The sequence below is a fragment of the Mycetocola sp. 2940 genome, assembly GCF_040548835.1.
Classification (GTDB): Bacteria; Actinomycetota; Actinomycetes; order Actinomycetales; family Microbacteriaceae; genus Mycetocola_A.
Genome location: NZ_JBEPSK010000017.1, coordinates 1 through 57,254, shown reverse-complemented (window position 1 = coordinate 57,254; position 57,254 = coordinate 1). Strand labels below are relative to the sequence as shown.

Genomic DNA, 57,254 nt, shown 5'->3' with positions numbered 1-57,254 from the left:
GCAGGTTCGAATCCTGCCGGGGGCACTCTGTCAGCAATCTCGCGGTGCTTCTCATCTCTTGGTCGCAGGTTCGAATCCTGCCGGGGGCACTCTTGAAGACGCGGGTTCCAGTGACGCGAAGGCCCCGTTTCGCGCCGGTATAGGTGCTTTTGGGTCATCGGAAGTGCCAGCCGTTGTGTGCGCGGGAGGTTCCGGTGACGCGAAGGTGCTTGGGGCGCAGAGCGCGAAGTGGCGGCATCCGATCCCGGCAAGTACCCAGACGGCAGCGGCACGATGATGCGATGAGCCCATCGTCGCGACGACCCGTCCCGCTGCCGGCTGGCCCCGGCCAGGAATCGGTCTGGGACTATCCCAGGCCTCCGAGGGTCGAGGCGAGCCCGGATCGCGTCGTCATTCGCCTCGGCGGCCAGGTGGTCGCTGAGACCAGCGCGGCGGTTCGGGTGCTGGAAACAAGTCATCCGCCGGTTTACTACGTGCCGGAATCAGCGTTCATGAGTGGGACGCTGGCACCCGTAGGCGGATCGACCTGGTGCGAGTTCAAAGGCAAAGCGAGCTACTTCGACGTGGTCGCTGGCGACACGATCGCCCGGCGTGCCGCGTGGCACTATCGCGCCCCTCACCGCGGCTTCGAACAGCTCCTCGGCATGGTCGCCGTCTATCCCGGTCTGATGGACTCATGCGAGGTCGGAGCCGAGGTCGTCCAGCCACAGGAGGGCGACTTCTACGGCGGGTGGGTGACGTCGCGCATCGTCGGCCCGTTCAAGGGCGCGCCGGGAACGATGGGCTGGTAGCGAATCACCCGTCGCCGATACATTGCCGTAACCCGGCAACGGTACGTTAACAGGATGCGAGCGCTACAGGCACAGATCATTGCAGAGCTGGACGTCCAGCCCACCATCGACCCCGCGACCGAAGTCGAGAGGAGAGTCGGTTTTCTGGTCGACTACCTGCACGCGACCTCGGCCAGGGGCCTCGTCCTCGGCATCAGCGGGGGTCAGGACTCAAGCCTCGCCGGTCGACTGTGCCAGCTTGCAGTGGAGAAGATGGTGGCGGAGGGTACCCCGGCGAAGTTCATCGCCGTGCGCTTGCCGTACGCCGTGCAACACGACGAGGTCGACGCACAACTCGCGCTGGACTTCATTCGGCCGGAGCACGTCATCACGTTCAACGTGAACACCGCCGTGGACGCCATTGAAGATGAGTATGCCGACGAAGCCGGCAAGCAGCTCACCGATTTCCACAAGGGCAATGTGAAGGCCCGTACCCGGATGATCGCGCAATACGCGATCGCGGGGGAGGAAGGATGCCTCGTCGTCGGCACCGACCATGCAGCCGAAGCGGTCACCGGTTTCTTCACGAAGTTCGGCGACGGCGGTGCCGACCTGTTGCCCCTGAGCGGCCTGTCGAAACGTCAGGGCAAACAGATTCTCATCCACCTGGACGCCCCTGACCGACTGCACCAGAAGCCACCGACAGCGGACCTCCTCGACCGCAAGCCCGGCCAGACCGACGAAGCAGACCTGGGCCTGGAGTACGAAGACATCGACGACTACCTCGAAGGCAAGTCAGTCCCTGATGAAATCGCGGACGCGATCGAAGCCCGGTTCCTTGCAACGCGGCACAAGCGCGCGACACCCGTGACGCCGTTCGACACCTGGTGGCGTTCCTGACCGATCGACCACACGCCAACGACAGAGGCAGTGCCGCAATCGCGGCACTGCCTCTGTCGTCCGGGAACCGGTTAAGCCAGTTTCCTGTCAGCCTCAGAGTCGGCGGCTGAACGCTTGACGTCCATGGCGGCGACGTCATCGATAAGTTTCTGCGTGGTGGTGTCGGGGCGAGAGAACGCGGCCGGGGTCACCGGCGACTCGTCGACAACCGTGGGGGTGAGGTTTTCGCGCTGCTCGCGGGCAGCCCAGGCGTCCTGCTCGGCGACAAGCGTCTTTTCGGCTGTGGTGTTCTCGAACTTCCACCGCTCCAGGTCGCTTTCGAAAAGACGACGTGTGCGTGACGGGCGCGCCTGCCACTCGAGCAGGCGGTCACGGAACTCCGACCGAACGGCGCTGAGTTCGAAACCGAAGGTGGCCGAATCGCGCTTCATCTCCGCCAGCTGGTGGGCAGCCCAGTTGGCAGCAACCGGCGCGCCCTTGACCGGGAGCAGTCGGAGCTGAATGTCAGCCTGCCCGGCCGCACGGTCGGCGATCGCCTGTTCCGAAGGGGTCAGCGAGTTCCACGCGGCGGCCTCGGTCGACGCGTCGACGAGTGCCGCGAGAGCGGATGCCTTGAGGTCCCGGTCACGCTGGTCGACCAGCCGGCGCACGGCGGCCTTTGTGACGGCCGCGGCGATCAACGCCGAGACGAGGATTGCGACAGCGACGACGGCGGCCATGAAAAGGACCGGTCGGGTGTCGGCTGCGGTCAGCCAGGCTACGAATTCATTCCACCATTCCATGTGCCGAAGATACCGCCGAACCTGCTGAGACCTGCGGAATGAGGGCCGTGTCGCGGATTGTTGGCCGCATCGACCGTTCTCGCGAAGTCACAGCGCGTGCAGGCAGTCCATGGCGTCGTCGATGCGCCAGAACTCGCCAAGCGTGTGGAATCGTGCTGAACTGGGCGCCAGGCGCTTGGCTATGAAAATCGTGCCGTCGGCGGCGTTCCGCCGCTCGATGTGGCCGAGGATCCGGCCGTCGGCGACGGTCGCCCGCCAGAGGTCGTCTTTCACGCGGACCAGATTCAGTCCGGTTCGGTGCCGGGCCAGGTCGGGCGATGCATTCGCGGCCGTGCCGTAGCGCTCTGCAACGGAGAGGTTTCTGGTTGTCATGGTTCCTCCTTGCCTGCGGCCGGCCCCGGATTGATCTGATATTCCGAGACTAAACACCACCACCGACATCCGCCCGGAGACCGTTAGCCACCGCCGCAGGAAGGAGGTCCGGTGGCTACCGCAAGCCAGTACCGTCGACGGCGAACGGTTCGATTGCCGAGAGTTCCGCCTCCGTGAGCGGGGGCGCCTCGAGGGCCTTGACGTTCTGCTCCAGTTGGTCGACGGAACTCGCGCCGATGAGCGCGGAGGTGACCTGGCGATGACGGAGCACCCAGGTCAGGGCGAGTTGGGCGAGTGTCTGGCCACGGTCCTGCGCTATACCGTTCAGCGCCCGGGCGCGTTCAAGGTAGGTTTCGCTCAATTTCTCGGGAGAGAGGAAATGGCTCGTCGCGGCTCGGGAATCGCCCGGGACGGTGCCGTCGAGATAGCGATCGGTGAGCATGCCCTGGGCAAGCGGGGAGAACACGATGGAGCCGGCCCCGACCTCGTCGAGGACGTCGAGCAGCCCATCCTCGACGTGGCGGTTGAACATGGAATAACTGGGCTGGTGGATGAGCAGGGGGATCCGGTGCTCGGCCAGCGCGGCCGCTGCCTGCCTGGTCTGTTCGGGAGAGTAGTTGGAGATGCCCGCGTACAACGCGCGCCCGGAGGTGACCGCAGTCGCGAGAGCTCCCATCGTCTCTTCGATCGGTGTTTCAGGGTCGGGGCGGTGCGAGTAGAAGATGTCGACGTAATCGAGGCCGAGTCGCCCGAGGCTCTGGTCGAGCGAGGACAGGAGGGTCTTGCGGGAGCCCCACTCGCCGTACGGTCCCGGCGCCATGTCGTAGCCCGCTTTGGTCGACACGACGATCTCATCGCGGTGCCGGGCCAGATCCTCGGCAAGGATCCGGCCGAAATTCCTCTCGGCAGAGCCGGGGGGCGGGCCGTAGTTGTTGGCCAGGTCGAAGTGCGTGACGCCAAGGTCGAACGCCCGGCGAACGATCGCCCGCTGGGTTTCCCAACCGCGGGAATCGCCGAAGTTGTGCCAGAAGCCGAGGCTCACCCGGGGCAGAAGCAGTCCGCTCCTTCCCGTCCTTGCGTACTGCATCGTGTCGTATCGGGTCTCGGCGGCAACGTAGCTCATGGAGCAATGCTAGTGAGTGGGGCATCGCTCCGGCTTGCGGCGGGAACAGGCCTCCTCCACAGCGGATGCCGCCGGTTGGCTCGTCCACGGATCTCCGGCGCCCGCGTGCCCGTGCGGCCCACCCGACGACACTCGTTGTGTGGTTCCGGGGTTGGCAGTCCGGCACGAGGGCCGGCCCCGGGACCATGCCCACGGCGGAGGTCCCGTTGCGTGGGATCACGAGGACGGAGCATCCGATGACCGACATCATTACCGTGACCGGGCTGGTCGCCACTGTGCCATTCGTGGTCAACCAGCCAGATAAGGTCCCCTTCACGAGTTTCCGGCTGGCGTCAAACCAGCGCTATTTCGACCGCAGGAGCTCACAATGGGTCGCGGGTGACACGAACTGGTACACCGTGACCGCGTTCCGCGCGCTCGCGGTCAACGCCGCAGCATCCGTTCACAAGGGCGATCGGGTGCTTGTCACCGGGCGGCTCAAAGTGCGGCGGTGGGAGTCCGGTGAGAAGAGCGGCCTCGCGGTCGACGTCGAAGCCGACAGTCTCGGACACGACCTGGTCTGGGGCACGGCGCGGTACGAGCGGACGACACAGAGGGACGCATCGGCGCCACCCGAGCCGAGCATCACCGACGAAACAGCGCGATCAACGGATGCCGCGCAGCGGGCTGGCGACGTGGACGCACCGCTGTCCGGGCCGGAAGCGTGGGACGTCGCCACTCCCGGGCGACAGGTCGACGACCTGGTGAGCGCGTCGGCCGACCCTGTCGACACGCCGTTCTGATTTGCGGGGTCGCTCGGCGGCCTACGATGAAGAGGGCGCTTTCCCGGCGCCGTAACCAGGCAGAGGACCCCAGCATGCGCAGCACCATCGGCACGTCCCTGCGCGCCTTTCCCGTCGCTGTGTCGATAAGTCTGCTGCTCGCCGGATGCGCGACCCCTGGCCCGACGAGCACGGACAGGCCGGAACCCTCCGGGTCGAGCTCGCCCTCGGCGGTCCCCGCGCCGACGTTCGACCCGAGCGCTTCCGCCGAGGACGCGTTGGCGCTCTTCGACAGCGTCAACAGGTCCACGCTCGCGACAGATGCCGATGCAGACGGACGCGCTTTCATCGACGGCCTCGTTACGGCAGGTTTCGACAGGGCGGCGATGCAGGTCACGGCGGATCAGACGACGATCGGTAATGCCGCCGATTCCATTCAGTTCTCGGTCCGCTGGGGCGACGACTGCCTGATCGGACAGAACGGCCCGGCGGTCGGCGGCTATCACTCGACGCTCGCTCCCGTGCTCGGCACCGGCACGTGCCTTATCGGCAGCACGCGGCCGATAGACTGGTAGCAATATGGCTGAATACATTTACTCCATGGTGCGCGCCCGCAAAGCGGTCGGAGACAAGCTCATCCTCGACGACGTCACAATGTCGTTCTTCCCCGGTGCCAAGATCGGTGTCGTTGGCCCCAACGGTGCCGGCAAGTCCACCATCCTGAAAATCATGGCCGGCCTCGACACCCCCAGCAACGGCGAAGCCAAGCTGACCCCGGGCTTCACCGTCGGCATCCTGATGCAGGAACCCGTGCTCGACGAGAACAAGACAGTCCTCGAGAACGTCGAGGAGGGAGTCGGTCCGATCAAGGCCAAGGTCGACCGATTCAACGAAATCTCCGCCGCAATGGCCGAGCCCGATGCCGACTTCGATGCGCTGCTCGCTGAGATGGGCACGCTGCAGGAAGAGATCGACCACGCCGACGCCTGGGACCTCGACTCGCAGCTCGAACAGGCCATGGACGCCCTTCGCACCCCGCCGGGCGATTTGCCCGTCGCGAACCTCTCCGGCGGTGAGAAGCGCCGCGTCGCGCTGTGCAAGCTGCTTCTGCAGAAGCCCGACCTGCTGCTTCTCGACGAGCCCACCAACCACCTCGACGCCGAGAGCGTGCTCTGGCTCGAGCAGCACCTCGCCAAATACCCGGGCGCCGTGCTCGCCGTGACCCACGACCGGTACTTCCTCGACCACGTGGCGGAGTGGATCGCCGAAGTCGACCGCGGCCACCTGTACCCATACGAAGGCAACTACTCGACCTACCTCGAGAAGAAGCAGGAACGCCTCCAGATCCAGGGCAAAAAGGACCAGAAACTGTCCAAGCGCCTCGCCGAGGAGCTCGACTGGGTCCGCTCCAATGCCAAGGGTCGCCAGGCAAAGTCGAAGGCACGTCTCGCCCGCTACGAAGAGATGGTCACCGAGGCGGAGCGCACGCGCAAACTCGACTTCGAAGAAATCGTCATCCCCGTCGGCCCGCGCCTCGGCGCCCAGGTCATCGACGCGAAGAAGGTCCAGAAGGGCTTCGGCGAGCGGATCCTCATCAACGACCTCAGCTTCACGCTGCCGCGAAACGGCATCGTCGGCGTGATCGGGCCCAACGGTGTCGGCAAGACGACGCTGTTCAAGACCATCGTCGGCCTCGAACCGCTCGACGAAGGTGAGCTGAAGATCGGCGACACCGTCGACATCTCGTATGTCGACCAGAGCCGGGGCGGCATCGACCCCAACAAGAACCTGTGGGAGGTCGTCTCGGACGGCCAGGACTACATCCAGGTCGGCAAAACCGAGATCCCGTCGCGGGCATACGTCTCCCAGTTCGGGTTCAAGGGACCTGACCAGCAGAAGAAGGCTGGCATTCTCTCCGGTGGAGAACGGAACCGCCTCAACCTCGCATTGACGCTCAAACAGGGTGGAAACCTCCTGCTCCTCGACGAACCGACCAACGACCTCGACGTCGAGACGCTCGGTAGCCTTGAGAACGCACTCCTCGAGTTCCCGGGCTGCGCCGTGGTCATCACCCACGACCGGTGGTTCCTCGACCGCATCGCGACACACATCCTCTCTTACGAGGGAACCGAGGATGACCCGGGCAACTGGTACTGGTTCGAGGGCAACTTCGAGTCGTACGAGGAGAACAAGATCGAACGCCTCGGACCGGATGCTGCGAAGCCTCACCGCTCCGCGTACCGCAAGCTCACGCGAGACTGATGCGGGTTCACGTCCCGATCCACCTTCGATGGGGCGACCTCGACGCCTACAACCACGTCAACAACGTCGAACTCATGCGCCTCCTCGAGGAGGCGCGTGTGCGTGTCTTCTGGCGCGACGAGAGCGAAGGCGGCGACATCGATTCGGGCATGGCGCTGATCGAAGCGGAGGCAGGGTCGGACACCATCACGCTGATCGCTCGGCATGAGGTCGAGTACGTCCTGCCCATTCCGTACCAGCGCCAGCCGCTCGACGTGCAGGTGTGGATCTCGAACCTCGGTGGAGCGAGCCTCGAGGTCGACTATGAGGTGTACGGTCCTGCCGGAGCCGACCAGCCACTGTATGCCCGTGCTTCGAGCACGATCGTGCTGTTGGACGCCGCAACGGAACGCCCGCGCCGGATCAGCGACGAGGAACGGACCGCCTGGACGCCGTATCTCGAGGAGCCCGTCTCGTTCACCAAACGACGCTAGGCGATTGCGCCGGCCGACAGCGCCGACGGAACCCGGACCATGCCCTCCTGGGCGACGCTGGCGACGAGCTGGCCGTCGCGGGAGTAAAAGCGCCCCTGCGCGAGCCCTCGGCCGCCTGATGCACTCGGTGACTCCTGCACATAGAGGAGCCACTGGTCGACCCGCACGGAACGGTGCCACCACATCGCATGATCGAGGCTGGCGGCCTTCAGGTCACGGGTCATCCACGGCACCCCGTGGGCGCGGAAGATCGACTCGAGCAAGGTGTAATCGCTCGCGTAGGCCAGTGCGGCGCGGTGCAGGCTCTCGTCGTCGGGGAGCCTCCCGATGCACTTCATCCAGACCGCGTTCGTCGGGGTGCGCTCACCCTCGACCGTCAGGTAGATCGGTGACGACACGTGGCGGATGTCGAATGCGCGGTCGGCCACCCAGGATTGCGCCACGGGGTGGTCGATGTGCGAGAGAAGGTCCGCTGTCGAGGGCAGGCCGTCCGGCTCCGGAATCCCCTCCGGCATCGGTGCCTGGTGATCGAGCCCTTCGTCGACGTCCTGGAACGACGCGATCATCGACAGGATCGGCAGGCCGTTCTGATAGGCCTGCGTCCTCCGTGTCGAAAACGAGCGTCCGTCGTGGATGCGGTCCACACTGAAGGTGATCGGCTGGTTGACGTCGCCTGGGCGCAGAAAATAGCCGTGCATCGAATGGACGACGCGATGCTCCTCGGTCGTCCTCGACGCCGCCATCACCGACTGGGCGAGTACCTGGCCCCCGTAGACGCGACCCCCGGGCATCCACTGCGATTCGCCTGTGAAGATGTCTTCGCTCGTCCGTGCGCCGGTGTCGGACAGGTCGAGCGCGCGCAGCAGGGAATCGAGAGGGTCGGTCATGGTTCTCCGATCGGTGGCGGGGCGGTCGGGCGGCACGGCCCTGTTAGGTAGTTTAGACAGCAGATGACGAACACATTCTTGCTTCAGGACGCCCCCACCGCCGCTGACCTTCGGACCTATCTGGCCAGGGTGCGGGTCGTCGACGACACCGCCGTGCGGCTGATCGCCAGCGGGGGAGTGCTCGCCGCGTACGCGGCTGTGCTGTACCCACGGGGGCTCCTCGATGCGAGCCCGACGATCCTGGGCCTGCGGACATTCGCCGAGGCATCCGGGGCCGTGTTCGATCGCGTCGTTCCGCCGGCTGCGGTCTCCGATCGGCTGGCGGCGATCGATCCGAGCGACACCGTTACGGCAGTGTCGCTGCCCGACAGTGACGTGAGGACCAGCTGGTCCGGGATCGCCCCGCCTCGAGGCGGCTGGGAACGGATCGGCTCGGTCAGTTCCGTCGCCCTGGAGCTCGCGGCGCGCGACGGTGCCGGCGAGATTGCCCGGGCGATCCCGGAGAACACCGGTGACCTGCGGGTGCAGCGTGTTCGATCCGAGGTCTGGTCGCGTCCGCTGGAGGGACACGGGCCGGTGCCGTCGGGCATCGCCTTCGCCGCCGGGAGCCTCGGCTTCCTCGTCGGTGAGGAGGAAATCCCGCTGTTCCGGTCAGGCGCGTGGCTGCGTGCCAGCCCGACCCGCGGGCACGTTCTCGTCCGGACTGGCCGAGCCGGCTGACGTCTGGCCGGGTTCGTTTTCAGGCGGTGACGGCCGCCTTCGTCGGAACCGGCTCGTGCCGCAGGTAGCTGCGGCGGAAATCGCCGGTGCCCGCCGTCAGGGCCCGAAGTTCGATCGCGTAGCGGATGAGTTCGGCATCGGGGATCTCCGCGCTGATCTCAGTGCGGTCGCCGCCGACCGAGGAGGTCCCGGTCATACGGCCCCGGCGGGACGACAGGTCGGTCATGACCGCACCGACATGGCTGTCCGGCACGCTGATCGTGACCGCGGAGACCGGCTCCAACAGCTGGATACGTGACGCGGATGCCGCCTCCCGCAGTGCCAGCGCACCCGCGGCCTGGAACGCGGCATCCGACGAGTCGACGCTGTGGGCTTTGCCGCCGACGAGTCTCACCCGGATGTCGACAACAGGAAAGCCGGCCGAAACTCCCTTGTGCATCTGCTCCCGTACCCCCTTTTCCACCGACCCGATGTATTGGCCAGGCACCACACCGCCGACGACGTTGTTGACGAACTCGAAGCCAGCGCCGCGCTCGAGCGGCTCGACTTCGATCTCGCAGATGGCGTACTGGCCGTGACCACCGGATTGCTTGACGTAGCGCCCGCGGGCGGATGCCGGCGCGGCGAACGTCTCGCGCAGCGGTGTGATCACCTCGACCGTCTGCACCTTCACCCCCTGCGTCCGCAGCCGGTCGAGCACCACCTCGGCGTGCGCCTCGCCCATGCACCACAGGATCAGCTGGTGGGTCTCCGGGTTGCGTTCGACGCGCAGGGTGGGATCCACCGCGGCGACCTTGCCCATGCTGCGGGCCAGTGCATCGTCATCGGCGTGCGATGCGCCCTGGACGGCGACCGGCATGAGTGGCTCCGGCATGTTCCACGCTTCCACCAGCAGCGGCCGTTCCCGGTCGGAGATGGTATCGCCGGTTTCGACGGTCGCCAGTTTGGTGAGCGCGCAGATGTCGCCCGCAACGCAGTAGGGCACCGCCCGCAGCGTCGACCCGAGCGGGGACTGCAGATGGGTGATCCGTTCGTCGCTGTCGTGGTCCTGGTGACCCCGATCGGCCAGCCCGTGCCCGCCGACGTGGATATTCGAGTTCTCACGCAGCGTGCCGGAGAAGATGCGCACCAGTCCGACGCGTCCCAGGAACGAGTCGATGGTGGTGCGCACCACCTCGCCGACGAGCGGACCTGCCGGGTCGCAGTTCAGCTGTCCTGCCGGCTTGCCGCGGAGGTCCGTCACCGGCGGAATTTGGCGCTCCACCGGGGAAGGAAACGCGCCGGTCATCACCTCCAGCAGTTCGGCGGTGCCCAGGCCGGTCTCAGCGGACGTCGGCAGCACCGGGAAAAACGAGCCGCCCACCACCGCGGTTTCCAAGTCGGTGATCAGGGTGTCGAGGTCGATCTCTTCGCCGCCGAGGTACCGGTCCATGAGCGTTTCGTCCTCGCTCTCGGCGATGATGCCCTCGATCAGCGCGCCCCGTGCCTCCTCAGCGTCGGAGAGTTCGCCGGCGGTCGCCGGGCGGCGGGAGGGGCCGGCCGCCGTGTAGTCGGACACGGTTCCTGACAGCAGTCCGAGCAGCCCCGTGATCGCCCCGCCCGTTCGGACCGGGAGGTACAGCGGAAGGACGGCGTTACCGAATGCCGCCTGGCAGGCAGCCAGAACCGCCTCGTAGTTGGCTCGCGGATGGTCGATCCTGCTGATGACGACGGCGCGTGGCATCCCGACCGTCTCGCATTCGCCCCACAGGGCAGTGGTGGCGGCGTCGACCCCGTCGACCGCCGAGACCACGAACAGGGCAGAATCCGCAGCCCTCAGCCCCGCCCGGAGGTCGCCGATGAAATCCGAATAGCCGGGTGTGTCCAGCAGGTTCACTTTGACCTCGCCGACCGCGAAGGGCAGCACCGACAGGGCGACGGAACGCTGCTGATGCACCTCAGACGGGTCGGAGTCGCTCACCGTCGTGCCGTCGACGATCGACCCGATCCGCGTGATCACGCCGGTGGCGGCGAGGAGCGCTTCGGTCAGCATTGTTTTTCCTGACCCTGACCGGCCGACGAGAGCGATGTTGCGGATCTGCTCCGGACGCGTGGCCGACACGCCGGGAGACGAGTCCGCCCGCTCCGACGTGGACCGGCCGGCGGCCTTCGCCGGGCCGTTCGTACCCTTTGCCGACATGAGGAACTCCCTGCGTCACGGTTCGCACAATCTGACTCGATTCGACACCCTGAGGCGGCAGACGGCAAGGGCTCAGCCGGTGATTAGCCGGGATTTCCCGTGGTGCGGCGGAAGGTTTCAGGCCGACGAGGTCTCACGCTCCTCCTGCGGCACCGTGGTCGGCTGGCCCGCGGAATCGTCGTACCGGACGATTCCGGCTGTGCCGTCGACCGTGACGATCTGGCCGTCGCGGAGGACAGTCGTGGAGCATCCGGTGGCGAGGACGGCGGGGATGCGGTGTTCCCTGGCGATGATCGCCGGGTGGGCAAGCGAACCTCCCGCATCCGTGATCAGTGCGCCGAGGGAGGGGAAGATGATCGCCCATGACGGCCGTGTGGTCGGGCAGACAAGCACGTCTCCGCGCTGGACGCGATGGAAATCAGCCTCTGAAAAGACGATCCGTGCCGGCCCGGTGTACGTTCCGGCTGAGGCGCCGATCCCGGTGAGCGTGCCAGCCTCTTCGGGGGCTTCCCTGCTGCTCAGATCGGGTTCTGCAACGTGCCCGAGCACGAAGGCGATGGACTCCATCGGTGCGCGGACTCCCTTCGGCAGCCACCGCATCGACGGCGGTTCACCCGGGTGCGGGCCGTACGTGGCCGGCCCCCGATGTGCGAGAGCCCAGACCCGCTCTCCGCGACGGCGCCGCACCCGGCTCCGAAGCCCGGGGTCTCTGTCGCCGGAGAGCCAGCGCTGCAGGTCCTCGATGTCGCAGTAGAACACGTCGTCGACGGCCGCCAGCGACCCGTCCCGGGTCATCCGCGTGCCGACCTCGAGCGCGGCATACCGCACGAGCGCCATGGGCGACTCCAGGGTGTGGAATGCGTTGTCATCGCGCATCGGGTAGGAGCGCAGAGCACGGTCGAGCGCTCGATCGAAGGCGACGCGGTCGCGACCCCGCAGACGCCGGTGCGCCTCATCGATGATGCGTTGACGCTGCTCGCTGAGGCTCTTCGCTTCTGCCTCCGGGTCGTAGTCCTGCTGGTCGATGAGTTGCTGCTCGAGCAACCCGGGAACCTCGGCGATCGTCTGGTCAGCGAGGTCGATGGTCATGCATCGCAGGCCGATCTCCTGGCGGAGTTCCGACAGGGCGTCCGGCATCGATCTGCCCTCGCGGACTGAGCGCGCGATCCGTTCAAGAGCACGGGCGGGAGCGGAGGTCGCGTCCGACGTGCCAGCCAGCAGCCGGAGGACGGTGGAGAAGTCCCAGCCCAGCCGATCCCGGCTCACAGTGGCGAGTTCGGTCAAGGTCGAGAACCAGGCGACGACCACCTCATAGTGCAACGAGAGCGATGCGTCCATGAAGTCGGTGCAGGCTGACAGATGGTCAGCGAGTTCATGATTGTTCAGGCCAGGCAGGTCCACATCGCGCAATTCGGCGAGCCGTTGCTGCTGCCGGGGGCGGACTTCCTCGTAATAACGTCGGATGACCTTGGCGGGCAGATCGATATTCGCGTTGCGCTGTGCTGTGCGCATCCGCTTACGTGTTGCCGGGACGAGCGCGAGCAGCACCGGCATAAGCAACGAGGGAGGAGCAGGGCGGGGTTGGGCGCCCGGTGCCGGCGACGACCCAACCGGAGGGGTCGACATGTACCACCAGCCGCCGATGGACTGAGCCTTGACGTCGATGAGAAGTCCGTAGATCTCCGTCATCCGCTGCAGGTAGCGGGTGAAGTGGAGGACCGACAGGCTCAGGGGCGTTGGTGGAGCCGACCAGTGCATGTCCTCGCGCATCCAGAAACCACCGGGAACGTCGATCGGGATGGGCACGGGTTCGATCAGGGTCGTGATCGGACGCGCCTGGAGGAGGAACAGCCGGCGTCCGGCGAAGGCCCACTCGATGTCCTGCGGCGCGCCCCGCTCTTCGGCGACCCGGCGCGCGAGCGAAGCGACTTCCCGGGCCTGCGCCGGGGTGATCGCCGTGACCTCGTCGTTGACGACGTGCGTTCTGTCGTCGGTGACGACCCACTCGTCAGGGGTGACCTCACCAGAGACGAGGCGGTCGCCCAGACCGGGAACTGCGTTCACGAGCGCTTCCGCCATGTTGCCGGTGACCGGGTTGGCGCTGAATGCGACCCCGGCGGCCGTGGCATCGACGAGTTCCTGCACGAGGACGGCCATGGGTGCGCCGTCCGCTGAGGCGAGGCACTCACGGACGGCGGCGCGGAGAGCCGCTGCGCCACGCACGCCGAGCACTGTCGTGTATCTTCCTGCTGCGGCGGAGTCGGGCAGATCCTCGAGCACCGATGACGAGCGCACGGCGAGGGGCACGTCTCCCAACCGCCCGGCTTCATGAACAAGATGTTCCAGCTCGTCGGTCGTGATGTCCCCGATGGATGCTTCGATCGCGACTCCGGGCGGGACGGCATGTCCGCCCGCGGTCAGTTGTCCGAGGACGGCGGCCTTGGCTCCCCATCGGGCCGGATCAGCGTCGCCCAGTTGCTGAAGTGTGGCTACGTTTCTCATGGAATCGATGATCTGACCCCCGGGCGATCGACGGAATACCCACCGGCACGTATTTTCCGTTCCGGTCCCACCGGCGCCAGCACGTAGTTGTCAGCGGGACTGCGCCGGAGCATCCTCCAGGTCGAGCCATCGGGCGATCTCCACTCGTGTGCTCAGCCCGAGAGCGGCATAGATGTGGCGCATGTGCGTCTCGACTGTTCGTTCGCTGAGGAACAGTTGGCGGGCGATGGCGGCGTTCGACAGGCCGCGGGCGACAAGACCCGCTACCTCGAGCTCCCTCGCCGTCAACGCAGAGCCGGTGCGCGGCCGCGCCGGCTCCAGCCCGAGTGAGCGCGCCACCCCCCGGGCGCGGTCTGCCCAGAAGCGCACGCCCTGTGCCTCGAAGGTGTCGAGGGCACGCCCAATCAAGGCGACGGCATCCGTAGCACTCCCGGCGGCTCCTGACTCTCCCCATTCCACAACGGCTTGCGCCGCGTGCAAACGGATGCCGAGATGGTCGAGCTGGTCAGCGGCCTCCCGCAGCAGCTCGGCGCCATGCTCCGTTCGTCCTGCCGTCGTGTCGGCGAGCCCCTCCAGTCGCAGGGCGAATGCGCTGCAGACAGGACTGGTCCGCCCGAGGGTTCGGAGGTACGCCGCCTGTCGCAGGGTGCGCTCCGGCTGGGCCATCGCACTTCCTGCGAGGCCCGCGAGCAGTGGGCGCAGGCACATCACTGGCGGGTACCCGTCGAAGGTGTCCGGTCCGGGGTCAGGAATCCGGTCGGGCGCGCCCATCTGGTAGGCGAGGGTCGAACGGGCCGCATCTGCGAACGAGGCCAGTCCACGGTCGACCCTCATCCCGTCGCGGTAGGTCCGCTGCACATCCGCGAGGCTGGCACGCATCCGGCCGCCCTGACCCCGTTCCGCCGCCACCAGCGCCGCGAGTGTGCTGGCGCTGGCGCCGGCCCGCGCCGCTCCCGCAGCTGCTGCGGACGCCGCCGCGATCGACGCCGCCTCGGATGCCCCCGTCAGGTCCCCGGCGAAGTAGCGAAGGAGACCCATCCATACTCTCAGTGACGTGGAGTCATGGCCAGCTTCCACGAGCTCGCGGAGCTGGCCCTCCGCGAGCGTCGTCGCCCCGTCGAGGTCTCCTGCGAGCACCGATACCCGGGACAACATCCGCGTCGATGAGCTGTTGAGGAAGGTGTGCGGGGTCGTGCGCGCCAGGGCGAGGGCTCGCCGGGCATGCCGATGAGCCGCCTCAATCTCCCCCTCCAGAAGGTCAAGCACGCAGCGGCCGAGTTCCGACGCGCACCGGGCCGCTGCGGAATCGCTGCGCCGTGTCGCTTCGAGCAGCCGCACGGCCGAGGCGCGAACCTGCCGCGCGTCACCGAATCGCGCACTCCACACGAGCGCGCGCAGATCGCGCACCGCCGGATCCTCGTCCTCGTGGGGCGCGTCCTGGATGGCGGTGATCGTTTCCGGCACCGTTGCTTGCTGGACCCGCAGCATGGCGAGGCGGTATCGGATCGATTCGACTCGGGTCGTGTCGCTGCACTCGATCGCTACCCGCATTCCACGTCGCCAGCTCTCCTCGGCCTTCGGGACCGCACCGGCGCGAAGATAGGCCCGTCCCAGATCTTCCAGGCAGGTCGCAAGCTCGGAGCTGGACGAAAAGACCGAGGGCGTGTCGACGAGCGGCTGCAGGTACCGCACGACGTCGTCGTCGGAGCCTCCGGCTTCTGCGGACCGTGACGCTTCGAGGAGCAGTGGAACGTATCGGGGACCGCTGGCCGTCGGGCCCGCCGCGAGAAAGTGTGAGGCCGCAGCATCGAGGTCGCCGGACCCGTCGAGCGCCCACCCGATCGCGGCGTGCACGAGGCGACGTTCGTGAAGGGGGAGCGCGGCGTTCGCCCATTCCGTGTACATCGGGTGCGCCGGGCGGAATCGCTCGTCGTCGGAGCCGTCAGCCGAGACGACGAGCAAACGATCGATCAAGCGTCGGAGCACGGCCGAACAGTCCCGGGGCTCGGCGGGCCCCATTGCTGCAAGAAGGTCGAACGGCACAGGTGTCGCCGTGATCATGAGGACGTCGAACAGGCTCCGTTCGTCCGGCGGCAGCCGTCGGATCTCTCGCTCGATCCGCGTGGCGACGGTGGCGGGCGGCCGGCCGACGCTCCGCCCGGGCTCCTCCGCAAGCGCGCGGGCATAGAGCGGAAGCCCGGCGACCCGCGTCAGCACCTCGCGGTCCGGCGTTGAGCCAGAGGCGGTCCGCGCCGGTGCCGAGAGCACCGACGCGATTCCCTTCTCGGTCAGGCGCGGCAGGGCGATCCTGTGACCGTTCTGGCCGACGAGATCTGCCAGTTCGACGACGAGCGCCGAACCGGCGCGGGGCCGGCCGGCGAGAACGACCAGCAGCGGGCGTCCGGTGCCCCGGGTGGCGAGGTGCCGCACCGCCCGGCAGGTCATCTCGTCGAGGAATTCGATGTCGTCCAGGAGGAGGAGCGCAGGCGCCGCCTGCGTCACGGCGTCGAGGAGATCGTCGAGTGCGTGAAAGAGCGTCGCCGTGGTCAGGTCGGCAGCTCGCCCTTCCGGTGCCGGAGGCTGGGCGATCAGGTCGCCGAGCGTTCCCAATCGCTTCGTCAGGGGCGTCTTCGCCGCTCCAGTGCGACGGGTGACAAAACCCGTGAGCGCCGAGACGACGGGCGCCAGGGCGACGCCGGAACTCAGCGGGTCGGCGACGGCCTGCAGCGTCGCGAAGCCGCGACGCTCAGCTTCCTCGGCCAGCTCGGCGCAGAGCCGGGACTTTCCTATCCCGAGTTCGCCGGTGACGAGCGCACACGATCCCCGCCCGGCGGCGGCATCATCGAGGGCGGCTAAGAGCGTGGCGAGTTCGTGCTCCCGCTCGACGAAGAATTCGCGATGCTGGGGCTCCGAATCCTGGAGGAGGCCATGCATGGAGCAATGATCGCACTACGACGCTCAGGCGTCGACCGGGTTACTCGTCGAAGGTGTTCACCATCGCCTGGGCGGCGCGCTCCAGGTAGTCCCAGAGTGTCGCTTCGTGCAGCGGAGACAGCCCGAGCGTGTCGACCGCCGCGCGCATGTGGAGCAACCAGCGATCGCGGGCATCCGGGTTGACCTTGAACGGCATGTGCCGCATCCGCAGCCGGGGGTGGCCGCGCTGCTCGCTGTACGTCCCCGGTCCGCCCCAGTACTGCTCGAGGAACATCGTGAGCCGTTCGGTCGCCGGACCGAGGTCGTCTTCGGGATACATCGGTTTGAGCACCGGGTCGGTGGCGACACCCTTGTAGAACTCAACGCACAGTTTCTCGAACGTCGCGCGACCGCCTACCTCGGCGTAGAACGTGCTGGAGAGAAGGTCGCTCACGGCTTGACCGGTGCTTTCTTCGGCGCCTTACGCGCTGCGTGCGGTGCCTCGTTGACGACTTTGAGCGGTTTTGTCCGCGGCGGACGGGCGCCGGTGACGGATGCCGCACCGTCGAAGCCCTCGAGGACCACACTCTTGAGGGTGGGCAGCTGGATGCCCATGGCGTCGGTGGCCGCCTTCAGGCGGGCGCGGAGTTCACGGGCAACGTCGTCCTTGGCCGGCGGACGCGTCTTTACGACGAGACGGATCACGAGGGCCTCCTCCGAGATGGACTCGATGCCCCAGAGCTCGGGACGCTCGAGGATGCGGCTGCGCCACTTCGGGTCCTGGGAGAGCGAGGAGGCGGCATCCATCATGCGGTCCTGCACCGCTTCGACGTCGGCGTCGTACGGCACGGCGAGGTCGATGATGACCCGTGCCCAGCCCTGCGACATGTTGCCGACGCGCAGGATCTCGCCGTTGCGCACGAACCAGAGGGTTCCGTTGACGTCGCGCACCTGGGTGATGCGGATGCCGACCCGTTCGACGACGCCGGTGGCCGGGCCGAGGTCGACGACGTCGCCGACGCCGAGCTGATCCTCCATCACCATGAACAGCCCGTTGAGCACGTCCTTGACGATGTTCTGGGCGCCGAAACCGAGGCCCGCTCCGAGCGCCGCGGTCAGTAGCGCAAGCGAGCCGATGATGTTCTCGTTGATCTCGTTCACGATCAGCACGATGGCGACGATGACGACGGTCACGTTGACGATGTTGCCGAGCACCGTACCGAGGGTGCGGGTGCGCTGCACGAGGCGCACAGCGGCGAGCGGTGAGACGTTGAGCGCCTGGGTGTCTTCAGCGCCCTGGTTCTTCTTCACCCCGGAGACGATCTGGTTCACGATGCGGCGGATGACGAAGTGCATCAGCCAGGCTGCGATCACGGCGCCGACGATGATCAGCGCGACGGAGACAAGGGTGCCGAGGGGCGACAGGAAGAAGGCTTCAACGTTCGCCCAGAAGTCAGTCATATTCATTACCTCAAGTCTACCGGGCACGTTCTGAGCGGATGCTGCACCGGCCGAACGACGCGAGTCGCATGGTTTGCAGGCACGACGCGAAGCGTCGTGAAAGGCGGCAGCCCTGACTCAGGCAATCTTCAGAACGGGACAGCGACCCGCAACCATCTCGCGGGGTTTAGTTCCGGCCGTCGCGCTCCTGCGCCTTGAGCGCACGCTCGACGCCGGCGAGGTTCTCGACGACGATCCGGCGGAGCGCGGGCGGCTCGGGGTTGGCGTCGAGCCAGGCCACGGTGGCGTCGCGGAGTTCCGCGTTCGCCAGCGGCGCCGGGTACAGCCCCATCACCAGATACTCGGCGATCTTGTAGCTCCGCGAATCCCAGACGCGCTGCAGCATCCCGAAGTAATCCGGGATGAACGACGCGAGGACGTCCTTGTCGCGGGCCCGCTGGAATCCGATGCCGGTCCACTGCACGATCGCGTTCGGCGCCGTGTCGGTGTCGACGACGGATGCCCACGCAGCGCGTTTCGCTTCGAGCGTCGGGATCGCGGCACGGGCGAGTGCTGCGGCCTTCGCACCGTTGGCGGTGTTGTCGTCGGCGAGGGCTGCGTCGACGTCGTCGTTCCCTGCGACGCCGCCGGCGGTGAGGGCGGTGAGGAGCTCCCAGTCGAGATCGGTGTCGACGGTGAGAGAGTCGAGGACGAGCTCACCGGAGCGCAGGCCGCGGATGATGTCGAAGTGCACATCGGTGGATGCGACGCCGGCGAAGAACTTCACGAACTGGAACTGCGCGTCCGAGCCGGGTTCTGCGGCCTCCGCGAGCTGCCACAGCGCGTCGCCGACCTCGACGAGCACGCCCTCACGGGCGCCGGGGGCGGTGTACTGGGTCGTGGCGAGCACGAGCTGGGTGAGAGTCGTGCGGATGGTCGTCGACTCCGACTCGCTCGCGATGTTGCCGAGCACCAGCCGCACGTACTCCCGGGCCGGGGTCTCGGCATCGCGGGTGGCATCCCACGCGGCCGCCCAGACCAGCGATCGGGCGAGCGGGTCCTCGATGGTCGCGAGGGACTCCGTGGCTACGGTGAGAGACGCCTCGTCGAGCCGGATCTTGGCGTAGGCGAGGTCGTCGTCGTTGAGGAGCACAAGGTCGGGGCGCTTCTGTCCGACCAGTTCCGGCACATCGGTCCGTTCGCCGTCGACATCCAGTTCGAGACGGTGTTCGCGCACGAGCTTTCCGTCCACCGAGTTGTAGAAACCGATCGCCAGTCGGTGCGGCCGGATCGTCGGGTACTCGGCGATGGCGCTCTGCAGCACGGTGAACGCGGTGATCACACCGGACTCGTCCACGGTGATCTCCGGGCGGAGGGTGTTCACCCCGGCCGTCTCGAGCCACAGCTTGCCCCAGTCGCTGAGGTCACGGCCGGATGCCGTCTCCAGCTCGGTGAGGAGGTCGTCGAGTTCGGTGTTTCCCCACGCGTGCTTCTTGAAATAGGCGGAGACCCCGGCGTAGAAGGCGTCGATCCCGACCCAGGCGACGAGCTGCTTGAGCACCGACCCGCCCTTGGCGTAGGTGATGCCGTCGAAGTTGACCTGGACGTCCTCGAGGTCGTTGATCGTGGCGACGATCGGGTGTGTCGACGGCAGCTGGTCCTGACGGTACGCCCAGCTCTTCTCCATGGCGTTGAACGTCGTCCAGGCCCCGGTCCATTCGGTGGCTTCGGCGACGGCGATCGTCGACGCCCACTCGGCGAAGGACTCGTTGAGCCACAGGTCGTTCCACCACTTCATCGTGACGAGGTCGCCGAACCACATGTGGGCGAGCTCGTGCAGGATCGTGACGACGCGACGTTCCTTGACGGCATCCGTCACCTTGGAGCGGAAGATGTACGCCTCGGTGAAGGTGACGGCTCCGGCGTGTTCCATGGCCCCGGCGTTGTACTCGGGCACGAACAGCTGGTCGTACTTCTCGAACGGGTACGGGTAGTCGAACTTCGACTCGAAGTACTCGAAGCCCTGCCGGGTCTTCTCGAAGATGTAGTCGGCGTCGAGGTACTGGGAGAGGCTCCTGCGGCAGAACACGCCGAGCGGGATCGTCCGGCCGTCGCTCGAGGTCAGTTCGCTGCGCACCGACTCGTACGGGCCGGCGACGATGCAGGTGATGTAGCTCGACATCACCTGAGTGGGCTCGAAGGCCCAGGTCTTGCTGCCTGCCCCGGCGGCGGAAGGCTCCGGGGTCGGGGCGTTCGAGATGATGTCCCAGTGCGCGGGAGCGGTCACCGTGAACCGGAACGTCGCCTTGAGGTCCGGCTGCTCGAACACCGCGTACATGCGGCGGGAGTCGGGCACCTCGAACTGGCTGTACAGGTACACCTCGTCGTCGACCGGGTCGACGAAGCGGTGCAGACCCTCACCGGTGTTCATGTAGATCATGTCGGCGTCGACGGTGAGCTCGTTCTCGGCCTGCAGGTTCTCGAGGGAAATCCGGATGCCGTCGCTCACGACCGCCGGGTCGAGGCTGACACCGTTGAGAGTAACAGCGTGAACCGTGCGGGTGATGGCGTCGATGAAGGTCGATGCGCCTGGCGTGGCTGTGAAGCGAACGGTCGTGGTCGACCGGAAGGTTTCCGGCCCGGTCGTGAGATCGAGCGCGATCTCGTAGCTCGAGGTGGAAACGAGCGATGCCCGCTCCTGTGCTTCGGCGCGGGTGAGGTTTTCTCCGGGCAACGCTGAACTCCTTTGTGCGAAATGGGACGGTACGAATGAGTCGGATCGTGTCCGACTTGCAAGCGTAGTCCTTCGCCTTCGCGCGCCGCCGGAACGGTTGCGGGAATGCGGGGGAGCGGTTCCGTGGTTGGCTGGGAGTATGAGCGCTGATACCCCCACTCCCGTCCCGACCGCCGTCGACTTCTGGTTCGACCCCTCCTGCCCGTGGGCCTGGATGACCTCCCGCTGGGTCGATGAAGTCGCTGTGCTGCGCAACCTCGATGTCACCTGGCACGTGATGAGCCTCGCCGTGCTCAACGAGGATCAGGATGTCAGTGAGGATTATCGCGCGTTCTTTCCCCGCGCGCTCCGCTACACCCGCCTCGTCGCCGCCGCGAAGGAGGAGTTCGGCCAGGTCATCGTCAAGCCGCTGTACGACGCGCTCGGCACGCAGATCCACCCGGGCGAGTCGACCGACCCCGACACGGTGATCGTGCAGGCGCTCGCCGAGGTGGGATTGCCGCCGGAATTCGCCGAACACTCGCTGAGCGATGCGTACGACCCGCAGATGAGGGCGAGCCACTTCGACGGCATCGGCCGGGTCGGCCAGGACGTCGGCACGCCGGTGATCGCGGTGAACGGCGTCGCCTTCTTCGGCCCGGTCATCTCACCCTCACCACAGGGCGAGGACGCCGCCCGTCTCTGGGACGGTGTGGTCGCCGTCGCCTCGTACCCGGGTTTCTTTGAGATCAAGCGCAGCAGGACCGTCGGGCCGATCTTCAACTGACACAGGCCGGGCGCCGGTGACGCCCGGAAACGGCAGAATGGAAGCATGCGCATCCACATCGCCACCGACCACGCCGGCCTCGACTTCAGCCAGCACCTGCAGCAGCACCTTCGCGACAACGGCCACGAGGTCGTCGACCACGGTCCGACCGAGTACGACGCGCTCGACGACTACCCGTCGTTCTGCATCAACGCCGCTCTCGCGGTCGTGCGCGACCAGGCCGCCGGGGTTGAGGCGCTCGGTGTGGTGTTCGGCGGGTCGGGGAACGGTGAGCAGATCGCGGCGAACAAGGTGCGTGGCATCCGCGCTGCCCTCGTCTGGAACCTCAGCACGGCTGTCCTCGCCCGTGACCACAACAACGCCAACGTCATCTCGATCGGTGCCCGCCAGCATCCGGTCGAAGACGTGATCGCGTTCATCGACGCGTTCATCGCCGAACCGTTCAGCGCTGAGGAGCGTCACGTGCGGCGCATCGCGCAACTCGCCGAGTTCGAGGAGACGGGCACGATCGCGGGCAAGGGCGTCGACGCCCTTCCCGAACGGGGCTGACATGCCCGAGGGCCATTCCGTCCATCGCATCGCACGGCAGTTCCGGCAGAACTTCCAGGGTCACCGGGTGAACGTCTCGTCGCCGCAGGGCCGATTCGTCGAGGGCGCCGCCCTTCTCGACGGGCGCACCGTCACCGACGTGAAAGCCGTCGGCAAGCAGATGTTCATCGACTTCGACGACAGTGTCTGGCTGCGTATCCACCTCGGAATGTACGGGGCCTGGGACTTCGCGGGGGAGATCACCCAGGATGCCACGATCGCGTCGGCGAACGGCCGGATGGGTCACACGAACCAGAGAGGCACCGACCTCGCGGCGGCGATCCTCGACGACGCGGGTGAGAACTCGCTGAGCTCGATCGGCGCACCGCGGAAGACCCGCGTGCGGATGTCCGAGCAGACCAAGGGCCTCGCCGGCTCCGAGTGGGAGACGTTCCCGCCCGAACCGGTGGGTGCGGTCCGTGTCAGGCTCCTCGCCGAACACGCGGTCGCCGACCTCCGCGGCCCGACCGCCTGCGAGATCATCGACGACGCCCGCGTCGGTGAGGTGATCGCGAAACTCGGCCCTGACCCGCTGCTCGACGACAGCGACGCGGCCGAGGACCGGTTCACCACGGTCGTGCGCCGGAAGCCGACCCCGATCGGCCTGCTTCTCATGGACCAGTCCGTCGTCTCCGGGATCGGCAACGTCTACCGGGCGGAGCTGCTGTTCCGTGCCGGGGTGAACCCGCACACGCCGGGCAAACTGGTGTCGGAGGAGACGGTGCGTGCGATCTGGCGCGACTGGTCACGGCTGCTCCGCATCGGCGTCGAAACCGGCCAGATGATGACCATGGACGATCTCTCCGGCGAGGACTACCGCAAGGCGATGGCGCACCGCGACGACCGGCACTGGGTCTACAAGCGCGAGGGCCTGCCCTGCCGGGTCTGCGGAACCCATATCCTGCTCGAAGAGATGGGCGCCCGAAAACTGTACTGGTGCCCGGTCTGCCAGAGCTGAACCCGACATCGAGAAGGACCCGATGAGACAGAATCCCAGCTTCGTTCTCGGCGACATTCCCGAGCTCCGTCGCCTGATCGACCTGAACCCGTGGGTCACCCTCGTGAGCGACACCGCTGACGGGCTCGTGGCATCCCACTATGCCGTGGTGCTCGACCCCGACCGCGACGACCTGACCATCCTCGGCCACGTCGGCCGCCCGGACGAAGCGATCCACGAACTCGAATCCCACGAACTGCTCGTCGTCGTGCAGGGACCGCACGGCTATATCTCACCGGGCTGGTATGACGATGCACCGGCCGTGCCGACCTGGAACTTCGTTGTCGCTCACCTGCGCGGCGTGCCCGAGATCCTCAGCGATGAGGAGAACTACCGGGTCCTCGGGCAACTGGTCGAACACTTCGAGAACCGGATGCCAGAGCCCCGCCTGATGGAGGGAACGCCGGCGAACGCCGAATATGCCCGCCGCATCAGCAGCGGCACCGTCGGGTTCCGACTGACCCCGACCCGCGTCACCGCGAAGCGCAAGCTCAGCCAGAACCGCCCGGCCGAAACCGTCGACCGGATCATCGACCAGCTGGAGAACGGCTCCGAGTACCCCAACCCCGCCCTCGCCGCCGAGATGCGCCGGGCCCGCCGGTGAGCGAATTCCGGCTCCGCGCCGCCCGTCCGGGTTCCGGCATCCGCCGCACCTTCACTGAGGTGCGCCTCGCCGGGGTCGACGCCCGGCCCGTCGACATTGTGCTCGAGGACGGGATCATCGCCGAGCTTCGGCCGTCCGGCAGCAGGCCGGCCGATGGCGCGACCACGGACGCAGCCGGGCGGTGGGTCCTGCCCGGGCTCTGGGATTCGCATGTGCACTTCACTCAGTGGGCGCAGACGTCGCGCCGGTTCGATCTGTCCGGCACGAGGACGGCGGCCGAGGCGCTCGCTGTCGTCGACGCGACCACGGCCTCAGGCGCGTCCGCCGACGAGTCGGCCGTCGGCTTCGGGTTCCGGGACGCGCTCTGGCCGGATACCGCCGACCTCGCCGCTTTCGACCGCGTGTCGCACGGCCAGCCGGTGATCCTCATCGCCGGCGACCTCCACTGTGTCTGGCTGAACACTGCTGCGCTCCGCCGGTATGGACACGACGGCCACGAGACCGGGCTCCTTCGTGAGGAGGACGCGTTCGCGGTGCATCGCAGCATCGACGCTGCCCCCGACGCGGTCGTCGACGGCTGGGTACGCGATGCCGCCGAGGCGGCCGCTGCCCGTGGGGTCGTCGGCGTCGTCGACTTCGAGATGGCGTGGAACCTCGACTCGTGGACGAGACGCATCGCCGCAGGCATCCTGTCGCTGCGCACCCGCTTCGGCATCTACCCGCACGACCTCGACCGGGCGATTGCCGAACGGCTGCGGACCGGCCAGGTCCTGCCGCACACCCACGGGCTGCTCGAAGTCGGTTCCCTCAAAGTGATCACCGACGGGTCGCTCAACACCCGCACCGCGTACTGCGTCGACCCGTATCCCGGGTTGGGCGGAACCGAACACTCCCACGGAGTCCTCACGGTTCCGCCCGACGAGCTCACCGCCCTGATGTCCCGCGCCCGGCAGGCCGGCCTCGAATCCGCGATCCACGCCATCGGGGACCAGGCCAACACCCACGTCCTCGACGCGTTCGCCGCCACCGGGTCCCGGGGCTCGGTCGAGCATGCCCAGTTGCTTTCCGCCGACGACATCGGCCGGTTCGCCGCGCTGGGCGTGACAGCGAGCGTGCAACCCGAACACGCCATGGACGATCGTGACGTCGCCGAGCATTATTGGGCCGGTCGCACCGATCGCGCGTTTCCCCTGCGGAGTATCCTCGACGCCGGAGGGACGCTCGCCCTGGGCTCGGACGCTCCCGTCGCCCCACTCGATCCATGGCTGGCGATCTCGGCCGCCGTGGGCCGGTCGCGCGACAACCGTGCGCCGTGGCATCCGGAGCAGTCGATTTCTGTCGCTGAGGCGATCGCCGCGTCGACACGGGGCGCGACCCTCCGGGCCGGCCAGGTCGCCGACCTCGTCCTCGTCGACAGGGACCCTTTTGCGGCCAGCCCCGACGACCTGCGGCGGATGCCGGTGGCCGCGACGGTCCTCAACGGCCGGGACACCTTCAGCACGCTCTGACCGAACGACGAAGGAGGGCCGCCCTTCCGGGCGACCCTCCTTCGACGTGGCGTGCTTACTTCGAGACGTGCGCGACGAGGAACCAGCGGTCCTTCTCGAGGCCGCGGGCGATCTCGATGGCGATATCCTGGCTGGTGAGGTCGATCGCGTCGAGTTCGTCGACGGCGGTTTTGATCGAGGTGAGTGCGGCGTCGATCTGGGCGACGAACTCGGCGATGGTGGTGCCCGACTGCTGGAACCCGGCGGTCAGCTCGCCCGTCGTCGTCTTGGCAGCGACCGTGGCCAGTCGCGCGTCGACCGGGAGCCCGAGGGCGACGATGCGCTCAGCGGCGGTGTCTGCCCAGTCCTGGGCGTGGTCGACGATGATGTCAAGGAGTTCGTGGACCCCGACGAAGTTGGCTCCGCGAACGTGCCAGTGGGCCTGCTTGCCGTTCACGACGAGGGCGGTCAGGTCGATGACGACCGGGCTCAGGAACTGGGCGACTCCCGCCGCGACGTCGGGGCTGACGGAGGTGGATGAAACGGTGGTGATGTCTGTCATGAGGGTTCCCCTTCGCTGTGCGCGTGGTGCGCTGTTGGAGACAACGCTACTCAGCTGCACGCAATGCGCAAGGAAGCGAAGGCTCGTCTAACTTCGTCCGACCCGGGGGTTTTCCCCCGTGCAGGTTGGGGAGAATGCCTCATGTTACCCGGGTGGCGCGGTCGCGAGGCTGGGTACATGTCTTCTTCTGTCCCCGTTGTTTCGACCCGCCGACCGCGGCCCCAGGTGGTGCACCAGTTACTCGCCCAGCGGCGGGATCCGCTCGCGTTCCTCACTCCGCGCGAGAGCGAGGTGCTGCAGCTGATGGCTGAAGGAGTCACGAACGCGGGCATCGCGCGGCGGCTGGTGGTCGGTGTCGGCGCGGTGGAGAAGAACGTGACCTCGATCTTCTTGAAACTGGGCCTCGAGGCGTCCGCGTCGGATCACCGCCGCGTGCTTGCGGTGCTGCGCTACCTGCGGTCCTGAAGGGCGCCGCCGTGGCCGAGTGGGCCGAAAGGGTTGCTCGCTCGTGCGCTGAACCGCCGTTGCGGCTCAGTCGATCGCGGGAGCAGCCATGTGGGCCCGATCGCCAGGCGCATTGCGCTCGGTTGCGCTTCTCCGCGCGCCGCGTGGTCCTCAGTGCTCCCGAATCACCACGAAACGTTCGCCGTGGTATCCGCGGGCAGCAGGTTGTGGGAACTCGAGGTGGGCAACCGCAGTTTGTGGCGACTCGAGCGCGCGGCCGTGGCTGAGTGGGCGGAAAGGGTTGCTCGCTCGTGCGCTGAACCGCCGTTGCGGCCCAGTCGATCGCGGCGACCGCCATTTGGGTCCGATCGACGGGCGCGGGGCCTCGTCTGTGCCCGCGGAGCTGTCGAATCGCCACGAAACGTTCGCCGTGGCATCCGCGGGCAGCAAATTGTGGGGACTCGAGGTGGGCAACGGCAGTTTGTGGTGACTCGAGCGCGCCGCCGTGGCCGAGTGGGCCGAAAGGGTTGCTCGCTCGTGCGCTGAACCGCCGTTGCGGCCCAGTCGAAAGCGGGAGCAGCCATTGGGGCCCGATCGGCGGGCGCGGCGCCCCGTCTGGGCCCATCGATGCGGGGGAGCGTCAGCGCAGCGACGAAACCCCGCGGGCCGCCGCCTTGAGGTCGCGGATCCGGCTCTCGTAGGTCGCCGCCAGCACGATGAGCACGATGCCCCCGATCCCGGCCCAGAGCCACCACGGCACGCTGCCGTACAGGCCCGAGATCCACGGCCACAGCTGCGCGAGGGCATGCACGACGACAACACCCGCGCCGAGCAGCGTCGGCGCCTGCAGCTTCAATGCGAGGCCGGCGCCGAAGACGGCAAGCGCAACGACCCCGAGGCCGACGACCCGCCACAGCTCGTTGGCGACGCCGAAGTCCGCGAGCAGCGAGGGCAGCAGGAGGACGAGGAGCCCGGGGCCGAGTTCCGTCCAGGAGCCGCGTCGGCCGTTCCGGGTGAGGCGGATGCCGCCGCCGACGATCAGAGCGCTCGCGACCGGTACCGTCGCCAGTTCGAACGGGTCGGCCGTGCCGGTGGCCACGAGCGCGCCGGCGAGAACGAGGGCGCAGGCGATCGACACCCAACGGAGCACGGGTGCGAACTCGTCGCGAACGGATGCCGCGACCACGAACCCGCACGCCACGGCGAGCACCAGGAACCCACGCCACGCTTCAACCCCGGAGGTGAGGAGAACGGCAAGCGTCGGCACGGAGAGAACGACAACGGATGCCGTGACCGCGACCGCCGCGAGAACCCCGGGAACGTCGCCCGTGCGGTACCAGAGCAGCCCCGCTCCGAGAAGAAGAAGAGCAGCGGACCCGGACCAGATCTCGAACGGAATGCTGTCCCCGTCCGGGTTGAGCAAGGCCCGGCCCAGACCCGCGATCGTCGCGCCCGCGACGCCGGCGGTCCAGAGCACGGAACTGAGCCACATGCCGCGGAACACCGGGGGCGCGAGCGTACCCACTCCGATGAGGAGGGCGGATGCTCCGAGCACGATTCCGGCCCGCAGCGGCTCCGCGCCGGTGGCGGCGATCGCGCTCGGGACAAGACCCACGACGAGTGCTGCGGCGAGAAGAGCCGAGCGCCCCGGTTCCGCCCGCGCACCGCGAACGGGTCGGCGCGCCAGGGTGATTCCGAGGATGGCAAGCAGGAGCCCGGCGACCGGCAGGGTGTAGAGCTCGATGACGGTGGCGTCGGCGCGCGCGAGTCCGAGCCAGAGTCCGGCCACGGCCAGCGGGAACCCGAGCCAGGCAAGATGGCGTCTCGGCGAGGTGCCCGAGACGATGCCTCCTTCGCCGCTCCCGACGAGCAGGGCGCTCACCGCGAGCAGGAGAAGCGTGAGCCAGCCCAACTCGGGGCGCACCCATACCGAGACAAGAACGAGTGCCGCCCCGATCGCCAGGGCACCGTCCCAGGCGAAGCGGGCGGGAGAGGTGCCCGGACCACGCCGGCGGAACAGGACGAGGCCGAGCGCGGCGAGGAGAACGACCGTGGCACCGAGAACGACACCCGTCGTGTCGGCCTGCCCCGTGCCTGATGGACCTGTCGGCCCGAAATTCGTCCAGGCGATCTCGGCCGCCCACAGAATGGCGACCGGTGTGACCGCGGCGGCCACAAAGCGTTCCGGCCAGTCGGCGACACGGTCGTTGAGCTGCCATGCCATCCCGGCCACAGCTGCCGCGATCAACGCCGAGAGCAGCGGCACCGGACTGCCCAGGCCGACGAGTTCGACCAGGCCGATCCCGGCCGCGAGCGCAGCGGTCGCGCCGAGGACGGCAAGCTCGGCCCGCGTCAGCAGGCCGGGGGCGAACGGAATGACGGCGCAGACGAGGAGAGCGGTCAGTGCCATCCACAGTGCCGCCGACCCGGTCGGAGCCGTGGTCCCGGTCACCGCTTCGAACCAGGCCGGGACCATCCGCGCGCTGAAGATCAGCGCGATCGCCGCCAGCCCGGTCGCCACCGGGACCAGCCCGCCCGCCGATGGAGCAGCCGTCCGGGCCAGCACCTGCCGTGCCGCGCCCAGCAGGGCCAGTGACGCCAGCGCGGTCACCGGGAACGTGGCTGTGCTCGTCAGGCCGATCGTGCTGAACACGAACACCGCCACGGCGAACGCGCTGCCCAGCGCAATCCGCAGTGACCCAGACGGAAGGACCACGATGGCGGCGAGCGATGCCGCCGCAAGCAAGCCGAGACAGAGAGCGGATGTGACGGGCTGGCCGATCGACGCGCTGGCGGCGATGAGGCCCAGGCTGCCCACGCCGACGGGAATCCAGCTCAACCGGGCCGCCAGTCTGAGCGTTGCGAGCGTCGCAAGCGCGATCCCGGCAACGAGGAGGAGGGCGAGCGGGGGCTCGAAACTAAGCGAGAACAGCGGGTCCGGGGGACTCCCGAACGCCGCCACGCTGAACGGCATCGTCGTCGCGCCCCAGGCGCAGGTCGCGAGCGAGAGAGCGAGCGCCGGACCGGATGCCAACCCGGCGAGTCCGAGCGGGATGAGGGCGGCGAGGCGGAGCGCAGGAACCAGCCGGCCCATCCCCGGGATGCGCGTCAGCGAGCTCACAACGAACGCGGACACGGCGGTCACGGTCGCCGGCAACCAGAGCACAGCGTCTTCGACTCGGCCCCAGAGGAACAGGGAGAGTCCGGCGCCGGCAGCGGCGAGGCCCAGGCCGATGGCGGTGAGCGCTCCCCAGCCGTCCAGGCGAACCGGCGCCGCGGCGTCCGCCCTGCCCGTCTCAGCAACGGGAGCGGCGGCCAGCAGGCAGAGCCACACCGCGGCGAGGACGGCGAACGCGATACTCCCGCCGGCTGGGAGGTCGGGGAAGGCGCCGAACGCACAGACGCCCGCGACGGCGGTGGCGACCATGCCGGTGATGCGGAGGAGCGTCCGCTCGACCCGCCCGGGGATCCGGGTCCAGACGAGTGAGGCGAAACCGACCGCAGCGAGAGCGGTCCACAGCCGGGTCGCGAAGTCGACGTCGGCGAGCAGCCCCTGGACGAGGGCGAAGAGCGCAACCGGTCCGAGGATCACCGCCGACATCGACAGGGTGCGCAGCGGGATAGTGCGCGCACCGAGCGCAAGGAGAGTGGTCAGGAGGCCGACGGACAGTCCCATGTACAACCAGCCGTCGAGCTCGCCCGAGCCGAAGACGCCGTTCGCCCGGATGATCCACAGATCGAGGAGGAAGAGCACGACAGCAAGGGCAGCGATTCCCTCGGCGGTGCCCTGCAACCGGCGACGGTTGAGAAGCACGGCCGCGCCGAACACGGCAACGCTCGCGGCCCCGGTGAGGAGCGACCGAATCTCCAGGCTGGCAATGAAATAGGCCAGAAGGACGAAGAAGAGCGCCATGACCGACACGAGGATCACGCCGACCGTCAGCATGAGGATCTGGATGCCGGACCGTCGCGGTTTGGCGGGATGCTGCCCGGTCGATGCCGGCGGCCACGGGGGCTGGACCGGCATACCCGGGGAGGCCCACGGGGCCGGAGGGTACTGCTGGTTGTGCGTCGCAGAGGCAGCAGCCGGCTGTGCGAAGACCGGGGCCGGGGTGGCAGCCTGCGGCTGGTATGACGGCGCTGGTGTCGCGGCTGCAGCGCGCGCCTGGGCAACGCGGCGTTCCTGTTCGGCCTGGGCGCTGCGCATCCGGGCCACAAGGCCCTGCCGCTGGAATTCCGCGTGAACGACGGCCTTGCCCGCTTCGAGGAGCGCGGATGCCTCCGGGACGCTGAGGTCCAGGCCGCACCGGGTGCAGACAGGGCCGGGGGAGCCGTCGTTCGCGGTCGGCAGGGGAGCAATGGCGATGTCGGAGAAACAGCCAGGGCACAGGGTGGTGTCTGTGAGGAACTCCGGCCTGCGCGGCCAGGTGTCGGGAGCGCCGGGCGGGCTCGCTGGTGCCGGTGGGACGGGGTAGCCCGAGGTCGATGACATGGCCCGATTGTGGCAGAGCGGCCTCCTGTATGGGCGGCGTTCGGCCACTCGGGGGATAGAGATCGCGCCTGTGGAGAAAATCCGGCAGCGCTAGTGTGGCGGAATGACGACTGACAACGCAGCGAGCATCATCCGACTCACCGGGCTCGACGGCCCGGTCATCGCAGACACAGCATTCGTCGCTCCCGGTGCCAGGATCGTGGGGAACGTGACCCTGAAAGACGCGTCGAGCGTCTGGTACAACGCCGTCCTGCGCGGGGATTCCGCTTCGATCGAGCTCGGTGAGGGCAGCAACATCCAGGACGGGGTCGCCGTGCACGTGGACTCCGCCTCACCCGTGGTCATCGGCCGTTCCGTGTCGGTCGGCCACAACGCTGTCGTGCACGGCTGCACCATCGGCGACACGGTGCTCGTCGGCATGGGATCCGTCATCCTCAGCGGGGCCGTGATCGGCGACGAGTGCCTCATCGCCGGGGGAGCCGTCGTGCTCGCCGGCGCGGTGATCCCGCCGCGGTCCCTGGTCGCCGGCGTGCCGGGAAAGGTGCGACGCGAGCTCACCGACGACGAGGTCGACGGCATCCGCAGGAACGCCGAGATCTACCTCGAACACACCCGGCACCACCGCGAGTCGATCGAAAGCGCGGACTAGCCTGGCTACCCCGCGCCGTTTCTGCGGATCCACCGGCGGTGCGAGGCCATCCCGGTGCCGAGGCAGACCGCGCATGCGGCCATCAGGCCGACTCCGGCGCCGAAGCGTCCGGTGCCGAGGAGAATTCCGGCGACGATGAAGAGTGCGACGCCGGCGGTGGTCCAGAGGGAGTACGGGCGGAGCATCTTCATCGCTTCGCCTTCGGCTCGCCAGGTGTGGAATGGGGAACTGGAGGGGATGACGGGAATCGAACCCGCGTGATCAGTTTGGAAGACTGAGGCTCTACCATTGAGCTACATCCCCGAGACCGGAAGACCGGCACCCGAATATCGTAGTACACGTTTCGAGGTCGGATGTGCAGCTGCCCGCCGGGGCGGAATTTTACAAGCGCTCGTGCATTAGACTGTCGGAGGCCTTCCATTACCGCCTTCTCGATTGGTGTGTGAGTCCACACCGGTAGGTCATCTACCGGGGCGTAGCTCAGCTTGGTAGAGCGCCCGGTTTGGGACCGGGAGGTCGCAGGTTCGAATCCTGTCGCCCCGACAAGTCCGTCCTCCTCAGCTCGAGGAAAAAATCCACAACACAGGAGAACACACCAACGTGAAATCCACGGTCGAAAAGCTCAGCCCCACTCGTGTCAAGCTCGCCATTTCGGTGACGCCAGAAGACCTGAAGCCGAGCATCACCCACGCCTACGGCCACATCGCCGAGCAGGTCAACATCCCCGGGTTCCGTAAGGGCAAGGTTCCGCCGGCGATCATCGACCAGCGCATGGGCAAGGGTGCCGTCCTCGAGCACGCCGTCAACGAAGGCCTGGACGGGTTCTACCGCGCCGCCGTCGAAGAGCACAGCATCCGCACGCTCGGTCGCCCCCAGGCCGACATCGTCGAGTGGCCCAGCGACAAGGACTTCTCCGGAGACCTGCAGCTTGCCATCGAGGTCGATGTGCGTCCCGAGATCACCCTGCCGTCCTACGACGACATCACCATCGAGGTCGACGAAGCCGAAATCACCGACGAGGATGTCACGGCTGAACTCGACAAGCTCCGCACCCGCTTCGGCACCCTCGTCACCGTCGACCGCCCCGCGGCGACCGGCGACTTCGTGCAGATCGACCTCATCGCCACGATCAACGGTGAAGAAGTCGACAACGCGACCGGCATCTCTTACGAGGTCGGCTCAGGCGACCTGATCGAGGGCATCGACGAGGCGCTCGAGTCGCTGACCGCCGGTGAAGTCACCACCTTCAGCGCACCGCTGCTCGGTGGCGAGCACGAGGGCGAGAACGCCGAGATCACGGTCACGGTCGGCGCCGTCAAGGAACGCGAAATGCCTGCGGCCGACGACGACTTCGCCCAGATCGCCAGCGAGTTCGACACCATCGCTGAACTCACCGAGAGCCTCAAGGAGCAGGTCGCGCGCCAGAAGGCCTTCGGCCAGGGCACCGCTGCCCGCACCAAGCTGCTCGAGAAGCTCGTCGAACTGGTTGAGATCCCCGTTCCCGAGAAGCTCGTCGAAGACGAGGTCCACCGTCACCTCGAGGGCGAAGGCCGTCTCGAAGACGACGAGCACCGCGCCGAGGTCACCGTCTCGAGCGAGGCCACCTTCAAGCAGCAGATGCTCCTCGACACCATCGCTGAGGCCGAGAACGTCCAGGTCAGCCAGGACGAACTGACCCAGTACCTGATCCAGGGTGCCGCGCAGTACAACATGGAGCCGGGCGAGTTCATCAAGGTTCTCGACGAGAACGGCCAGATTCCTGCCATGGTCGGAGAGGTCGCCCGCAACAAGGCCCTCGCCGTCGTGCTGGCGAAGACCAAGGTCGTCGACACCGCAGGCAAGACCGTCGACCTCACCGGATTCGTTCCGACCGACGACGACGACGCTGTCGCCGACGATGCCGCAACCGACGAGGCCGCACCGGCTGAGACCGCTGAGGCTCCGGCCGAGGACGCGCCGGCTGAGAAGCCCAAGAAGGCGAAGAAGACCGAGAAGACCGAAAAGTAGGTTTCCTTTTTCTCACGACGGATGCCCCGGGAACGACTCCGGGGCATCCGTCGTTTAACCGCGGAGCGACGCGATATCTGCCCACGGCGAACAGAGCAGTTCCGGTGCGTGGGCTCCGATAGATTCGATTACACGCAACAACTGAAATGGAGCGCGACATGGCCGAACTGGCACTGCCCAACAGTGTTTTTGACCGACTGCTGAAGGATCGCATCATCTGGCTCGGCGCCGAGGTCCGCGATGAGAACGCGAACGAGATCGCCGCGAAGCTGTTGCTGCTCGCGGCCGAGGATTCCAAGCGGGACATCTACCTGTACATCAACTCGCCCGGTGGCTCGATCACCGCGGGCATGGCGATCTATGACACCATGCAGTTCGTTCCGAACGACATCGTCACCGTCGGCATCGGCATGGCTGCCTCGATGGGCCAGCTGCTGCTGACAGCGGGCACCAAGGGCAAGCGGTACATCACCCCGAACGCCCGCGTCCTGCTCCACCAGCCACATGGTGGATTCGGTGGAACGTCGAGTGACATCCAGACCCAGGCACAGCTCATCCTCGACATGAAGCGCCGCCTGGCCGAGATCACCGCTGCACAGACCGGCAAGACCGTCGAGCAGATCAACGCCGACGGCGACCGCGACCGCTGGTTCAGCGCGCAGGAAGCCCTCGAATACGGGTTCGTCGACCACATCCGCGAATCGGCGACTGACGTCTCCGGTGGCGGCGGAACCGAATCCAACTAAGCGTCGAGAAAACTCAGAGGACAGAACAAATGGAAACCCCGACCTTCCGCGCCGCAGGCAACTTCGCTGCTACGGCGGCTGCCATGCCGAATTCCCGCTACATCCTGCCGAGCTTCGAAGAGCGCACCGCCTACGGGTACAAGCGCCAGGACCCCTACGCCAAGCTGTTCGAGGACCGCATCATCTTCCTCGGCGTGCAGGTCGATGACGCCTCCGCCGATGACGTCATGGCGCAGCTCCTCGTTCTCGAGAGCATGGATCCGGACCGCGACATCGTCATGTACATCAACTCACCCGGTGGATCGTTCACCGCGATGACCGCGATCTACGACACGATGCAGTACATCCGCCCGCACATCCAGACCGTCGTGCTCGGCCAGGCGGCATCCGCTGCTGCCGTGCTCACCGCGGCCGGGACGCCGGGCAAGCGGCTCGCGCTGCCGAACGCCCGCATCCTCATCCACCAGCCCGCCATCGGCGAGGCCGGCCAGGGGCAGGCATCCGACATCGAGATCCAGGCCGCTGAGATCCTGCGGATGCGGGTGTGGCTCGAAGAGACGCTGTCAGCCCACTCCAACCGGAGCAAGGAACAGGTTAACAAGGACATCGACCGCGACAAGATCCTGTCGGCGGAGCAGGCCCTGGAATACGGCCTGATCGACCAGGTCCTGACCAGCCGCAAGCACCTGCCGACGCTGAACAAGACCGCGTCAGGCGCCATCGCGTCCTGACCGCGGACAAACAGAAGACGGAGCCGGGGCAACCCCGGCTCCGTTTTCGTTTCCACGACATATTCTCGGCTTTTTCGACACCCGGCAGTCTGCTTGCGTCGCGATGTCTCCGGTTCGGGTTAGGCTCAAAGTAGGCAACCTGCCAGCAAAAGGAGTGTGGACAGATGGCTCGAATCGGTGAGAGCGCCGACCTGCTCAAATGCTCCTTCTGCGGCAAGAGCCAGAAGCAGGTCCAGCAGCTCATTGCGGGGCCGGGCGTGTACATCTGCGACGAATGCGTCGAGTTGTGCAACGAGATCATCGAGGAGCGTCTCGCCGAGGCCGGCGAAGCCGCCGCACCCGACTTCGAGCTGCCCAAGCCCAAGGAGATCTTCAACTTCCTCGAGGAGTACGTGATCGGGCAGGTCCCCGCCAAGAAGGCGCTCTCCGTCGCCGTCTACAACCACTACAAGCGCACCCGCGCCCGCACGACGCTCACCAGCGCCGACTCGATCTCCGACGACATCGAGATCCAGAAGAGCAACATCCTCCTCATCGGCCCGACCGGCTGCGGCAAGACGTACCTCGCGCAGACCCTCGCGAAGCGCCTCAACGTGCCCTTCGCCGTCGCCGACGCCACCGCGCTGACCGAAGCCGGTTATGTCGGCGAAGACGTCGAGAACATCCTGCTCAAACTGATACAGGCGGCTGACTACGACGTCAAACGTGCCGAGACCGGCATCATCTACATCGACGAGGTCGACAAGATCGCCCGCAAGGCCGAGAACCCGTCGATCACCCGCGACGTGTCCGGTGAGGGCGTGCAGCAGGCGCTCCTGAAAATCCTGGAGGGAACCGTCGCATCCGTTCCCCCACAGGGCGGCCGCAAGCATCCGCACCAGGAATTCATCCAGATCGACACGACCAATGTGCTCTTCATCGTCGCCGGCGCGTTCGCCGGGCTTGAAGAGATCATCTCGTCCCGCGCCGGCAAGAAGGGCATCGGCTTCGGCGCCCCCCTGCACTCCAAGGGCGACGACATGAACCTGTTCAGCGAGGTTCTGCCTGAAGACCTGCACAAGTTCGGGCTCATCCCCGAGTTCATCGGGCGACTCCCGGTCGTCACCACGGTGACGCCGCTCGACCAGCACGCGCTGATGGAGATCCTCACCGTTCCGAAGAACGCGCTCGTGCGCCAGTACCAGCGCATGTTCGAGATCGACGGCGTCGAGCTCGAGTTCGAGCAGAGTGCCCTCGAGGCGATCGCCGACCTGGCGGTGCTCCGCAAGACGGGCGCCCGAGGTCTCCGTGCGATCCTCGAAGAGGTGCTCGGCCCCGTCATGTTCGAGGTGCCGTCGACCGAAGAGGTCGCGCGGGTCGTCATCACCCGCGAGTCGGTGCTGGAGAACGCGGCGCCCACGATTGTTCCGCACAAGCCGCGTCGCCAGGAGAAGTCGGCGTAGCTGGCCACTCCCGCCGGCGCCGCACTCGTGGCGCTCGGGCGATCGCTCGGGCTCCTGTAGACGTCGATTTGCCCTGAAGTGCTGTTTGGGCAGTGAGGCGCCCCAAAATGCTATTCCGCGTCTCTGCGGAAGACCGTTTGGGGCAACTCAGTGAGACGAGCAGCCGTTTGGGGAAACTCGATCCTCACGGACGGTGATCGGGGCGATGCTCCGTCTGTAGCGCTCGTGGCATTGGATGCTGCGGCGAAGCCGGCCACAGACGGTGAGTTGCCTCGAAGCGTTGTTCGGGATGCTCACGAGCGACCGTTTGGGGCCACTCAGGTAAACGAGTGACCGTTTGGGGGAACTCGATGCGAGCGGTTTACGTTGTCAGCCCCCGCCGCACGAGCAGCGGCTCGATCCGGGCGTCGCGGCCGCGGAACTCGCGGTACGCCTCGAGCGGATCTTTACTGCCACCGACGCCGAGTACCAGTGCTCTGAAGCGGTCGCCGTTCTCGCGGGTGAGCCCGCCGTTCTCGGTGAACCACTCGACGGCATCCGCGTCGAGGACTTCGCTCCAGATGTACGAGTAGTAGCCCGCGTCATATCCGCCCGAGAAGGTGTGGGCGAAGTAGGTGCTCGAATAGCGAGACGGCACCGCGGGGTTGTCGAGCCCTGCCGCGGTAAGCGCGTCGCGTTCGAAGACGGCGACATCGTCGACGGCGGCCCCGGCAGGCAGCCGGTGCCAGGCCTGGTCGAGCATGGCCGCCGCGAGGTATTCGCTGGTGAGGAATCCCTCATTGAACGAGGAGGAGCGGCGGATGCTGTCGACGAGGTCCTGCGGCATCCGCTCGCCCGTCTCGTGGTGCACGGCGTAACTGGCGAGGACCTCGGGCCACAGCATCCACATCTCGTTCACCTGGCTGGGGAACTCGACGAAGTCGCGGTACACGTTCGTGCCCGCGAACCGGGGATAGCGAACCCGGGCGAAGAGGCCGTGGAGGGCATGGCCGAACTCGTGGAAGAACGTTTTCACCTCATCGAAGCTGAGGAGGGTCGGCTGCCCCGGCGCGGGTTTGGGCACATTGAGGTTGTTCACGACGACGGTCGGCTGACCGAGCAGGGTATTCTGGGCGATCAGCGGATTCATCCAGGCGCCACCGCGTTTCGAGTCCCTGGTGTAGAGATCGAGCAGGTACAGGCCGATCGGGGACCCGTCGGCTTCGGTGACCTCGAAGACGCGGACGTCCGGGTGGTATGCGACGAGGTCGGGTCGCTCGACGAACTGCACACCGTACAGTCGTCCGGCAGCGAAGAAGATCCCGTCGACGAGCACACGGTCGGCCTCGAAGTACGGTCGCATGGCGGCGGTGTCGATGGCGAACCTTTCGCTGCGCACCTGCTCGGTGAGAAACGCCCAGTCCCAGCTCTCCACGTCGTACGACTCGTCGCCGGCATCCGCGAGCGCCTGCAGGTCGGCCTGTTCCGCGCGCGCGTTTCTGGCCGCCGCTGGGGCCAGCGACTCCAGCATCGCGGCGACGTTCTCCGGGGTTTTCGCAGTCTCGTCCGCCGTCACGAAAGCGGCATGCGAGTCGAAGCCGAGAAGCTGCGCGCGTTTCGCCCGCAGTCGCGTGATCTCGAGCACGAGGCCGCAGTTGTCATGTTCGCCCCCTCGGATGCCCCGGGCACGCGACGCACGCATGATCCGTTCGCGGACATCCCGCCGCCGCAGGCTGGCCAGCGCCGGATGCCCGGTCGGGAGCACCAGGGACAGGAGGTAACCGTTCTCCATCCCTCGCGCCCGCGCCGCCTCGGCGGCCGCGGAGACCTCCCCGTCGCTCAGACCGTCGAGGTCAGCAACGTCGTCGATGACCACGGCGAGGTCGTTCGTGTCAGCGAGCAGGTTCTGCTCGAAACGCGTCGTCAGGGTGGACAGGGCGCTGTTAAGAGATCGAAGCTCCTCCTTGTCGGCCTCGCTGAGTCCGGCGCCGGCGAGGGTGAACTCGGTGTGGTATCGCTCGACGAGGTAGCGGGACTCGTCGTCGAGCCCCAGCTCGTCGAGCTGGTCGCGCAGTGCTGTGATCCTGGCGTACAGGGCCGGGTTCAGCCGGATTGCGTCGGAGTGGTTCGACAGCAGCGGCGCGATCCGTTCTTCGAGCGCGATCGTCGCAGGGTTGGAGTCGGCTGAGCTCTTGTTGAAGAACACGTGGCTGACCCGCTGGAGGGTCTGACCTGACCGCTCGAGCGCGAGCATCGTGTTCTCGAAGGTCGGCGCGTCGGCCGTGCCGACGATCGCCTCGATCTCGGCGAGGTGCTCGGTCATGCCCCGTTCGAACGCGGGCCCGAAGTGCTCGTCGCGGATGGCGGCGAAGGGCGGCAGCTGGTACGGCAGGGTGCTCGGAGCAAGGAACGGGTTCGGCGTCTCTGGCATGCACCCAACCCTAGGGCCGACATGTGGCCAGAAGCAGTCTCGGCACACCCATAAGGTGGAGGTATGGCAACCTCCGAGCGCTACACACTCGGGCACCACGAGAGCGTCCTCCGCACGCACAGTTGGCGCACCGTGGACAATTCAGCCGCGTACCTCGCGCCCTATTTGACCCGCGGGTCCCGGGTCCTCGATGTCGGCAGCGGGCCGGGCACCATCACCATCGACATCGCCCAACGAGTCTTCCCCGGCGCCGTCTTCGGGATGGACGCTTCAGCCGAGGTCTGCATCCAGGCCTCGACGCTGGCCCGCGACAGCGACGTGCTCAACGTGGACTTCGCCGCGGGCGACGCCTACGCCCTCGATTTTCCCGACAACAGCTTCGACGTCGTCCACGCACACCAGTTGCTCCAGCACGTCGGCGACCCCGTCGCCGTCTTGCGTGAAATGCGCCGTGTCGTGAAACCCGGCGGAATTGTCGCTGCCCGTGACGTGATCTACGGAGCGGCATCCTGGTACCCGCTGCTTCCCGGCCTCGACACCTGGATGCGGGTGTACCAGTCGGTGGCACGCTCGAACTCGGGCGAACCCAACGCCGGACGTTCGCTCAAGGCCTGGGCCCTCGAGGCCGGGTTCACCGATGTGCAGAGCACCGCGTCGATCTGGTGCTTCTCGACCGACGAGGACCGTGACTGGTGGGGAAGCGCCTGGGCGGTCCGCGCCGTCGAATCCAGCTTCGCGCCGCAGTCGCTGGAGAGCGGCTCGGCGACGCAGGCCGACCTCGACGAGATCGCCGCGGCCTGGACCGCCTGGGTAGCCGACCCGCGGTCGTGGTACGCGATGCCCCACGGGGAGATCCTGGCCCGCAAATAGCGAGACGGATGCCGGCGGGGCGTCCGACGGCAAAGCCGAGTCGCTAGTCTTCCTCGTCGTCGGTGAGGGCGGCGTCGTGCTGGCGAATCGTCGCCGTGTCGGCCACCTCGTTGTAGGTGATGGCGGTGCCGTCGTCGAGTTCGACGATCGGGCGGCGTTCAAGCCAGGTCAGTGTCCAGCGCCAGCCACGCGTGTCGATGTCTTCGGCGACGAGCTCATCTTCGACCGTACGCACCGCCGCGACGACAACCTCCGGGAGTCCGGTGGCCGGGGCGTCCCCGACGCTCCAACGGGTTCCGAGTTGCATGACCGGATCGTCCCTCAGACTGCGCGGTCGTAGGTGACCAAGTTGGTGCGTTCGGCAACCCTGTCGGAGAGCGCCTGGGCATCGTTGTCAGCAGGAGTGGTCCACCGGACGACCCCGGCGCGCTGTTCACGTGCGATTTCGGTGACGCGCTCGATCAGCGCGGTCCCGACGCCGGTCTTCCTGGCATCCGTCGCGACGAACAGGTCGTCGATCTGGATCCCGGTTCCGCCGGCGAGCGGGCGGGCGAAGGTGCGGTAGTGCGCAAGGCCGATCAGATTGCCCTCGTCGTCCTGGGCGACGAGCGCCGACAGGCCGTGGGTCTTCTCGGTGATCCAGCTCCACACGAGCAGGGCCTTCTCGTCGGGTACGGGTGTACCTGCAACCTCGCCATAGTCGGCGAACAGCGGCAGCCAGCTGAAGAAGTCACGGTCTCGGACCGGGCGAATTTCAAACGTCATGGTGTCTCCTCAACTGTGGTTCGACGTCGGGGCGTCGACCGGGGCGAAGTCCACTCCGGTGACCGCGAATTCGTCGGCCGGAGTGAAACTGAGTCTAGCGATACGACCGACGGCCTTGAGATCCCCTTCTGCGAGGGTCAACAGGGCGATCTGATCCGGGGTTGCCCCGATGGTGGCCTCGTTCAGCGTCGTCTTCTGCGACACTTTGGCGTCGGTCTTGCTGCGACGGATGCTGGTGAGCGCCTGCCCGGTGAGGACGAGGAGTTCCGGCTTCCCGGTCGACGGCAGCTCGGCGACGGTCGGCCAGGTGGCTGCGTGCACGGATCCCTCGTTCCACCAGGACCAGGATTCGTCGGTCGCGAACGGGATGAACGGGGCAAAGAGCCGGAGCAGGACGCTGAGCGCCTCCCGCAGGGCAGCGACCGCAGACGCCTGGCCGGGGTTGCTGCTGTCGTAGGCGCGTTCCTTCACCAGTTCGAGGTAGTCGTCGCAGAAGGTCCAGAAGAACGACTCGGCCGTCTCGAGCGCCCGGGCGTGGTCGTACGCCTCGAAGGCCGCCGTCGCGTCCGCGACCACCGTGCGCAGGGTCGCCAGCATGCTGAGGTCGATGGGCTCGGTCACCGGCGCGTCGGCCGCGGACTCGAAGCTGAGGATGAACTTCGACGCGTTGAGCACCTTGATGGCCAGGCGGCGGCCGATCTTGATCTGGGTCGGGTTCTGTGGGTCGAATCCGGCGTCGGTGCCCAGGCGGCTCGACGCGGCCCAGTACCGGACGGCATCCGACCCGTGCTTCTCGAGAATGTCGGCCGGGGTGATGACGTTGCCCTTGGACTTCGACATCTTCTTACGGTCGGGGTCGAGGATCCACCCTGAGAGAGCGGCGTGCTCCCACGGCTTCTCGTTGTATTCGAGCGCGGAGCGCAGCATGGTCGAGAACAGCCAGGTCCGGATGATGTCCTGGCCCTGTGGGCGCATGGAGTACGGGAAGACGAGGTTCCACAGTTCGGGATCGCGTTCCCAGCCGCCGGCGAGCTGCGGGGTGAGCGACGAGGTCGCCCAGGTGTCCATGATGTCGAGTTCGCCGAGAAATCCGCCGGGCACATTGCGCTGCGATTCGTCGTAACCGGGGGCAGCGTCGCTGGAGGGGTCGACCGGGAGTGACGCGGCATCCGGGAGGATCGGGGATTCGTAGATCGGTTCGCCGTGGCCGTCGAGCGGGTACCAGAGCGGGATCGGCACGCCGAAGAAACGCTGGCGGGAGATGAGCCAGTCGCCGGTGAGGCCGCCGACCCAGTTCTCGTAGCGCACGCGCATGAAGTCGGGATGCCACTGGAGTTCCTTGCCCAGGTCGATCAGGCGTGCGCGGAGCTGCTCGTCGCGCGCGCCGTTTCTGATGTACCACTGCCGGGTGGAGACGATCTCGAGCGGCTTGTCGCCCTTCTCGTAGAACTTGACCTGGTGGGTGGTCGGCTTGGGGTCGCCGATCAGGTCGCCGGAGTCGGTGAGCAACTGCACGACCGCCTGCTTGGCGCTGAACACGGTCTTGCCGGCCAGTTCGCGGTAGGCGACCAGTCCGGCCTCCGAGGTGATGACATCGGGTGCTTCGTGGATGATGCGACCGTCTCGGCCCATGATGGTGCGGTTGGGCAGGTCGAGTTCGCGCCACCAGACCACGTCGGTGACGTCGCCGAAGGTACAGATCATGGCGATGCCAGCACCCTTGTCTGGCTGCGCGAGGTGGTGGGCGAGCACCGGTATCTCGACGCCGAAGAGCGGGGTGGTCACCGTGGTGCCGAAGTACGGCTTGAACCGCTCGTCGTCGGGGTGGGCGACCAGGGCGACGCAGGCGGGAAGCAGTTCAGGACGAGTGGTCTCGATCTCGATCGTGCCGCCGTCGGGCTTGTGGAAGGCGACGCGGTGATAGTTGGCCTTCTGCTCCTTGTCTTCGAGCTCGGCCTGGGCGACAGCGGTGCGGAAGGTGATATCCCACAGGGTCGGCGCCATGGCCTGGTAGGCCTCACCGCGTTCGATGTTGCGGAGGAAGGCGAGCTGGCTGGCGCGGATCGAGTCGTTGCCGATCGTCCGGTACGACTGCGACCAGTCAACCGAGAGTCCCAGGGTGCGCCAGAGCGCTTCGAATTGCTTCTCGTCCTCGGCGGTGAGGCGTTCACACAACTCGATGAAGTTGCGGCGCGAGATCGGCTTCTGGTCGGCGGCTTTGGAGCTCTTGCCGTCTCCGCCCTCGAACGGCGGCACGAACTCGGTGTCGTAGGGAAGGGTCGGGTCACAGCGCACGCCGTAGTAGTTCTGCACCCGCCGTTCGGTGGGCAGGCCGTTGTCGTCCCAGCCCATCGGGTAGAACACCTGCTTGCCGGTCATCCGCTGGAAGCGGGCGACGACATCCGTGTGGGTGTAGCTGAAGACGTGCCCGATGTGCAGCGAACCGGATGCCGTGGGCGGGGGAGTGTCGATCGAGTAGACGCAGTCGCGTCCGCCCTCGACGGCGGTGCCGCGGTTGAACCGGTAAGTACCCGCGTTCTCCCAGACGGGGCCCCATTTTGCTTCGAGGCCTTCGAGTGCCGGCTTGTCTGGAACGTGCGCGGTCATGGGGTACTCCGGTTTCGCTATAGACGGCACCGTGTGAACGTGCCTGAGTGTTTGGGTCGTTCAATGCTAGCGGAGGAGCGGGGGACCAAGCCTGCAGCGCAAGCCCCTGACACCCTGCGGCTCCGTGCTTAAACTGGCCGCAGCGTAGAGGGGGGCGCATGACAACGACCACGACGCAGAGAGCGACGCAGACACAACAGGCCAGGACGGATGCCACGCAACGGGCGGACATCCAGGGGCTCCGTGCTGTTGCCGTGCTCGCAGTCGTGGTCTTTCACCTCTGGCCCGCGGTCCTCCCGGGCGGCTACATCGGGGTCGATGTCTTCTTCGTTCTCTCCGGCTTCCTGATCACCACGCACCTGGTGCGTGAGGTGGACAGGACCGGGTCGGTGTCGCTCGCCGTATTCTGGGCGCGTCGGGCCCGTCGACTGCTGCCGGCCTCGCTCACCGTGCTCCTCGTCACGGCGGGGGGCATCTGGCTGCTCGCGCCAGCCGGGGTCGTCGGCCGCTTTCTCGGCGAGGTGATGGCATCCGTGGGGTACGTGCAGAACCTCGCTCTTGCCGCACGGTCGGTCGACTACCTCGCCGCCGAATCGGCGCCATCGCCGGTGCAGCACTTCTGGTCGCTCGCCGCCGAGGAACAGTTCTACCTCGTCTGGCCGGTGCTGATTCTCGCGGCGGTCGTCCTCGGCAGGAAGGGCTCAGCGACTGGAAGCGGTTCGCCCCGGCGGAACATCGCCCTCGTCCTCGCCATGGTCGTCGCTGCGTCCTTCACCTGGTCGGTGATCTTCACGGCGCGCGACCCGTCACCCGCCTACTTCCTGCCGACCACGCGGGCGTGGGAATTCGGGGCCGGTGGCCTGCTCGCCATCGCCGCGCCGGCGCTGGCCCGCCTGGCAGGGCGGACCCGCGTTCCCCTGGCTGCCCTGGCCTGGGCCGGCCTGGCCGCGATCGGTGCAGCGGCTGTGGCGTATGGGCCCTCGACGCCGTTCCCCGGCTCGGCTGCCGTGCTGCCCGTTCTCGGCACCCTCGCGGTGATCGCGGCGGCCGAGCCGGGCGGGCGTTTCGCGCCCACGCGAATACTCGCGGTCCGGCCGGTCCAGCGTCTCGGCGATCTGTCGTACGGGGTGTACCTCTGGCACTGGCCGTTGATCGTTCTCACGCCGATGGCGTTCGGCCGGGGAATGACGGTCGTGGACGGGCTCGTTGTCGCCGCCGCCAGTGTTGCGCTCGCTGCGGCCACCGAACGCTGGGTCGAGAACCCGATCCGGTACGGCGTGCTCGCTACCCGGAGACCGCGGGCGACGTTCGCGGCGATGGCAGCGGCCATGGCCGTCGTCCTCCTCGTGCCGCTGTCGACCCTCGGCGTCGCGAACGACCGCCTCGCGACCGAACAGCGCACACTCGAAGCGCTCGTGGACGAGAACCCCGCCTGCCTGGGCGCCGCGGCCGTGAACAGCGACGAGTGCGCGCGCGTCGAACCGGTGGCGGCGGTGATTCCCGACCCCTCGCTGGCGGATGCGTCCCCGGAGCGCTGCATTGCCGGCATCCGCTCTGCCGACCTCACCGTCTGCTACTACGGTGCACCCGCCGACCGTGCGCCCCGCACCGTCGCCCTCGTCGGGGATTCACACGCGGAACAGTGGCTGCCGGCGTTCGCCGACCTCGCGACGGATCGGGGCTGGGCGCTCGTCGTGATCGCCAAGAGCTCGTGTCCGTTCGGGCCCGACCGGCGGTTCGAGGAGCACATGTCTGCCGAGGCTCTCACGGAAATGAACGAGCGGTGCGCTGACTGGAACGACCAGGCGCTCCGCTGGCTCAATGAGCACTCCGAGGTGGATGCCCTGTTCACGGCGACGCGGGCGCGGAACTCCGTCGTGGCCGAACCGTTCGACGCCGACTGGCAGACGAGCGCGGCCAGGGAGTACCGGCTGCGGTGGGCGGAGCTGCCGCCGACGATCGAACACGTCGTCGTGCTCCGTGATACTCCCCGGATGAACGACGACTACCTGGCCTGCCTGGCGGAGTCGGGCGATGACGCGGTCGAGACCTGCGCTGTTCACGTCTCCGACGCGATCGAGAGGGATCCAGCGGCCGAGGCCGTGAACGGTTCCGACGATCCGAAGCTCGGGGTGATCGACCTGACGCCGTACTTCTGCCCTGACGGGTTGTGCCGGCCGGTGATCGGCGGTGTGCTGGCGTACCGGGACTCGCACCACATCAGCTGGGTCTATGCGAGCACGCTCGTGCCGTTCCTCGGCGCGGAGATCGATGCGCTGATGGGCTGAGCCGTCAGGGTGCGGCTGCGTCAGCCAGTCGCGGCGCGTCGGCGACGAGGCGCACGGTGTACGGATGCTGCGGGTCGTCGAACACGGTCGCCGCGGTTCCGGTTTCGACGATCCGGCCGTCCTTCATGACGGCGATCCTGTCGCTCATGTGGCGAATCACCCCCAGGTCGTGCGAGATGAACAGGTAGCTGAGACCGCGGTCGGCCTGCAGCCGGTCGAGCAGGTCCAGCACCTGCGCCTGGATCGTCACGTCGAGGGCCGAGACCGGTTCGTCACAGATGAGCACTTCCGGCCGTGCGGCGAGGGCGCGGGCGATGGATACCCGCTGGCGCTGGCCTCCGGAGAGGAACAGGGGCCGGGATTGGGCCATCGCCGCGGGCAGCCCCACGGCGTGGAGGAGCTCGCCGACGGTCGAGCGGTCGGTTTCGGGAGTGAGAGCACTCGCATCGGCGAGGATCCGGCTCACGCTCAGCCGCGGGTCGAACGAGCTCAGGCTGTCCTGGTAGATCGCGCCGATCCGTTGGCGGAGGGGGCGGCGGTCCCGTTCGCTCAGAGCCGAGAACGGGGCGCCGTCGAGCAGTACGTCCCCTTCGTCAGCGGTCGTCAGGGCGAGCACGAGCCGGGCGACGGTCGTCTTGCCCGACCCTGATTCGCCGACGATACCGAGCGTCTCACCGCGTCGCAGCTCGAACGAGACGTCGTCAACGGCGCGGAAACGGCCCGCCGGGGTCGCGAACGTCTTCGTCAGGCCGCGCGCGTCGAGCACGACAGGCACCGTGGCATCCGACGCTGGCGGCAATTCCGTCGTGTCGACCGGCGCCGTCCCGGGGACAAGGGGCGTCCGGCGCGGTTTGTCGGTGGGGACGGCGGCGATGAGGCGGCGGGTGTACTCCTCGCGCGGCTCAGCGAGCAGTCGCTGCGTGTCTCCGGACTCCACGATGCGGCCGTCCTTCATCACGAGCACCCGGTCGGCGATCGCGCTCACGACGGCGAGGTCGTGGCTGATCAGCAGGATGCCGGTTCCCCGCGACTTCACGTCGGCGAGCAGGTCGAGGATGCGGGCCTGGATGGTGACATCGAGCGCCGTGGTGGGTTCATCGGCGAGGAGGAGGGGCGGATCGAGCGCGATCGCCGACGCGATGAGCGCGCGTTGCCGCAGCCCGCCGCTGAGTTCGCCGGATCGCTGGCCGAGGGCGCGTTCCGGATCGGGCATGCCCACGCTGGCGAGCAGCTCGAGAACCCGGTTCCGGGCGTCGGTGGCGGAGAGCCTCGCGTGCAGCCGGAGAACGTCGCCGATCTCCCGGCCGATCGGGCGGAGCGGGTCGAGCGAGACGAGGGCGTCCTGCAGCACGAGGCCGATCTGCGATCCCCGGATGCTCCGCCAGTCGCGTTCGGATGCGCCCGCGAGGTCGCGGCCGGCGAGGGTCAGCGTCGATGCGGTCACGCGCGAGCCGCGACCGGCAAGGCCGAGCAGTGAGCGGGCGGTGACGCTCTTGCCCGAGCCGGATTCGCCGACGATCGCGACGCATTCACCGCGGCCGACGCGGAACGAGACGTCCGAGACGACCGGGGCCGAGCCGAACGAGACGGAGAGTCCGCCGACGTCGAGCAACGCGTCGTGGCCGCTCATCGCTGCCCTCCCGTTCGGCGGCTGAGGCGGCGCCCGAGAACGGTCGTCGCGATGGTCGTGAGGACGATCATGAGTCCGGGAAAGACGGTGAGCCACCAGGCGGTGCCGATGTAGGTGCGGCCGGCCGACAGCATGGCGCCCCATTCCGCGGACGGCGGCTGGGCGCCGAGCCCGAGGTAACTGAGGGCCGCCGCCCAGACGACGGCCTGGCCGATGCCGAGCGTCGCGAGCACCACCAGCGGGGCGAGCCCGTTCGGGAGGATGTGGCGGGTGAGGATCCGCCAGGGTGGGTGGCCGAGGACCCGCGCCGATTCAACGTAGGCCGAGGTGCGGATGCCGACCAGCTGACCGCGGATGATCCGCGCGTAGCCGGGTGCGGTCGACAGGCCCACGGCGATGGTGGCTGTCACCGGCCCCGGCCCGGCGATCACGATGACGAGGAGCGCGAGCAGCAGGCCGGGGAAGGCGAAGAGCACTTCGATGGTGCGATTGACGCTGAAGTCCAGCACGCGCCCGCCGAACCCGGCGAGCACACCGAGGGCCAGGCCGAGGGCGAGCCCGATGGCTGTCGCGGTGACGCCGATCAGCAGGGAGGTGGAGGTGCCGGCGATGACGCGGCTATAGATGTCGCGCCCGGATTCGTCTGTGCCGAACCAGTGCTCGAGTGACGGCCCCTGGAAGGCCTCCCGTGCGTTGATCGCATTGGGGTCGATCGCGGTGAGGATGCCGGGGGCCACCGTCGCGACGAGAAGGAAGAGGACGAAGCCGAGGGCGAGGATCTCGCCGACGCTCGGGCGGGAACGTCGGGCCGGTGCCGCGCTCGCCGCAGCGGTCCGGAGGTCGAGTTCGCTCATCGCCCGGTCTCCGCTGAACGCAGGCGCGGGTCGGCGAGCCGCGAGGCGGCATCCGTGATGATCGTCATGAGAATGTAGACCAGCGCGACGAGGAGGACGACCCCCGTGACGATCGGGACGTCGCGCAGGGTGACGGCCTGCAGGAGGGTGCGGCCGAGGCCGGGGCGGGCGAAGATCGTCTCGACGACGACGGCGCCCGAGATGAGGTAGCCGAGCGCCCAGCCGGAGAGGCTGATCGCCGGTAGACTCGCGTGGCGGAGGGCGTGGCGCAGGCGGATGCCGCGCTCCGATTCGCCGCGGGCCCGCGCCGAGATGATGAAGGGTGCGTCGAGGGTGTCGAGCAGGGTCTCCCGCATCACCTGGGCGAGGAAACCGGCCAGCGGAATGGCCAGGGTGAGCGTGGGGAGCACGAGACCGGCCGCGCCGCCGGTCGACACCGGTGGCAGCCAGCCGAGGGCACTGCTGAAGACGGCGATCAGGACGGTCGCCAGCCAGAAGTGGGGGAGAGCCGCGCTGGTCAGTTCGATGCCCTGGCCGAGCGCCGCGGCGATCCGACCCCCGCCGGTCGACCAGAGGGACAGCAGGAGGGCGAGGAGCCAGGCCAGAGCGAGCGCCGCGAGGGCGAGGACGAGAGTCCCGCCGATTTGCGCGAGCAGAAGTTCTGCGACGGGAACTTTGAGGGCGTATGACGTGCCGAGGTCGCCGCTGAGCAGCCGGCCGAGCGCATTGAGGTACTGGACCCCGAGGGGAAGGTCGAGACCGTAGTCAGCCCGGACCTGGTCGAGTGTCTCCTGCGACGCCTGGGACCCCGGCCCACCCAGGACCGCCTCGGCCGGGTCGCCGGGGATCAGGCGGATCGCGAAGAATGTCAGCGTGGCGACGGCCCACATCACGAAAACCGCGCCGCCGAGCCGGACGAGGAGCCACCGGGAGGTCCGGAGGTTCCTCGACCGCTGCGCCGGCCTAGTTACCGCTGAGCCAGGTGTCATAGAAGGTCGGGGTCGAGACCGTCGGAAGGGCCCGGGCATCCTTCACCTGGGTGCCGAGCAGGAAATGGTTCTGCTGGTCGTACAGGGGGAGGATGTGGAAGCCCTCGAGGATGATCTGCTGTGCCTGCTCGTACAGGTCGGCACGCGCGTCGGCATCGGAGATCTCGGACGCGGCGGTCAGGAGGCCGTCGAGCTCTGGGTTGTTCACCTGGGAGAGATTCGCGAAGTAGCCGCTCGGCGCCGGGGTGATGCCGTCGGAGTGATACAGGATACGCAGGACGTCGGGGCCGACCTTCGTGTACGGGGCGCTGACGAGGTCGTAGTTGTTCTCGGCGAGCACGCCGTACCAGCTCGACAGGTCGAGGAGGCTGATGTTGACCTCGAAGCCGGCATCCTTCGCCGTCGCCTGGATCTGCTCGAAGAGCGACTGCTCGGCCGGGATCGACTGGTTCGTCGACACCGGGAAGTCGAGGGAGAGGCGCGCGCCGTCCTTGACGCGGTACCCGTCGGCATCCCGTTCGGTCCATCCCGCCGAGTCGAGCAGCGCGTTCGCGGCGTCGACGTCGGTGTCGAACAGCGACTCGTCGGAGTAGCCGGTGGCCTCCACGCTCGACAGTGGTGAGTAGGAACGCTCCGCTGAACCGAAGTAGAGCGACTCGATGCCGTCGTTCACGTCGACGGCCCGGATGAAGGCCTCACGAACGGCGACATCGTTGAACGGGGCGGTGCCGGAGTTCAGTTCGATCCGGTTCGAGGCTCCCGGCCTCGGCGCATCGAGGTGCGTGAGCGTCTCGGTCTTCTCCGCCGACGCGATGGTGTCGGGCTGGGCGTTGTCGATCACGTCGACCTGGCCGCCCTGCAGTGCCGCGTACCGCGAGGCGGAGTCAGGCAGGAACCGCCACTCGATCGCCTCGAGGTAGGCCTTGCCGTCGTGCTTGGCGTCTGCGGGAGGTGAGGTGTAGTCGTCGTTGCGCACGAGGGAGATGTGGTCCTGCTTGACCCACTCGTCGACGATGAACGGCCCGGTGCCGATCGGCGCCTGGCAGTTCTCTTCCATGCCGCGGGCGATGCCGGCGGGGGACTGGATGGCGACCCACGGCTGCGACAGCGACTCGAGCAGGGCACTGTCTGGCGCACTGAGGGTGAACCGCGCGACGGTCTCCGAGACTGCCTCGACCGATTCGACCTTGCCGAGCGCCAGGTACCCGGTCGACGATTCGGTTGCCGGATCCTTGAGGTGCTCGACGTTGACCTTGACGGCCTCAGCGTTGAGCGGCGTGCCGTCGGTGAAGGTGACGTCGTCCTTGAGAGTGAAGTCCCAGCTCAGGTTGTCCTCGGACACCGACCACTCCGTCGCGAGCCAGGGAATGATCGTGCCGTCGGCATCCCGCGAGACGAGGGACTCGAGGAACTGGCCGGCGATCAGGGCCTGCGGGTAGTTGCCGCCGACGTGCGGTTCGAGGCAGGTCGGTTCGGCGTCGCCGCTGGCGTAGGTCAGGGTTCCGCCCGCGACGGGCGTCGACGATGTCTCTCCTGGCGTCGCCTGGCAGCCGGCGACGAGGAGGGAGATCCCGGCTGCTGCCGCGACGGATGCGAGTCCGCGGACGCGCGGGCGTGGGTTCGAGTGCATGTGACATTCCTTGGGCGGTGGTCAGGCGAGAAGCGCGGGCGACGTGTCCCCGTTTATTGGACGCGGTCTAATAACGACCCTACCGCGTGTTTTCTTCCCGAGGCGCCGGGGCGGATGGCCCGTGTCGATACGCTGTGCGGGGAGAGGAGCCGACATGAACGATCCCACACCGCACGTCGGCCGCCCGCGGCGCTCATCGAAGCGCACGCTGGAGGAGGCCGCCGCTGAGCTGTTCCTCGAGCAGACCTACGCCGGGACCACCGTCGACCAGATCGCCGCCCGGGCCGGCGTGAGCCGGAACACCTTCTTCAACTACTTCGGTTCGAAGTCCGACCTGCTCTGGGTCGACTTCGATGAGACGATCGAACGTCTGGCCGACGAACTCGCAGCGGCCGGGGCGGAGGACCCGGTGATGGATGCCGTGCGCGACGCTCTCGTGCGGGTCGCCACGTCGCATCCCGACGACCGGGTGCCGTGGGCGCTGACCCAGGTGGACCTGATGGGCACACGCGACGACCTCGAGGCATCCGGGCTGCGACGGTTCATGAAACAGAGTGCCATCGTGCAGGCTTTCGTCGAACGCAGGCTCGGCGGCGCGGCCGGCCTGGTCCTGCCGCAGGCCGTGGCGTTCGCGGTGCTCGGGGCTGCAGCCGCAGCCGCCGGCGTCTGGGCTAGTGCCGGGGTGGGCCGCCGCCCCCTCGCCACGTACGTGGCCGAGGCGGTCGGCCCGGTCTGTGCCGGGTTCGCCCAGGCCCTCTAACCCCGCGAGATCACAGGTTTGCAGGGGTCCACAACCCACTGAACCCCCGCAAACCCGGCAACTCGCGACGGGGGAGCGGGCGACCCGCTATCCTTGAGACAACGACTGCGATCCGGCCATCACCGGGGAGTCTCCGGAAGAACAGCACCGCGCACCTGCGGAGCCCAGTAGAACCGGGCGGGTCTGGCCCGTCACAGCCAATGAACGAGCGGCCGCCCTGTGCGGCAAGCGAGGTGGTACCGCGGATCTGAATCCGCCCTCGCAGGTGAACATCGAAACCTGCCGGGAGAAAAATGCCGTACCCCAAGTCCCACGACGACTCGCTCTCCACCGGAGCCGCGTTCGGCGTGACTCCGTCGCCGAAGTTCTCCGAGATCGAGAACGACGTTCTCGCGTTCTGGAAGGACGACGCGACCTTCGAGGCATCCGTGTCCCAGCGTGAAGGCGCCGACGAGTGGGTCTTCTACGACGGCCCGCCGTTCGCCAACGGCCTGCCGCACTACGGGCACCTCCTCACCGGCTACGCCAAGGACGTGTTCCCGCGGTACCAGACCATGCGCGGCAAGCAGGTGCACCGCCGCTTCGGCTGGGACACGCACGGGCTCCCCGCCGAGCTCGAAGCCGAGCGGCAGCTGGGCATCACCGACAAAGCCCAGATCGAAGAGATGGGCATCGCCGCGTTCAACGCCGCCGCCAGGGACTCCGTGCTGAAGTACACCGAGGACTGGGAGCGCTACGTCACCCGCCAGGCCCGCTGGGTCGACTTCGAGAACGACTACAAGACCCTCGACATCACCTTCATGGAGAGCGTCATCTGGGCGTTCAAGGAGCTCCACTCCAAGGGCCTCGCGTACGAGGGCTACCGGGTTCTTCCGTACTGCTGGCGCGACCAGACCCCGTTGTCGAACCACGAGCTGCGCATGGACGACGACGTCTACAAGATGCGCCAGGACCAGACCGTCACCGTCACCTTCCCGCTGACCGGGCTGAAGGCGGAGTCGCTCGGCCTCACCGCGGTCCGCGCTCTGGCCTGGACGACGACGCCGTGGACCCTGCCCACCAACGCCGCCCTCGCCGTCGGCCCCGACATCGAGTACGCCGTGATCCCCGCCGGACCGAACGGCACACCGGATGCCACGGTGCTGCGTGAGAAGCACGGCACCGGCGGAACCACCGAGGTGCTCGGAGGCGAATACCTGCTGGCGACAGCCCTCGTCGGCAACTACGCCAAGGATCTCGGCTACGAGTCGGCCGCGGACGCCGTCGCCGCGATCTCCCGCACGATCACCGGCGCGGAACTCGAGGACGTCACCTACGACCGCCTGTTCGACTACTACTCCGACGTCGACGAGTTCGGGATGCAGGACGCCTGGCGGATCCTCGTCGCCGACTACGTCACCCTCGAAGACGGCACCGGAATCGTGCATCAGTCGCCCGCCTACGGTGAGGAAGACCAGAGGATCTGTGAAGCCGCCGGCATCCCCGTCATCATCTCCGTCGACGAGGGCGGCAAGTTCCTGCCGGAGGTCACCGATGTGGCCGGCCTGCTCTGGTCGGACGCGAACAAACCGCTGACCCAGGTGATCAGGGCCGAGGGGCGCCTGCTCCGCCAGGCCAGCTACGAGCACTCCTACCCGCACTGCTGGCGCTGCCGCAACCCGCTCATCTACAAGGCGGTGTCGAGCTGGTTCATCCGCGTCCCCGAGTTCCGCGACCGGATGGTCGACCTCAACGAGCAGATCAACTGGGTGCCCGAGAACGTCAAGCACGGCCAGTTCGGCAAGTGGATCGGCAACGCCCGGGACTGGTCGATCAGCCGCAACCGCTACTGGGGTTCCCCGATCCCGGTGTGGAAGAGCGACAACCCCGACTACCCGCGCGTTGACGTGTACGGCTCGCTCGACGAGCTCGAACAGGACTTCGGTGTGCGACCCACCGACCTGCACCGCCCGTTCATCGACGAGCTCACCCGGCCGAACCCCGACGACCCGACCGGGCAGTCGACGATGCGCCGGATCACCGACGTGCTCGACGTGTGGTTCGACTCCGGGTCGATGCCGTTCGCCCAGGTGCACTACCCGTTCGAGAACCGAGAGTGGTTCGACTCGCACAACCCGGCCGACTTCATCGTCGAGTACATCGGGCAGACCCGGGGCTGGTTCTACACACTCCACGTGCTGTCCACCGCGCTGTTCGACCGCCCGGCGTACAAGAACGTCGTCAGCCACGGCATCGTCCTCGGCAGCGACGGCCAGAAGATGTCGAAGTCGCTCCGCAACTACCCGGACGTCAACGAAGTCTTCGACCGTGACGGCTCGGATGCCATGCGCTGGTTCCTCATGTCGAGTTCCGTCCTGCGGGGCGGCAACCTCGTCGTCACCGAGGAGGGCATCCGTGAGGGAGTCCGGCAGATGCTGCTGCCGCTGTGGAACACGTGGTACTTCTTCAGCCTCTACGCCAACACGGCGAAGGAGGGCGGCTACGACGCGAAGCGTCGCACCGACTCGCCTGACGTGCTCGACCGCTACATCCTCGCCAAGACCCGGGTGATGCTCACCGAGGTCACCGGCCACCTCGACGACCTGGACTCGACCCTCGCGTCGGCGACGCTCCGGGACTTCGCCGATGTGCTCACCAACTGGTACGTGCGGCGTTCCCGCGACCGGTTCTGGGTGGGCGTGGCCGAGGACGGCAGCGGAAGCGACGCCTTCGACACGTTGTACACGGTTCTCGAAACGCTCACTCGCGCCGCCGCGCCTCTTCTCCCGCTCGTCTCGGAGCGGATCTGGAAGGACCTGACCGGCGGGCGGAGCATCCACCTCACCGACTGGCCGGACGCCGCCGACCTCCCCGACGACGATGTCCTCGTCACCGCGATGGACTCCATCCGGGTGATCAGCTCCACGGTGCTGTCGCTGCGCAAGCAGGCGGGACGCCGGGTGCGGCTGCCGCTGGCGAGCCTCACCGTCGTCGCTCCCGACCCCGCCGTGCTCGCACCGTTCGAGGGAATCCTCCGCGATGAACTCAACGTCAAGGAGGTGCGGTTCGTTCAGTTCGCCGAGTCGAGTGCCGCCGACTACGGCATCACGTCCCGCCTCACCGTGAACGCCCGCGCCGCCGGACCCCGCCTGGGCAAGACCGTCCAGGCCGCCATCAAGGCCGCGCGCTCAGGAGACTGGAGCGAGGAGAACGGCGTCGTCGTCGCCGGCGGAATCGCGCTCGAGCCGGGGGAGTATGACCTCGTGCTCGAAACGGCCAACACCGACGGAACATCCGATTCGGCGCTCGCCCTTCTCCAGGGCGGAGGCTTCGTGCTGCTCGACACGGCAACAACGCCGGCCCTCGAGGCTGAAGGGCTCGCGCGCGACGTCGTGCGATCGGTTCAGGACACCCGCAAGGCCGCCGGTTTCGACGTCAGCGACCGCATCGTGCTCGGCCTCGTCTTCTCCGACGCCGGTGACGCGGATGCCGTCTCGTTCGTCACCGACGTCGACATCGCCGCCGAGACCCTCGCGACCACCTCGTCCATCCACGTGCTCGACGAAGTGCCCGAGGAGACCCGTGCCGGTACCCCGGCCGAATGGCTGCCGGGGCTGTTCGGCGGACCGGTCGAGTTCTACCAGGAGTTCGCCGCTGGGGCGTTCGCCAACACCGGTTCATTCACCGTGGCCGTGCGCCGCGCGACCAGGAGCCTGAATGTCTGAGCACGAGGAGAACTACGCCGAGCAGGGCCGGGCCGTTTACGAGGCGCTGCTCGCCCGTACCGGAGAGGCGGCTCCGCAGCCGCGCCTCGAGCCGACGAGACGGGCGCTCGACCTGCTCGGGGACCCCCAGCGGGCGTACCCGATCATCCAGCTCGCCGGAACCAACGGCAAGACCAGCACGAGTCGCATGATCGAAGGCATCCTCCGCGGCTACGGACTGCGCACCGGGCTGTTCACGAGCCCTCACCTCGTGCACTTCAACGAACGCATCGTCGTCGACGGCGAACCGATCTCGAACGAGACCCTCGTGCGCAACTGGGAAGACATCCAGCCGTACGTCAACATGGTCGACCTCGAACTCGAGGACTCCGGCGACGTTCCGCTCACCTTCTTCGAGGTTCTCACGGTGCTCGGCTTCGCGATCTTCGCCGACGCCCCCGTCGACGTCGCCGTCGTCGAGGTCGGCATGGGCGGCGAGTGGGACTCCACCAACGCCGCAGACGCGCAGATCGCCGTGTTCACGCCGATCGACCTCGACCACACCAACCGACTCGGGACGACCATCGCCGAGATCGCCCGCACCAAGGCGGGGATCATCAAACCTGCCGCGACCGTCGTAACGGCGGCGCAGCATCCGGATGCCATGGCCCAGCTGGTGAACGCCGCCGAACTGTCTGAGGCGCCTCTCATCGCGCAGGACATCGACTTCGAGCTGGTCAGCGACGTGGTCGCGGTCGGCGGGCAGGTGATCAGCGTGCGCGGACGCGCCGGCCTCTACTCCGACCTGTACCTGCCGCTCTACGGCGACCATCAGGGGCAGAACGCCGCCGTCGCGATTGCCGCGGTCGAGACGTTCCTCGGCAACGGGCTGCAGCGGCTGTCGACGGATCCGCTCACCGAAGGTCTCACCGAGGTCGAGTCGCCCGGCCGGCTGCAGCTCGTGGGCGTCGAGCCGACGGTGCTCGTCGATGCGGCCCACAACCCGCACGGCGCCCGCTCGCTCGCCGCGGCGCTCGGCAAGTACTTCGACTTCCGTGAGATCGTCTTCGTTCTCGGCGTGCTCGGCGACAAGGACGCGGAGGGGATCCTCGAGGTCCTCGCGCCCCTGGCGCAGCGGATACACCTCACCGCCTCCGCGTCGACCCGCTCCATTCCGGTGGACGAACTGGCCGACCGTGCTCGGTCGACCATCGATCCGGCGCTGGTGCACAGCTACGACACCCTCGAGGACGCGGTCTTCGAGGCGCGGGAGTGGGCCAACGAGGGCGAGAGCAGGCTCGTCGTCGTCACCGGCTCCGTCGTGCTCGCCGGCGAGGTCGTCGAGCTGGCCGACGAGAACGGATGGAAGAAGTGAGCCGTGCGAAACGCAGCGTGCGCCAGTCGCTTGCGTCGATCGTGCTCGCCTTCGAGCTCATCGTCGTCTTCCTCGCCTCGCTCGTCGCCTTCGGGCTCAAGGTGCAGCCGGGACCGGTCGCCCTCCTCGGCGGGGGAGTGATCTGCGTCGCCATTCTGTTCACCCTCGCGATGCTGCGCCACGAGTGGGCGTTCGGCGTGGGCTGGGTGCTGCAAGGCGTTATCGTTGCCACGGGCATCTTCGTGCCCGTGATGTGGGTCATCGGCCTGGTCTTCGCGGGGATGTGGGTGTACTGCATGATCGTCGGTGGCAGGATCGACCGACAGAACGCCGCCACACAGGAAACGGAAAGTTGACACACATGGTTGAAGAAACACTCGTACTGATCAAGCCGGACGGCGTCGCACGCAATCTCACCGGCGAAATCCTCCGCCGCATCGAGGCGAAGGGATATTCCCTCGTCGACATCCGCCTGGTCGAGCCCGATCGATCCGTCCTCGCCGCGCACTACGCAGAGCACGAAGGCAAACCGTTCTACGAGCCGCTCGTCGAATTCATGCTGTCAGGCCCCATCGTTGCGATCCGCATCGCAGGCAACCGGGTCATTGAGGGCTTCCGGATGCTCGCGGGCACCACGGACCCGACCCTCGCGGCTCCCGGCACCATCCGCGGCGACCTCGGCCGCGACTGGGGTCTGAAGGTTCAGCAGAACCTCGTGCACGGCTCCGACAGCCCCGAGTCCGCGGCGCGCGAACTCGAGCTCTGGTTCGCGTAGGTCTCTCTCTCGAACCTTTTCGGCGGCATCCTTTTTTCGGGTGCCGCCGTTTCGCTGCACGGATGCCGCGGCTTCCGTTCCGGTGACGCTAAGGCCCCTTATGGCGCCTGTAAGCGTGCGTTTGCGTCACTGGAACGCAACTGCCGGGTCGTGGCTTCCGTTCCGGTGACGCTGAGGCCCCTTATGGCGCGGCGGTTTCAAGCGGTCATTGCAACAGCACCTGTTCGATGACTTCGGCCGGCTTCGCGAACTCGAGTCGTTTGCGGGGCCGGTCGTTCATTTCCC

The 57,254-nt window shown here is 67.5% G+C and carries 45 protein-coding genes, 2 tRNA genes and 1 pseudogene; 26 read left to right on the top strand and 22 right to left on the bottom strand.

Annotation, left to right across the window (positions count from 1 at the left end; genetic code table 11):
- Nucleotides 1–281: 281 nt before the first annotated feature.
- Nucleotides 282–791, top strand: coding sequence for a DUF427 domain-containing protein (locus tag ABIE24_RS15995; RefSeq protein ID WP_354501437.1), 510 nt, complete (start codon nt 282–284; stop codon nt 789–791).
- Nucleotides 792–845: 54 nt separating this feature from the next.
- Nucleotides 846–1,670, top strand: a complete 825-nt coding sequence (nadE, locus tag ABIE24_RS15990) for an NAD(+) synthase (RefSeq protein ID WP_354501435.1) — start codon at nt 846–848, stop codon at nt 1,668–1,670.
- A 71-nt stretch (nt 1,671–1,741) separates the two neighbouring features.
- Here nadE and ABIE24_RS15985 read toward each other — a convergent pair whose 3' ends face one another.
- The 3 genes from ABIE24_RS15985 to ABIE24_RS15975 all read right to left on the bottom strand — a co-directional run bounded on the left by ABIE24_RS15985 (nt 1,742) and on the right by ABIE24_RS15975 (nt 3,947).
- Complete coding sequence (locus ABIE24_RS15985) at nt 1,742–2,452, bottom strand: hypothetical protein (protein WP_354501433.1); 711 nt, start codon at nt 2,450–2,452, stop codon at nt 1,742–1,744.
- An 87-nt stretch (nt 2,453–2,539) separates the two neighbouring features.
- Nucleotides 2,540–2,824 carry a hypothetical protein gene (locus ABIE24_RS15980; protein ID WP_354501431.1) on the bottom strand — a complete coding sequence of 95 codons (285 nt, stop codon included), beginning with the start codon at nt 2,822–2,824 and terminating at the stop codon, nt 2,540–2,542.
- 115 nt (nt 2,825–2,939) lie between these two features.
- The gene (locus tag ABIE24_RS15975) at nt 2,940–3,947 is read right to left on the bottom strand and encodes an aldo/keto reductase (RefSeq protein ID WP_354501429.1); all 1,008 of its coding nucleotides are present in this window, start codon (nt 3,945–3,947) and stop codon (nt 2,940–2,942) included.
- Nucleotides 3,948–4,183: 236 nt separating this feature from the next.
- Between ABIE24_RS15975 and ABIE24_RS15970 the strand changes: the two genes are divergently transcribed.
- From ABIE24_RS15970 to ABIE24_RS15955, 4 genes are all read left to right on the top strand, one after another.
- The gene (locus ABIE24_RS15970; RefSeq protein ID WP_354501427.1) at nt 4,184–4,729 is read left to right on the top strand and encodes a single-stranded DNA-binding protein; all 546 of its coding nucleotides are present in this window, start codon (nt 4,184–4,186) and stop codon (nt 4,727–4,729) included.
- 74 nt (nt 4,730–4,803) lie between these two features.
- Nucleotides 4,804–5,283, top strand: coding sequence for a DUF6993 domain-containing protein (locus tag ABIE24_RS15965; protein ID WP_354501425.1), 480 nt, complete (start codon nt 4,804–4,806; stop codon nt 5,281–5,283).
- A gap of 4 nt (nt 5,284–5,287) precedes the next feature.
- Nucleotides 5,288–6,970 (top strand): energy-dependent translational throttle protein EttA, encoded by a 1,683-nt coding sequence (gene ettA, locus ABIE24_RS15960; protein WP_354501423.1) that lies wholly within the window; start codon nt 5,288–5,290, stop codon nt 6,968–6,970.
- Nucleotides 6,970–7,443: an acyl-CoA thioesterase gene (locus ABIE24_RS15955; protein ID WP_354501422.1), complete on the top strand. Its 474-nt coding sequence runs from the start codon at nt 6,970–6,972 to the stop codon at nt 7,441–7,443. The genes ettA and ABIE24_RS15955 overlap by 1 nt, the downstream gene beginning before the upstream one ends.
- Here the strand turns inward: ABIE24_RS15955 and ABIE24_RS15950 are convergent.
- Nucleotides 7,440–8,330 (bottom strand): acyl-CoA thioesterase, encoded by an 891-nt coding sequence (locus tag ABIE24_RS15950; RefSeq protein WP_354501420.1) that lies wholly within the window; start codon nt 8,328–8,330, stop codon nt 7,440–7,442. The genes ABIE24_RS15955 and ABIE24_RS15950 overlap by 4 nt on opposite strands.
- 63 nt (nt 8,331–8,393) lie before the next feature.
- On the opposite strand from ABIE24_RS15950, the gene ABIE24_RS15945 reads away from it, so the two are divergent.
- Complete coding sequence (locus ABIE24_RS15945) at nt 8,394–9,050, top strand: DUF8185 domain-containing protein (RefSeq protein WP_354501418.1); 657 nt, start codon at nt 8,394–8,396, stop codon at nt 9,048–9,050.
- A gap of 19 nt (nt 9,051–9,069) precedes the next feature.
- On the opposite strand, the gene ABIE24_RS15940 is transcribed toward ABIE24_RS15945, so the two are convergent.
- The 6 genes from ABIE24_RS15940 to pepN form a co-directional block, all read right to left on the bottom strand.
- Nucleotides 9,070–11,229 carry an elongation factor G-like protein EF-G2 gene (locus tag ABIE24_RS15940; RefSeq protein WP_354501416.1) on the bottom strand — a complete coding sequence of 720 codons (2,160 nt, stop codon included), beginning with the start codon at nt 11,227–11,229 and terminating at the stop codon, nt 9,070–9,072.
- A gap of 117 nt (nt 11,230–11,346) precedes the next feature.
- Complete coding sequence (locus ABIE24_RS15935) at nt 11,347–13,731, bottom strand: PEP/pyruvate-binding domain-containing protein (RefSeq protein WP_354501415.1); 2,385 nt, start codon at nt 13,729–13,731, stop codon at nt 11,347–11,349.
- A 90-nt stretch (nt 13,732–13,821) separates the two neighbouring features.
- Nucleotides 13,822–16,665: an ATP-binding protein gene (locus tag ABIE24_RS15930; protein WP_354501413.1), complete on the bottom strand. Its 2,844-nt coding sequence runs from the start codon at nt 16,663–16,665 to the stop codon at nt 13,822–13,824.
- Nucleotides 16,666–16,705: 40 nt separating this feature from the next.
- Entirely contained in the window at nt 16,706–17,098 is a 393-nt protein-coding gene (locus ABIE24_RS15925; protein WP_354501411.1) for a globin, read from the bottom strand.
- On the bottom strand, nt 17,095–18,111 hold the full coding sequence (locus tag ABIE24_RS15920) for a mechanosensitive ion channel family protein (protein ID WP_354501409.1): 1,017 nt from the start codon (nt 18,109–18,111) through the stop codon (nt 17,095–17,097). The genes ABIE24_RS15925 and ABIE24_RS15920 overlap by 4 nt, the downstream gene beginning before the upstream one ends.
- Before the next feature lie 160 nt (nt 18,112–18,271).
- Entirely contained in the window at nt 18,272–20,818 is a 2,547-nt protein-coding gene (gene pepN / locus ABIE24_RS15915; protein WP_354501407.1) for an aminopeptidase N, read from the bottom strand.
- A gap of 139 nt (nt 20,819–20,957) precedes the next feature.
- On the opposite strand from pepN, the gene ABIE24_RS15910 reads away from it, so the two are divergent.
- The 5 genes from ABIE24_RS15910 to ABIE24_RS15890 are packed head-to-tail and all read left to right on the top strand — an operon-like array spanning nt 20,958 to nt 25,281.
- Nucleotides 20,958–21,584, top strand: a complete 627-nt coding sequence (locus tag ABIE24_RS15910; RefSeq protein ID WP_354501405.1) for a mycothiol-dependent nitroreductase Rv2466c family protein — start codon at nt 20,958–20,960, stop codon at nt 21,582–21,584.
- Between the two features lie 45 nt (nt 21,585–21,629).
- Nucleotides 21,630–22,133, top strand: coding sequence for a ribose-5-phosphate isomerase (locus tag ABIE24_RS15905; protein WP_354501403.1), 504 nt, complete (start codon nt 21,630–21,632; stop codon nt 22,131–22,133).
- A gap of 1 nt (nt 22,134) precedes the next feature.
- Nucleotides 22,135–23,130: an Fpg/Nei family DNA glycosylase gene (locus tag ABIE24_RS15900; RefSeq protein WP_354501401.1), complete on the top strand. Its 996-nt coding sequence runs from the start codon at nt 22,135–22,137 to the stop codon at nt 23,128–23,130.
- 22 nt (nt 23,131–23,152) lie between these two features.
- A complete protein-coding gene (locus tag ABIE24_RS15895) occupies nt 23,153–23,773 on the top strand; it encodes an FMN-binding negative transcriptional regulator (protein ID WP_354501399.1) in 621 nt (206 codons plus the stop codon).
- Nucleotides 23,770–25,281: an amidohydrolase gene (locus tag ABIE24_RS15890; protein WP_354501397.1), complete on the top strand. Its 1,512-nt coding sequence runs from the start codon at nt 23,770–23,772 to the stop codon at nt 25,279–25,281. The genes ABIE24_RS15895 and ABIE24_RS15890 overlap by 4 nt, the downstream gene beginning before the upstream one ends.
- Nucleotides 25,282–25,336: 55 nt before the next feature.
- Here ABIE24_RS15890 and ABIE24_RS15885 read toward each other — a convergent pair whose 3' ends face one another.
- Nucleotides 25,337–25,822 carry a Dps family protein gene (locus ABIE24_RS15885; RefSeq protein ID WP_354501395.1) on the bottom strand — a complete coding sequence of 162 codons (486 nt, stop codon included), beginning with the start codon at nt 25,820–25,822 and terminating at the stop codon, nt 25,337–25,339.
- A gap of 219 nt (nt 25,823–26,041) precedes the next feature.
- Between ABIE24_RS15885 and ABIE24_RS15880 the strand changes: the two are divergent.
- Nucleotides 26,042–26,287, top strand: a pseudogene (locus tag ABIE24_RS15880) (response regulator transcription factor); the annotation flags it as partial.
- Between the two features lie 619 nt (nt 26,288–26,906).
- Here the strand turns inward: ABIE24_RS15880 and ABIE24_RS15875 are convergent.
- Nucleotides 26,907–30,758 carry an SCO7613 C-terminal domain-containing membrane protein gene (locus ABIE24_RS15875; RefSeq protein ID WP_354501393.1) on the bottom strand — a complete coding sequence of 1,284 codons (3,852 nt, stop codon included), beginning with the start codon at nt 30,756–30,758 and terminating at the stop codon, nt 26,907–26,909.
- Nucleotides 30,759–30,861: 103 nt separating this feature from the next.
- Here ABIE24_RS15875 and ABIE24_RS15870 point away from each other — a divergent pair, with 103 nt between their 5' ends.
- Complete coding sequence (locus ABIE24_RS15870; protein WP_354501391.1) at nt 30,862–31,407, top strand: gamma carbonic anhydrase family protein; 546 nt, start codon at nt 30,862–30,864, stop codon at nt 31,405–31,407.
- A gap of 5 nt (nt 31,408–31,412) precedes the next feature.
- Here ABIE24_RS15870 and ABIE24_RS15865 read toward each other — a convergent pair whose 3' ends face one another.
- Nucleotides 31,413–31,598, bottom strand: a complete 186-nt coding sequence (locus ABIE24_RS15865) for a hypothetical protein (protein WP_354501389.1) — start codon at nt 31,596–31,598, stop codon at nt 31,413–31,415.
- Between the two features lie 38 nt (nt 31,599–31,636).
- A tRNA-Gly gene (locus ABIE24_RS15860) sits at nt 31,637–31,710 on the bottom strand.
- A gap of 166 nt (nt 31,711–31,876) precedes the next feature.
- Between ABIE24_RS15860 and ABIE24_RS15855 the strand changes: the two genes are divergently transcribed.
- From ABIE24_RS15855 to clpX, 5 genes are all read left to right on the top strand, one after another.
- Nucleotides 31,877–31,950, top strand: a tRNA-Pro gene (locus ABIE24_RS15855).
- A gap of 57 nt (nt 31,951–32,007) precedes the next feature.
- The gene (gene tig, locus ABIE24_RS15850) at nt 32,008–33,414 is read left to right on the top strand and encodes a trigger factor (protein ID WP_354501387.1); all 1,407 of its coding nucleotides are present in this window, start codon (nt 32,008–32,010) and stop codon (nt 33,412–33,414) included.
- A 158-nt stretch (nt 33,415–33,572) separates the two neighbouring features.
- Nucleotides 33,573–34,160, top strand: coding sequence for an ATP-dependent Clp protease proteolytic subunit (locus ABIE24_RS15845; protein WP_354501385.1), 588 nt, complete (start codon nt 33,573–33,575; stop codon nt 34,158–34,160).
- Between the two features lie 29 nt (nt 34,161–34,189).
- Nucleotides 34,190–34,891, top strand: coding sequence for an ATP-dependent Clp protease proteolytic subunit (locus ABIE24_RS15840; RefSeq protein WP_354501383.1), 702 nt, complete (start codon nt 34,190–34,192; stop codon nt 34,889–34,891).
- Nucleotides 34,892–35,055: 164 nt separating this feature from the next.
- On the top strand, nt 35,056–36,333 hold the full coding sequence (clpX, locus tag ABIE24_RS15835; RefSeq protein ID WP_354501381.1) for an ATP-dependent Clp protease ATP-binding subunit ClpX: 1,278 nt from the start codon (nt 35,056–35,058) through the stop codon (nt 36,331–36,333).
- A 361-nt stretch (nt 36,334–36,694) separates the two neighbouring features.
- On the opposite strand, the gene ABIE24_RS15830 is transcribed toward clpX, so the two are convergent.
- Nucleotides 36,695–38,743 carry a M3 family metallopeptidase gene (locus ABIE24_RS15830; protein ID WP_354501379.1) on the bottom strand — a complete coding sequence of 683 codons (2,049 nt, stop codon included), beginning with the start codon at nt 38,741–38,743 and terminating at the stop codon, nt 36,695–36,697.
- Nucleotides 38,744–38,806: 63 nt separating this feature from the next.
- On the opposite strand from ABIE24_RS15830, the gene ABIE24_RS15825 reads away from it, so the two are divergent.
- Nucleotides 38,807–39,613: a class I SAM-dependent methyltransferase gene (locus ABIE24_RS15825; protein ID WP_354501377.1), complete on the top strand. Its 807-nt coding sequence runs from the start codon at nt 38,807–38,809 to the stop codon at nt 39,611–39,613.
- 43 nt (nt 39,614–39,656) lie between these two features.
- Here the strand turns inward: ABIE24_RS15825 and ABIE24_RS15820 are convergent, their stop codons facing one another.
- Genes ABIE24_RS15820 through valS form a run of 3 tightly spaced genes read right to left on the bottom strand, consistent with a single transcriptional unit; the run spans nt 39,657 to nt 42,985 of the window.
- Nucleotides 39,657–39,920 carry a hypothetical protein gene (locus ABIE24_RS15820; RefSeq protein ID WP_354501375.1) on the bottom strand — a complete coding sequence of 88 codons (264 nt, stop codon included), beginning with the start codon at nt 39,918–39,920 and terminating at the stop codon, nt 39,657–39,659.
- 14 nt (nt 39,921–39,934) lie between these two features.
- Nucleotides 39,935–40,378, bottom strand: coding sequence for a GNAT family N-acetyltransferase (locus ABIE24_RS15815; RefSeq protein ID WP_354501373.1), 444 nt, complete (start codon nt 40,376–40,378; stop codon nt 39,935–39,937).
- 9 nt (nt 40,379–40,387) lie between these two features.
- Nucleotides 40,388–42,985 (bottom strand): valine--tRNA ligase, encoded by a 2,598-nt coding sequence (valS, locus tag ABIE24_RS15810; protein ID WP_354501371.1) that lies wholly within the window; start codon nt 42,983–42,985, stop codon nt 40,388–40,390.
- Between the two features lie 158 nt (nt 42,986–43,143).
- On the opposite strand from valS, the gene ABIE24_RS15805 reads away from it, so the two are divergent.
- Nucleotides 43,144–45,273 (top strand): acyltransferase family protein, encoded by a 2,130-nt coding sequence (locus ABIE24_RS15805; RefSeq protein ID WP_354501369.1) that lies wholly within the window; start codon nt 43,144–43,146, stop codon nt 45,271–45,273.
- Nucleotides 45,274–45,277: 4 nt separating this feature from the next.
- Here ABIE24_RS15805 and ABIE24_RS15800 read toward each other — a convergent pair whose 3' ends face one another.
- From ABIE24_RS15800 to ABIE24_RS15785, 4 genes are read right to left on the bottom strand one after another with little or no spacing between them, the layout of a single operon-like run.
- Nucleotides 45,278–46,903 carry a dipeptide ABC transporter ATP-binding protein gene (locus ABIE24_RS15800; RefSeq protein ID WP_354501367.1) on the bottom strand — a complete coding sequence of 542 codons (1,626 nt, stop codon included), beginning with the start codon at nt 46,901–46,903 and terminating at the stop codon, nt 45,278–45,280.
- The gene (locus tag ABIE24_RS15795; RefSeq protein ID WP_354501366.1) at nt 46,900–47,757 is read right to left on the bottom strand and encodes an ABC transporter permease; all 858 of its coding nucleotides are present in this window, start codon (nt 47,755–47,757) and stop codon (nt 46,900–46,902) included. Before ABIE24_RS15795 ends, ABIE24_RS15800 begins: the two co-directional genes overlap by 4 nt.
- The gene (locus ABIE24_RS15790; protein WP_354501364.1) at nt 47,754–48,746 is read right to left on the bottom strand and encodes an ABC transporter permease; all 993 of its coding nucleotides are present in this window, start codon (nt 48,744–48,746) and stop codon (nt 47,754–47,756) included. Before ABIE24_RS15790 ends, ABIE24_RS15795 begins: the two co-directional genes overlap by 4 nt.
- Nucleotides 48,721–50,376, bottom strand: a complete 1,656-nt coding sequence (locus ABIE24_RS15785; RefSeq protein WP_354501362.1) for an ABC transporter substrate-binding protein — start codon at nt 50,374–50,376, stop codon at nt 48,721–48,723. Before ABIE24_RS15785 ends, ABIE24_RS15790 begins: the two co-directional genes overlap by 26 nt.
- 154 nt (nt 50,377–50,530) lie before the next feature.
- Here ABIE24_RS15785 and ABIE24_RS15780 point away from each other — a divergent pair, with 154 nt between their 5' ends.
- The 5 genes from ABIE24_RS15780 (at nt 50,531) to ndk (ending at nt 56,969) form a co-directional block, all read left to right on the top strand.
- Nucleotides 50,531–51,136, top strand: a complete 606-nt coding sequence (locus tag ABIE24_RS15780; protein ID WP_354501360.1) for an acyl-CoA-like ligand-binding transcription factor — start codon at nt 50,531–50,533, stop codon at nt 51,134–51,136.
- A gap of 293 nt (nt 51,137–51,429) precedes the next feature.
- Entirely contained in the window at nt 51,430–54,840 is a 3,411-nt protein-coding gene (gene ileS / locus ABIE24_RS15775; protein WP_354501359.1) for an isoleucine--tRNA ligase, read from the top strand.
- Nucleotides 54,833–56,194, top strand: a complete 1,362-nt coding sequence (locus tag ABIE24_RS15770) for a bifunctional folylpolyglutamate synthase/dihydrofolate synthase (protein WP_354501357.1) — start codon at nt 54,833–54,835, stop codon at nt 56,192–56,194. The genes ileS and ABIE24_RS15770 overlap by 8 nt, the downstream gene beginning before the upstream one ends.
- Nucleotides 56,182–56,550, top strand: coding sequence for a DUF4233 domain-containing protein (locus ABIE24_RS15765; protein ID WP_354501355.1), 369 nt, complete (start codon nt 56,182–56,184; stop codon nt 56,548–56,550). The genes ABIE24_RS15770 and ABIE24_RS15765 overlap by 13 nt, the downstream gene beginning before the upstream one ends.
- A gap of 5 nt (nt 56,551–56,555) precedes the next feature.
- A complete protein-coding gene (gene ndk / locus ABIE24_RS15760; protein ID WP_354501353.1) occupies nt 56,556–56,969 on the top strand; it encodes a nucleoside-diphosphate kinase in 414 nt (137 codons plus the stop codon).
- The last annotated feature ends 285 nt before the right edge of the window (nt 56,970–57,254 follow it).

Excerpts from the sequence above, each read along its gene's own strand:
- ABIE24_RS15940 (WP_354501416.1), bottom strand. The coding sequence starts at position 11,229 with ATGTCGGCAAAGGGTACGAACGGCCCGGCGAAGGCCGCCGGCCGGTCC.
- clpX (WP_354501381.1), top strand. The coding sequence starts at position 35,056 with ATGGCTCGAATCGGTGAGAGCGCCGACCTGCTCAAATGCTCCTTCTGC.
- ABIE24_RS15975 (WP_354501429.1), bottom strand. The coding sequence starts at position 3,947 with ATGAGCTACGTTGCCGCCGAGACCCGATACGACACGATGCAGTACGCA.
- ABIE24_RS15805 (WP_354501369.1), top strand. The coding sequence starts at position 43,144 with ATGACAACGACCACGACGCAGAGAGCGACGCAGACACAACAGGCCAGG.
- ABIE24_RS15980 (WP_354501431.1), bottom strand. The coding sequence starts at position 2,824 with ATGACAACCAGAAACCTCTCCGTTGCAGAGCGCTACGGCACGGCCGCG.
- ndk (WP_354501353.1), top strand. The coding sequence starts at position 56,556 with ATGGTTGAAGAAACACTCGTACTGATCAAGCCGGACGGCGTCGCACGC.
- ABIE24_RS15930 (WP_354501413.1), bottom strand. The coding sequence starts at position 16,665 with ATGCATGGCCTCCTCCAGGATTCGGAGCCCCAGCATCGCGAATTCTTC.
- ABIE24_RS15900 (WP_354501401.1), top strand. The coding sequence starts at position 22,135 with ATGCCCGAGGGCCATTCCGTCCATCGCATCGCACGGCAGTTCCGGCAG.
- ABIE24_RS15800 (WP_354501367.1), bottom strand. The coding sequence starts at position 46,903 with ATGAGCGGCCACGACGCGTTGCTCGACGTCGGCGGACTCTCCGTCTCG.
- ABIE24_RS15910 (WP_354501405.1), top strand. The coding sequence starts at position 20,958 with ATGAGCGCTGATACCCCCACTCCCGTCCCGACCGCCGTCGACTTCTGG.
- ABIE24_RS15825 (WP_354501377.1), top strand. The coding sequence starts at position 38,807 with ATGGCAACCTCCGAGCGCTACACACTCGGGCACCACGAGAGCGTCCTC.
- ABIE24_RS15795 (WP_354501366.1), bottom strand. The coding sequence starts at position 47,757 with ATGAGCGAACTCGACCTCCGGACCGCTGCGGCGAGCGCGGCACCGGCC.
- ABIE24_RS15995 (WP_354501437.1), top strand. The coding sequence starts at position 282 with ATGAGCCCATCGTCGCGACGACCCGTCCCGCTGCCGGCTGGCCCCGGC.
- ABIE24_RS15875 (WP_354501393.1), bottom strand. The coding sequence starts at position 30,758 with ATGTCATCGACCTCGGGCTACCCCGTCCCACCGGCACCAGCGAGCCCG.
- ABIE24_RS15830 (WP_354501379.1), bottom strand. The coding sequence starts at position 38,743 with ATGCCAGAGACGCCGAACCCGTTCCTTGCTCCGAGCACCCTGCCGTAC.
- ABIE24_RS15770 (WP_354501357.1), top strand. The coding sequence starts at position 54,833 with ATGTCTGAGCACGAGGAGAACTACGCCGAGCAGGGCCGGGCCGTTTAC.
- nadE (WP_354501435.1), top strand. The coding sequence starts at position 846 with ATGCGAGCGCTACAGGCACAGATCATTGCAGAGCTGGACGTCCAGCCC.
- ABIE24_RS15905 (WP_354501403.1), top strand. The coding sequence starts at position 21,630 with ATGCGCATCCACATCGCCACCGACCACGCCGGCCTCGACTTCAGCCAG.
- ABIE24_RS15765 (WP_354501355.1), top strand. The coding sequence starts at position 56,182 with ATGGAAGAAGTGAGCCGTGCGAAACGCAGCGTGCGCCAGTCGCTTGCG.
- ABIE24_RS15845 (WP_354501385.1), top strand. The coding sequence starts at position 33,573 with ATGGCCGAACTGGCACTGCCCAACAGTGTTTTTGACCGACTGCTGAAG.
- ABIE24_RS15840 (WP_354501383.1), top strand. The coding sequence starts at position 34,190 with ATGGAAACCCCGACCTTCCGCGCCGCAGGCAACTTCGCTGCTACGGCG.
- ABIE24_RS15785 (WP_354501362.1), bottom strand. The coding sequence starts at position 50,376 with ATGCACTCGAACCCACGCCCGCGCGTCCGCGGACTCGCATCCGTCGCG.
- ABIE24_RS15790 (WP_354501364.1), bottom strand. The coding sequence starts at position 48,746 with ATGACACCTGGCTCAGCGGTAACTAGGCCGGCGCAGCGGTCGAGGAAC.
- ABIE24_RS15950 (WP_354501420.1), bottom strand. The coding sequence starts at position 8,330 with ATGACCGACCCTCTCGATTCCCTGCTGCGCGCGCTCGACCTGTCCGAC.
- ABIE24_RS15955 (WP_354501422.1), top strand. The coding sequence starts at position 6,970 with ATGCGGGTTCACGTCCCGATCCACCTTCGATGGGGCGACCTCGACGCC.
- ABIE24_RS15965 (WP_354501425.1), top strand. The coding sequence starts at position 4,804 with ATGCGCAGCACCATCGGCACGTCCCTGCGCGCCTTTCCCGTCGCTGTG.
- ABIE24_RS15985 (WP_354501433.1), bottom strand. The coding sequence starts at position 2,452 with ATGGAATGGTGGAATGAATTCGTAGCCTGGCTGACCGCAGCCGACACC.
- ABIE24_RS15780 (WP_354501360.1), top strand. The coding sequence starts at position 50,531 with ATGAACGATCCCACACCGCACGTCGGCCGCCCGCGGCGCTCATCGAAG.
- ABIE24_RS15865 (WP_354501389.1), bottom strand. The coding sequence starts at position 31,598 with ATGAAGATGCTCCGCCCGTACTCCCTCTGGACCACCGCCGGCGTCGCA.
- ABIE24_RS15920 (WP_354501409.1), bottom strand. The coding sequence starts at position 18,111 with ATGAATATGACTGACTTCTGGGCGAACGTTGAAGCCTTCTTCCTGTCG.
- ABIE24_RS15935 (WP_354501415.1), bottom strand. The coding sequence starts at position 13,731 with ATGAGAAACGTAGCCACACTTCAGCAACTGGGCGACGCTGATCCGGCC.
- ABIE24_RS15945 (WP_354501418.1), top strand. The coding sequence starts at position 8,394 with ATGACGAACACATTCTTGCTTCAGGACGCCCCCACCGCCGCTGACCTT.
- ABIE24_RS15820 (WP_354501375.1), bottom strand. The coding sequence starts at position 39,920 with ATGCAACTCGGAACCCGTTGGAGCGTCGGGGACGCCCCGGCCACCGGA.
- ileS (WP_354501359.1), top strand. The coding sequence starts at position 51,430 with ATGCCGTACCCCAAGTCCCACGACGACTCGCTCTCCACCGGAGCCGCG.
- ABIE24_RS15870 (WP_354501391.1), top strand. The coding sequence starts at position 30,862 with ATGACGACTGACAACGCAGCGAGCATCATCCGACTCACCGGGCTCGAC.
- ABIE24_RS15815 (WP_354501373.1), bottom strand. The coding sequence starts at position 40,378 with ATGACGTTTGAAATTCGCCCGGTCCGAGACCGTGACTTCTTCAGCTGG.
- valS (WP_354501371.1), bottom strand. The coding sequence starts at position 42,985 with ATGACCGCGCACGTTCCAGACAAGCCGGCACTCGAAGGCCTCGAAGCA.
- ettA (WP_354501423.1), top strand. The coding sequence starts at position 5,288 with ATGGCTGAATACATTTACTCCATGGTGCGCGCCCGCAAAGCGGTCGGA.
- ABIE24_RS15895 (WP_354501399.1), top strand. The coding sequence starts at position 23,153 with ATGAGACAGAATCCCAGCTTCGTTCTCGGCGACATTCCCGAGCTCCGT.
- ABIE24_RS15970 (WP_354501427.1), top strand. The coding sequence starts at position 4,184 with ATGACCGACATCATTACCGTGACCGGGCTGGTCGCCACTGTGCCATTC.
- ABIE24_RS15885 (WP_354501395.1), bottom strand. The coding sequence starts at position 25,822 with ATGACAGACATCACCACCGTTTCATCCACCTCCGTCAGCCCCGACGTC.